Origin of the sequence: Brachybacterium sp. p3-SID957 (assembly GCF_025144775.1) — a bacterium.
Lineage (GTDB): Bacteria > Actinomycetota > Actinomycetes > Actinomycetales > Dermabacteraceae > Brachybacterium > Brachybacterium epidermidis.
Genome location: NZ_JALXKT010000011.1, coordinates 1 through 57219 on the forward strand (window position 1 = coordinate 1; position 57219 = coordinate 57219).

The 57219-nt window shown below is 71.4% G+C and carries 52 protein-coding genes and 1 tRNA gene (1 of these 53 only partly in view); 23 read left to right on the forward strand and 30 right to left on the reverse strand.

All coding sequences use genetic code 11. The annotated features are described in order from the left end of the window. Positions 1–326: 326 nt before the first annotated feature. Positions 327–2732, reverse strand: a complete 2406-nt coding sequence (locus M3B01_RS03875) for an exo-alpha-sialidase (protein ID WP_259789554.1) — start codon at positions 2730–2732, stop codon at positions 327–329. Positions 2733–2763: 31 nt separating this feature from the next. On the opposite strand from M3B01_RS03875, the gene M3B01_RS03880 reads away from it, so the two are divergent. Beyond that, positions 2764–3177: a hypothetical protein gene (locus tag M3B01_RS03880; protein WP_311203194.1), complete on the forward strand. Its 414-nt coding sequence runs from the start codon at positions 2764–2766 to the stop codon at positions 3175–3177. Here M3B01_RS03880 and M3B01_RS03885 read toward each other — a convergent pair. Next, positions 3169–3242: transfer RNA gene (locus M3B01_RS03885), tRNA-Pro, on the reverse strand. The two genes, M3B01_RS03880 and M3B01_RS03885, sit on opposite strands and share 9 nt — an antisense overlap. Positions 3243–3345: 103 nt before the next feature. Here M3B01_RS03885 and M3B01_RS03890 point away from each other — a divergent pair. The 7 genes from M3B01_RS03890 (at position 3346) to M3B01_RS03920 (ending at position 8198) form a co-directional block, all read left to right on the forward strand. Then, positions 3346–4047, forward strand: a complete 702-nt coding sequence (locus M3B01_RS03890; RefSeq protein WP_259789556.1) for a hypothetical protein — start codon at positions 3346–3348, stop codon at positions 4045–4047. A 79-nt stretch (positions 4048–4126) separates the two neighbouring features. Further along, entirely contained in the window at positions 4127–5131 is a 1005-nt protein-coding gene (locus tag M3B01_RS03895; protein ID WP_259789558.1) for a DUF881 domain-containing protein, read from the forward strand. Then, positions 5128–5460 carry a small basic family protein gene (locus M3B01_RS03900; RefSeq protein ID WP_259789559.1) on the forward strand — a complete coding sequence of 111 codons (333 nt, stop codon included), beginning with the start codon at positions 5128–5130 and terminating at the stop codon, positions 5458–5460. The genes M3B01_RS03895 and M3B01_RS03900 overlap by 4 nt, the downstream gene beginning before the upstream one ends. Further along, positions 5457–6209 carry a DUF881 domain-containing protein gene (locus M3B01_RS03905; RefSeq protein WP_259789560.1) on the forward strand — a complete coding sequence of 251 codons (753 nt, stop codon included), beginning with the start codon at positions 5457–5459 and terminating at the stop codon, positions 6207–6209. Before M3B01_RS03900 ends, M3B01_RS03905 begins: the two co-directional genes overlap by 4 nt. Positions 6210–6336: 127 nt before the next feature. Then, positions 6337–6780, forward strand: coding sequence for an FHA domain-containing protein (locus M3B01_RS03910; protein ID WP_259789561.1), 444 nt, complete (start codon positions 6337–6339; stop codon positions 6778–6780). 4 nt (positions 6781–6784) lie between these two features. Next, complete coding sequence (locus M3B01_RS03915; protein WP_259789562.1) at positions 6785–7486, forward strand: MerR family transcriptional regulator; 702 nt, start codon at positions 6785–6787, stop codon at positions 7484–7486. Positions 7487–7613: 127 nt separating this feature from the next. Beyond that, positions 7614–8198: a MerR family transcriptional regulator gene (locus M3B01_RS03920; protein WP_193866641.1), complete on the forward strand. Its 585-nt coding sequence runs from the start codon at positions 7614–7616 to the stop codon at positions 8196–8198. A gap of 93 nt (positions 8199–8291) precedes the next feature. Here the strand turns inward: M3B01_RS03920 and M3B01_RS03925 are convergent, their stop codons facing one another. Continuing rightward, entirely contained in the window at positions 8292–9083 is a 792-nt protein-coding gene (locus tag M3B01_RS03925) for a ParA family protein (protein WP_259789563.1), read from the reverse strand. 119 nt (positions 9084–9202) lie between these two features. Between M3B01_RS03925 and M3B01_RS03930 the strand changes: the two genes are divergently transcribed. Then, positions 9203–10234: a methyltransferase gene (locus M3B01_RS03930; protein ID WP_259789564.1), complete on the forward strand. Its 1032-nt coding sequence runs from the start codon at positions 9203–9205 to the stop codon at positions 10232–10234. Positions 10235–10261: 27 nt separating this feature from the next. Here M3B01_RS03930 and M3B01_RS03935 read toward each other — a convergent pair whose 3' ends face one another. The 5 genes from M3B01_RS03935 to M3B01_RS03955 form a co-directional block, all read right to left on the reverse strand. After that, positions 10262–10906 (reverse strand): TIGR03085 family metal-binding protein, encoded by a 645-nt coding sequence (locus M3B01_RS03935; RefSeq protein WP_259789565.1) that lies wholly within the window; start codon positions 10904–10906, stop codon positions 10262–10264. A gap of 79 nt (positions 10907–10985) precedes the next feature. Then, positions 10986–11984: a sugar phosphate isomerase/epimerase gene (locus M3B01_RS03940; protein ID WP_259789567.1), complete on the reverse strand. Its 999-nt coding sequence runs from the start codon at positions 11982–11984 to the stop codon at positions 10986–10988. A gap of 29 nt (positions 11985–12013) precedes the next feature. Then, on the reverse strand, positions 12014–13123 hold the full coding sequence (locus M3B01_RS03945) for a Gfo/Idh/MocA family protein (RefSeq protein ID WP_259789634.1): 1110 nt from the start codon (positions 13121–13123) through the stop codon (positions 12014–12016). A 72-nt stretch (positions 13124–13195) separates the two neighbouring features. After that, the gene (locus M3B01_RS03950) at positions 13196–14305 is read right to left on the reverse strand and encodes a Gfo/Idh/MocA family protein (protein ID WP_259789569.1); all 1110 of its coding nucleotides are present in this window, start codon (positions 14303–14305) and stop codon (positions 13196–13198) included. Continuing rightward, the gene (locus M3B01_RS03955; RefSeq protein ID WP_259789571.1) at positions 14302–15051 is read right to left on the reverse strand and encodes a sugar phosphate isomerase/epimerase; all 750 of its coding nucleotides are present in this window, start codon (positions 15049–15051) and stop codon (positions 14302–14304) included. Before M3B01_RS03955 ends, M3B01_RS03950 begins: the two co-directional genes overlap by 4 nt. Positions 15052–15312: 261 nt before the next feature. Between M3B01_RS03955 and M3B01_RS03960 the strand changes: the two genes are divergently transcribed. After that, positions 15313–16098, forward strand: a complete 786-nt coding sequence (locus M3B01_RS03960; protein WP_259789573.1) for a transglutaminase family protein — start codon at positions 15313–15315, stop codon at positions 16096–16098. Positions 16099–16122: 24 nt separating this feature from the next. Here M3B01_RS03960 and M3B01_RS03965 read toward each other — a convergent pair whose 3' ends face one another. Then, positions 16123–17115 (reverse strand): PAC2 family protein, encoded by a 993-nt coding sequence (locus tag M3B01_RS03965; protein WP_259789575.1) that lies wholly within the window; start codon positions 17113–17115, stop codon positions 16123–16125. Positions 17116–17227: 112 nt separating this feature from the next. After that, complete coding sequence (locus M3B01_RS03970) at positions 17228–18031, reverse strand: TSUP family transporter (protein ID WP_259789576.1); 804 nt, start codon at positions 18029–18031, stop codon at positions 17228–17230. Between the two features lie 46 nt (positions 18032–18077). Between M3B01_RS03970 and M3B01_RS03975 the strand changes: the two genes are divergently transcribed. Both M3B01_RS03975 and M3B01_RS03980 read left to right on the forward strand, forming a co-directional pair. Continuing rightward, positions 18078–18686: an HAD-IA family hydrolase gene (locus tag M3B01_RS03975; RefSeq protein ID WP_259789577.1), complete on the forward strand. Its 609-nt coding sequence runs from the start codon at positions 18078–18080 to the stop codon at positions 18684–18686. Positions 18687–18789: 103 nt separating this feature from the next. Next, positions 18790–19554 carry a hypothetical protein gene (locus M3B01_RS03980; RefSeq protein ID WP_259789579.1) on the forward strand — a complete coding sequence of 255 codons (765 nt, stop codon included), beginning with the start codon at positions 18790–18792 and terminating at the stop codon, positions 19552–19554. Positions 19555–19593: 39 nt separating this feature from the next. Here the strand turns inward: M3B01_RS03980 and M3B01_RS03985 are convergent, their stop codons facing one another. The 6 genes from M3B01_RS03985 to M3B01_RS04010 all read right to left on the reverse strand — a co-directional run bounded on the left by M3B01_RS03985 (position 19594) and on the right by M3B01_RS04010 (position 25079). After that, on the reverse strand, positions 19594–20019 hold the full coding sequence (locus tag M3B01_RS03985) for a VOC family protein (protein WP_259789582.1): 426 nt from the start codon (positions 20017–20019) through the stop codon (positions 19594–19596). A gap of 9 nt (positions 20020–20028) precedes the next feature. Next, positions 20029–21411, reverse strand: a complete 1383-nt coding sequence (locus M3B01_RS03990; RefSeq protein ID WP_259789584.1) for a multidrug effflux MFS transporter — start codon at positions 21409–21411, stop codon at positions 20029–20031. A gap of 104 nt (positions 21412–21515) precedes the next feature. Continuing rightward, a complete protein-coding gene (locus M3B01_RS03995; RefSeq protein WP_259789585.1) occupies positions 21516–22454 on the reverse strand; it encodes a CPBP family intramembrane glutamic endopeptidase in 939 nt (312 codons plus the stop codon). A 191-nt stretch (positions 22455–22645) separates the two neighbouring features. Continuing rightward, positions 22646–23428 (reverse strand): queuosine precursor transporter, encoded by a 783-nt coding sequence (locus M3B01_RS04000; protein WP_259789586.1) that lies wholly within the window; start codon positions 23426–23428, stop codon positions 22646–22648. A 39-nt stretch (positions 23429–23467) separates the two neighbouring features. After that, on the reverse strand, positions 23468–24319 hold the full coding sequence (locus M3B01_RS04005; RefSeq protein WP_259789587.1) for a GH25 family lysozyme: 852 nt from the start codon (positions 24317–24319) through the stop codon (positions 23468–23470). Between the two features lie 106 nt (positions 24320–24425). Next, positions 24426–25079 carry a TetR/AcrR family transcriptional regulator gene (locus tag M3B01_RS04010; RefSeq protein ID WP_259789588.1) on the reverse strand — a complete coding sequence of 218 codons (654 nt, stop codon included), beginning with the start codon at positions 25077–25079 and terminating at the stop codon, positions 24426–24428. A 219-nt stretch (positions 25080–25298) separates the two neighbouring features. On the opposite strand from M3B01_RS04010, the gene M3B01_RS04015 reads away from it, so the two are divergent. Next, positions 25299–28061 carry an MMPL family transporter gene (locus tag M3B01_RS04015; RefSeq protein ID WP_259789589.1) on the forward strand — a complete coding sequence of 921 codons (2763 nt, stop codon included), beginning with the start codon at positions 25299–25301 and terminating at the stop codon, positions 28059–28061. Beyond that, entirely contained in the window at positions 28058–30970 is a 2913-nt protein-coding gene (locus M3B01_RS14615) for a YhgE/Pip domain-containing protein (protein WP_311203195.1), read from the forward strand. Before M3B01_RS04015 ends, M3B01_RS14615 begins: the two co-directional genes overlap by 4 nt. A 36-nt stretch (positions 30971–31006) precedes the next feature. Here M3B01_RS14615 and M3B01_RS04030 read toward each other — a convergent pair whose 3' ends face one another. The 6 genes from M3B01_RS04030 to M3B01_RS04055 form a co-directional block, all read right to left on the reverse strand. Further along, on the reverse strand, positions 31007–34447 hold the full coding sequence (locus tag M3B01_RS04030; RefSeq protein WP_259789590.1) for an error-prone DNA polymerase: 3441 nt from the start codon (positions 34445–34447) through the stop codon (positions 31007–31009). A 51-nt stretch (positions 34448–34498) separates the two neighbouring features. Beyond that, positions 34499–36202: a DNA polymerase Y family protein gene (locus tag M3B01_RS04035; RefSeq protein ID WP_259789591.1), complete on the reverse strand. Its 1704-nt coding sequence runs from the start codon at positions 36200–36202 to the stop codon at positions 34499–34501. Further along, a complete protein-coding gene (locus tag M3B01_RS04040) occupies positions 36202–37038 on the reverse strand; it encodes a hypothetical protein (RefSeq protein WP_259789592.1) in 837 nt (278 codons plus the stop codon). Before M3B01_RS04040 ends, M3B01_RS04035 begins: the two co-directional genes overlap by 1 nt. Before the next feature lie 191 nt (positions 37039–37229). Continuing rightward, a complete protein-coding gene (locus M3B01_RS04045; RefSeq protein WP_259789594.1) occupies positions 37230–38678 on the reverse strand; it encodes an HNH endonuclease signature motif containing protein in 1449 nt (482 codons plus the stop codon). A gap of 640 nt (positions 38679–39318) precedes the next feature. Next, entirely contained in the window at positions 39319–40191 is an 873-nt protein-coding gene (locus tag M3B01_RS04050; RefSeq protein WP_396123333.1) for a TrmH family RNA methyltransferase, read from the reverse strand. After that, on the reverse strand, positions 40151–40945 hold the full coding sequence (locus M3B01_RS04055) for an ABC transporter ATP-binding protein (RefSeq protein WP_259789596.1): 795 nt from the start codon (positions 40943–40945) through the stop codon (positions 40151–40153). The genes M3B01_RS04050 and M3B01_RS04055 overlap by 41 nt, the downstream gene beginning before the upstream one ends. 65 nt (positions 40946–41010) lie before the next feature. Between M3B01_RS04055 and M3B01_RS04060 the strand changes: the two genes are divergently transcribed. Together M3B01_RS04060 and M3B01_RS04065 are read left to right on the forward strand one after the other, a co-directional pair. Then, positions 41011–42594 (forward strand): RNB domain-containing ribonuclease, encoded by a 1584-nt coding sequence (locus M3B01_RS04060; RefSeq protein WP_259789597.1) that lies wholly within the window; start codon positions 41011–41013, stop codon positions 42592–42594. A 14-nt stretch (positions 42595–42608) separates the two neighbouring features. Further along, positions 42609–43379, forward strand: coding sequence for a hypothetical protein (locus M3B01_RS04065; RefSeq protein ID WP_259789598.1), 771 nt, complete (start codon positions 42609–42611; stop codon positions 43377–43379). Between the two features lie 24 nt (positions 43380–43403). Here M3B01_RS04065 and glgA read toward each other — a convergent pair whose 3' ends face one another. After that, entirely contained in the window at positions 43404–44600 is a 1197-nt protein-coding gene (gene glgA / locus M3B01_RS04070; protein WP_259789599.1) for a glycogen synthase, read from the reverse strand. Between the two features lie 79 nt (positions 44601–44679). Here glgA and glgC point away from each other — a divergent pair, with 79 nt between their 5' ends. After that, entirely contained in the window at positions 44680–45918 is a 1239-nt protein-coding gene (gene glgC / locus M3B01_RS04075) for a glucose-1-phosphate adenylyltransferase (protein WP_259789601.1), read from the forward strand. Then, positions 45915–46580, forward strand: coding sequence for a phosphoserine phosphatase SerB (serB, locus tag M3B01_RS04080; RefSeq protein ID WP_259789602.1), 666 nt, complete (start codon positions 45915–45917; stop codon positions 46578–46580). Before glgC ends, serB begins: the two co-directional genes overlap by 4 nt. Positions 46581–46586: 6 nt before the next feature. On the opposite strand, the gene M3B01_RS04085 is transcribed toward serB, so the two are convergent. Then, entirely contained in the window at positions 46587–47114 is a 528-nt protein-coding gene (locus tag M3B01_RS04085) for a histidine phosphatase family protein (protein WP_259789603.1), read from the reverse strand. Positions 47115–47174: 60 nt separating this feature from the next. Further along, positions 47175–47900 (reverse strand): beta-ketoacyl-ACP reductase, encoded by a 726-nt coding sequence (locus M3B01_RS04090; protein ID WP_259789604.1) that lies wholly within the window; start codon positions 47898–47900, stop codon positions 47175–47177. A gap of 123 nt (positions 47901–48023) precedes the next feature. Here M3B01_RS04090 and M3B01_RS04095 point away from each other — a divergent pair, with 123 nt between their 5' ends. The 5 genes from M3B01_RS04095 to M3B01_RS04115 all read left to right on the forward strand — a co-directional run bounded on the left by M3B01_RS04095 (position 48024) and on the right by M3B01_RS04115 (position 52254). Beyond that, on the forward strand, positions 48024–49541 hold the full coding sequence (locus M3B01_RS04095; RefSeq protein WP_259789606.1) for a hypothetical protein: 1518 nt from the start codon (positions 48024–48026) through the stop codon (positions 49539–49541). Next, a complete protein-coding gene (locus M3B01_RS04100; protein ID WP_259789607.1) occupies positions 49538–50023 on the forward strand; it encodes a hypothetical protein in 486 nt (161 codons plus the stop codon). The genes M3B01_RS04095 and M3B01_RS04100 overlap by 4 nt, the downstream gene beginning before the upstream one ends. Continuing rightward, positions 50020–50916, forward strand: a complete 897-nt coding sequence (locus tag M3B01_RS04105) for an SURF1 family protein (RefSeq protein WP_259789609.1) — start codon at positions 50020–50022, stop codon at positions 50914–50916. Before M3B01_RS04100 ends, M3B01_RS04105 begins: the two co-directional genes overlap by 4 nt. Next, a complete protein-coding gene (locus M3B01_RS04110) occupies positions 50888–51769 on the forward strand; it encodes a glycerophosphodiester phosphodiesterase family protein (RefSeq protein WP_259789610.1) in 882 nt (293 codons plus the stop codon). Before M3B01_RS04105 ends, M3B01_RS04110 begins: the two co-directional genes overlap by 29 nt. A 134-nt stretch (positions 51770–51903) precedes the next feature. Continuing rightward, on the forward strand, positions 51904–52254 hold the full coding sequence (locus M3B01_RS04115) for an RNA polymerase-binding protein RbpA (protein ID WP_193866368.1): 351 nt from the start codon (positions 51904–51906) through the stop codon (positions 52252–52254). Between the two features lie 9 nt (positions 52255–52263). Here M3B01_RS04115 and M3B01_RS04120 read toward each other — a convergent pair whose 3' ends face one another. The 5 genes from M3B01_RS04120 to M3B01_RS04140 form a co-directional block, all read right to left on the reverse strand. Continuing rightward, a complete protein-coding gene (locus tag M3B01_RS04120) occupies positions 52264–52866 on the reverse strand; it encodes an FxsA family protein (protein WP_259789614.1) in 603 nt (200 codons plus the stop codon). Then, on the reverse strand, positions 52863–53654 hold the full coding sequence (locus tag M3B01_RS04125) for a polyprenol monophosphomannose synthase (protein ID WP_259789615.1): 792 nt from the start codon (positions 53652–53654) through the stop codon (positions 52863–52865). The genes M3B01_RS04120 and M3B01_RS04125 overlap by 4 nt, the downstream gene beginning before the upstream one ends. Then, positions 53654–55330 carry an apolipoprotein N-acyltransferase gene (gene lnt, locus M3B01_RS04130; RefSeq protein ID WP_259789616.1) on the reverse strand — a complete coding sequence of 559 codons (1677 nt, stop codon included), beginning with the start codon at positions 55328–55330 and terminating at the stop codon, positions 53654–53656. The genes M3B01_RS04125 and lnt overlap by 1 nt, the downstream gene beginning before the upstream one ends. After that, positions 55327–56133 (reverse strand): hypothetical protein, encoded by an 807-nt coding sequence (locus M3B01_RS04135; RefSeq protein WP_259789617.1) that lies wholly within the window; start codon positions 56131–56133, stop codon positions 55327–55329. The genes lnt and M3B01_RS04135 overlap by 4 nt, the downstream gene beginning before the upstream one ends. A 65-nt stretch (positions 56134–56198) precedes the next feature. Further along, a protein-coding gene (locus M3B01_RS04140; RefSeq protein ID WP_259789619.1) for an RNA helicase crosses the window boundary here: on the reverse strand, positions 56199–57219 show its 3' end. 1979 nt of this gene lie beyond the right edge of the window; the window shows 1021 of its 3000 coding nt (coding positions 1980–3000); the start codon falls outside the window, past its right edge — the gene reads right to left on this strand; the stop codon is at positions 56199–56201.

Genomic DNA, 57219 nt, shown 5'->3' on the forward strand with positions numbered 1-57219 from the left:
TTCGGCCACTCGAGTCAGCTCAGATCCAGGGGAGAGAGCGGAGTCGAGCCGACGGCCTCGCCCGCCGTACTGGTCGCGCGGGCTGTGTGCACCGGTGCCCAGCTGCCCGTTGCGGTGTCGGTGGGAGTGAGTGTGCGGCCCAACTCGTCACGATTCCGCGCAACGACCGACTGGCCGGGCTCTATGCGGGAAATCGTGCTCCCCGGCTCTCCAGTCGAACTCGTTACCCGCACCTGGGTGAGCGGTACGTTGCCGGTGTTGTGAACGCGGACCCAAGGGACTGCGAGATCACCGACGAGACCCTCTGGGCTGGCCGGATAGACGGCTCAGCGCAGCTTCACGAGCGACCAGCCCAGCACCGAGCCGTCGGCAGCATGCACCGCGAACGTGTCGGCCCCGCCCCGGGTGTCCGGGAGGGCGACGGTGATCGCGCCGCTGGCATCGGCCTGCTGCCAGTCGCCTAGCTGGGTGCCGGCAAAAGTGGTGCCATACCAGGCGCCGGGCTCCAGACCAGCGATCCGGACCGTGGAGCCGCGCTCGACCTTCCCGCCCGGCAGCTCGAGGTCGCCCTGGTCCGTTCCCCGGATCGACGGGTGCACCGTGCCGGTCAGGGACAGCTCCGGCTTCGGCTCTGCGGGCGCTGCGACCTCCAGCGACACCGGCTGCGCATCGACGGAGGCGGTCGCCTCGAGCCCGCCGTTGACGGCGGTCACGGTGAGCGACGGGAGGGTGGCCGTGCCCGCGGCCACGTCGGCCTCGGTGAGGGTGTAGGTGCCGGTCGCGGCAACCGTCTCCTCCCTGGCCAGCTGCTCGGCCTGGACCGCGCCGGTGAGTCCGGTCAGGCGCACGTTTCCCTTGTTCGTGGCGGTCACGGCGTACTCGATGGTGTCGCCCACCGAGTCGGTCCCGTCTCCGTCCACGTCCACGGTGCGGATCACGGAGCGCTCCAGGGCCAGCTCGGGGGTGCGGACCCGCAGGTCCACCTCCTCACCGACCACGCGCACGGTCTCGGCCTCGAGACCACCGCCGGTCAGCTCCCAGGTGGTGTCGGGGACGAAGAACCCGTCGGCCGCCTCCTCAGCGGTGACCAGGTGGCGAGGGGTGAGGCAGTCGTAGCCGTCACCGGCCGGCAGGTTCCGCCAGCGGCAGTTGCCGGGCTCCGGCGGCACGAACGGGGCGAGGTTCCCGGACACCGGCGTGACCGTCTGCGAGACGTTCGAGGTGGACTGCACACGGAAGCGGTACGGCACCTGATCGCCCTCGCCGTACGGATCGGCGGCGAGATCGCGCCCGGCATCATTGCGCTCACCGGTGATCTGGGCGCCCAGCATGGCCGGGGCCCCCTGCTCCACGGTGATCTCCGCATCGCCGCGCAGTGCGTAGCTGCCCGCGCTCACCTGGATCTCACCACGGGTGACCCCCACCTGGGCGAAGGCCGGGGCGGTCACTGGGATGCGCAGCTGGGTGGACTCGCCAGGATCCAGGGCAGGCAGCTCGACGGTCCCCGCGGTCCATCCAGCCGGGAAGGACGCGGTGGCGGTGCCGGCGGGCAGCGCCACCTGATCATCGTTGCGCACGGTGAATTCCAGCTCGGTGCTCTGACCGGCATCGAGGCCGGCCGCGGCGGGGGAGAATGCCGCGCAGAACGGGTTCAGCCACGCCTTGTCGAAGGCGCCGTAGCGGATCTCGCTGTTCGCCGCTTCGTACAGCACCCCGAAGGTGCCGTCCTGCAGCGCGACCAGATCCGAGTATGAGGTCGCACCGGACTGGAACACCTTCGCCACCGGCCAGGTGGCGCCGTCATCGCACGAGTAGCGCACGGTCCCGTTCTGACGCCCGGTGGTGCTGTTCGCGTTGGAGAACAGCAGCTCCTTGGCCTCGGGGCTGCCGGCCGTGGCATCGGGGTTCATGGGGATGATCGCGGCGTTGTTGCGGGGATCGGTGAGCGTGTGGTCCACCTCGGGCTCGGACCAGGTCTCGCCGCCGTCGGAGGAGTAGGCGACGTACCGAGCGCTGCCGCCGGAGTGCATGCGCGAGTTCAGCATCAAGGTGCCGTCGGAGAGCTCCACCACCTTGTTCTCGTCCATGTTGGTGCCGACGGGTGTGCCCATCTGCCAGGTCTGCCCGTGGTCGTCGGAATAGACCGAGTAGGCCTTCACGGTGCCGTCCGAGAACGCGCCGGCGTACTGCAGGACCAGGCGGCCGGCGTGCTCGCCGTGGCGGATCTGGATGCCGTGACCGGAGGTGGCGAAGGTGGCGCGCACCTCCGGGGGCTTGACCACCTCGGTGACCGATTCCTTGGTCCAGGTGTGCCCGCCGTCGGTGGAGATCGAGACGGAGGCGCTCATCACCGAGCGGTCGGCGTCGTCGTTGCCATAGGCGCTGTTCCAGAACCCGGTGTCCTTGGAGAACACGTGGAAGTTGAACAGGGTCCCGGTCTCGCGGTCGTACACGTAGGAGGGATCGGAGTACCCGATCTTCTGGGCCCCGTCCTCTCCTTGGGCGACAACCGTCTGCTCTCCCCAGGTCCTCCCGCCGTCGGTGGAGCGGCGCTGCAGGATGGAGTTCGGGCCGGGGGCGTCGATCCCGGTGGGCCGACCGTCGTAGGAGGCGAGCAGGTCGCCGCCCTCCAGCTGGATGATCGCAGGGATGCGGTAGTTGGGGAACGCACCGTCACCTCCCAGTGCGATGCGCTGCTCCTCGAAGGCTCCGGGTTCCTCGGCGTGGACCATGCCTGATCCTCCCAGACCGGAAGGACCTCTCGTGCACTCGCTCATCGAACCGCTGCGCAGCGGACTGATCGTCTCCTGCCAGGCCTACCCGGGGGAGCCCCTGCGCCACCCGGAGACCATGGCGCAGGTGGCCGCCGCCGTCACCGAGGGCGGGGCCCTCGCCGTGCGCGCTCAGGGCCTCGCGGACGTGCAGCTGGTCTCGACCCGCGTGGACGTGCCGACCATCGGCATCTGGAAGGACGGCAAGAGCGGCGTGTTCATCACCCCGACACTGCGCCACGCCCAGGCGGTGATCGCCACCGGGGCGGCGTTGCTGGTGCTGGTCATGGTGCCCCTTCGCGTGCGAGCACAACCGCCGTGCGACCGAGCGTGCGGGGGAATGCCGACGGGCACCTCCCAGATTCTGGAAAGTGCCCGTGGCCTGCTACTTCTTCGGTCGGGCTGACAGGATTTGAACCTGCGACCCCTTGACCCCCAGTCAAGTGCGCTACCAAGCTGCGCCACAGCCCGAAACCCTCCACGGCGGGAGGGCCGACGTCGATAGTACCCTGCAGGAACGGCGGGGAGCGAATCGAGAGCACCGTGACCTGCGGCACCCTACGGAAGGCGGAGCATGGTCGATAAGGATCGTCTGCAGCGGTGGAGTCGCGTGGTGGCCGAGGAGGCCCAGGCGAAGGACCACTCCGCGCCCGAGATCGCCGGCTTCACCGAGCACGAGGCCCCGTGGCGCTTCGAGGTGCAGGTCGACAACCTCAGCCAGGTCGCCGACAGCGTGCTGGACCTGGGGGAGGATCTCCCCGATGCCAACGCCGGCACCTATGACCTGGTGGTGAGCCGCTTCCGTGGGATCGACGCCGGTGAGATCGCCTCCTTGCTGCAGCCCGACGGCACCTTCCTGACCGAGCAGGCCGGCAGCGACGACCTCGCCGAAGTGCGCGAGGAGCTCTGCGCGCTCAGCGGCCCCTCGGCCCAGCCCGCCGCTCCCACCGTGTCACTGATGGAGATGGAGAACGCACTGGTGCGCTCCGGTCTCACCATCGAGCGGGCCGACGCGCACCGCGGGCACTACACCTTCGAGGAGCCCGAGGCGCTGCTGCGCTACGCGGCCCGCATGCCGTGGCTGCCCACACCACACCCGGACGCTCCCGGTCTCGAGGATGCCCTGGCGCGGCTCGCCGCGCGCTTCGAGGACGGCCCGCTGGAGGCGACCGCGAGTCGCTTCGTGCTGCTGGCCCGCGCGCCCGGCACTCCCGACGCCGGCAGGCTCGACCTGAGCTCTCTTCCCGATGACGATCTGAAGGTGCCGCGCGTCTGATCGACTCCCGGGACCTGCGATGCCCGCCCCGCCTGCGTGGGACCGCTGTTGCGTCCACCCCGGGGGCTAGTGTGCAGGTATGCATGCCGAGCAGTCCGACACGCCCGTTGGGGGAGTGCCGCCGGAGCCGCCCGAGCAGCCGGAGGTCGCCGCGGCCTCCACCGGTGATCGGCGCGAACGGCCCATGACCCCGCACGGTGAGACCCCGTACTCACCGATGTCGTTGCTGCGCGCCCTCACCTCCAACCCGCTCGACGTCGACGCCCTGCGCGGCACCGAGGACAGCCACGAGGACGAGGAGCTCATCGACACCCCCACCACGCGCACGCTGACAGCGATCGCAGCGGTGGTGCTCGGCTTCGTGGTCGCGGTCTCGGTGACGAATCTGCGCGAGGCCGCCTCCGGGGAGGACAGCCCCCGCGCCCAGCTCCAGCAGCGCGTGATCGAATCGCGCAGCGAGGCCGATGACCTCGAGACCCATCGCGACGAGACCATCGAGAGGATCGCCGAGCTCCAGCAGCAGGTGCTCGAGAGCGGAGATGCAGGCGCCGGTGATCGCCTGGCCGCCTATGAGCGCGCCACCGGCGCAGTCCCCATGACCGGGCCGGGCGTGGTGCTCACCGTCGATGACTCCGCACCGCTGCCCGCCGAGCCGGGCACCACCGGAGGCGTGGTCAACCGCGTCACCGACGGCGACCTGCAGATCGCGGTCAACGGCCTGTGGGCCGCCGGCGCCGAGGCCGTCTCCATCAACGGCCAGCGCATCACCTCCACCAGCGCCATCCGCCGCGCGGGCGATGCCGTCCTGGTGGACTTCCGGCCCCTCTCACCGCCCTACCAGGTCACCGCGCTCGGCGACAGCGCCGAGCTGCGCTCCGGGTTCGAGCAGAGCCAGGACGGCACCTACCTCAGTGGCCTGTCCACGCGGTTCGGCATCCGCCTGTCCTGGGAGGCGGGGGAGGAGCTCACCGTCCCGGCCCGCACCGCGGCAACGCTGCGGGAGGCCTCCGGTGTGGAGCCCGAGCGCGGCGCCGTGCCCGAGGGCAGCGCATCCACCGACGACTCCGAGGGGGAGAACCCATGATCGCCATCATCGGCCTGCTGCTGGGCGTGATCATCGGGGTGGTGCTCCAGCCCGACGTGCCCGTGTTCCTGCAGCCCTACTTGCCGATCGCCGTGGTGGCGGCCCTGGACACTCTCGCCGGTGGTCTGCGCGCAGCCCTCGACGGCGCCTTCGACTCCCACGTGTTCATCACCTCGTTCCTGTTCAACGTGGTGATCGCAGCGTTCCTGGTGTTCCTGGGGGATCAGCTGGGCGTGGGGGCACAGCTGTCCACCGCCGTGATCGTGGTGCTGGGCATCCGCATCTTCTCCAACGCGGCAGCGATCCGTCGCCGCCTGCTGCGGTCATGACCGGCACCCGCATCCCCGAGTCCCACGGCCAGCAGCGCCGGGCCTGGCGCAACCTGCGCGGCACCCTCGCTCCGCGGGCCACCCTCTCCCAGCTGATCGTGGGCCTGCTGTGCTTCCTACTGGGGCTGTCGATCGCGGCGCAGGTGGGCCAGCGCGAGGAGGACTCGCTGCAGGGCGCCTCCCAGCAGGAGCTGCTGCGCCTGCTGGACGAGTCCGGTCGCCACGTCGATTCTCTCGAGGACGAGAACGCTGAGCTGGACCGCACCCTGGCCTCCCTGGAAGCGGGACAGGAGGACGATGCCGCCGCGCAGAGCGCCGCCGCCGAGCGCCTTGAGGACCTGGAGATCCTGGCCGGTACTGTGCCCGCGGAGGGCCGCGGCGTGCACGTCACCATCTCCGATCCCGCCGGGAGCGTCTCCACCGGGATCGTGCTCGGCGTCGTGCAGGAGCTGCGCAACGCGGGTGCGGAGGTGCTGCAGATCGGGCCGGTGCGGGTGATCGCCTCCACCTCCATCACCGCCGGGGCCGACGGCGGCATCGTCGTGGACGGCACCGAGATCCCCTCGCCCTACGTCATCCGCGCCATCGGCGACCCGACCGTCATGGAGCCTGCCCTGAAGATCCCTGGCGGGGCTGCGGACTCCGTCTCCTCCGCGGGGGGCACCTTCACCGTTCGCGCGGAGGACGAGCTGCGGATCGACGCGGTGCGCGAGCTGGCAGAACCCACGCATTCCCAGGTGGTCAAGTGATCGTCAAATCCTGGCGGTGAGGGCTGATTCTGCTCGCCCCGCCCCCGGTGTCGTGCGAAGATTGATGGGCGGCGCCCGGTGCAAGTACCGTCCCCGGGCAGACCGCTGATCAGGGAAGGGGTGCGCGGTGTCGGACAATACCGAGTGGAACGACACGAATCTGGATCACACGTCGCAGCTGAGTGCGATCTCGCCCGTCGATCCGGCCGACGACGGCGATGCCGGCATCACGTCCCAGGATCGCGCGGCGATCGACAACCTGCCCCCGGACAGCGCCCTGCTGATCGTCCGCAAGGGCCCGAACATGGGTGCCCGCTTCCTGCTGGACGCCGAGACCACCATCGCCGGCCGCCACCCCAACAGCGAGATCTTCCTGGACGACGTCACCGTCTCCCGCAAGCACGCCGCCTTCGTGCGGGACGGCGCCGGCTTCCTGGTACGGGACCTGGGCTCCCTCAACGGCACGTACGTGGCTCGTGAGCGAGTGGACGAGGCCCACCTCGAGCCCGGTCAGGACGTCCAGATCGGCAAGTACCGCCTGACCTACCACCCCTTCCACGGGAAGGGCTGACCCGGTGCCGGCCTCCGCATCGCGCAGGCCGAGCTCGGGGCCCGCACGGCTGAGCATCGGCCAGGTCCTCGATCTGCTGCGCGACGAGTTCCCGGACCTGGCGCACTCCAAGCTCCACTACCTCGAGGCCGAGGGCCTGATCGAGCCGGAGCGCACCGCGTCCGGCTACCGCAAGTACTCCCGGGCGGACGTCGACCGCCTGCTGTTCGTGCTGCGTGCCCAGCGGGACCGCTTCTGGCCGCTGAAGGTGATCAAGGAGCACCTGCTCGAGCACGGTGTCGACGCTGCGGCCAGCTCCACGGTGACCTCGATCGCCTCCAGGCCCGGCCCCAGTGCACAGATCCAGGCGGTGCGCCTGGACCGCCGGGGGCTCGCGGAGCAGGCCCGGGTCGACGAGGAGTTCCTCACCGAGCTGGAGCAGTACGGTCTGCTGGCCGACGGGCTGCTGTTCTACGGAGCCGCGGAGTTGGAGATCACCACCGCCGCCCGGCGCCTGGCCGATGTGGGCCTGCATCCGCGGCACCTGGTGATGCTGCGCACCTCCGCCGAGAGGGAGGCGCACATGATCAACTCCATCGCGCGCCCCCTGTCGAGGCCCGGCGACCCGGCCGCCCGCGGGGGCGCGGAGGATCTCGCACGGGACCTTGGCGAATCCATGATCGGCCTGCACAGCGCACTGCTGCGGTCGAAGCTGCGGGGCCGCTGAGCACGTCGGACCGTCACCGAGCCGTGACCTGGAACCGGCGAGTTGCTGTCGGTGGGACGCCCGAAGGCGCTACTCTGACGGGGAGCTCCTCTCCTTCCCCGTCAGGAGCCGAATCCCGGAGGTCAATGTGAACGCCAGTCGAGGCGACGATCGCACCGCTCAATCCACCGTGCCTGCCGAGCCTGCGCAGGGCGTCCTGTTCGACGAGGTCGTCGACACGCCCGGTGAGCTCGGCTACCGCGGTCCCGCCGCCTGCAAGGCCGCCGGCATCACCTACCGCCAGCTGGACTACTGGGCCCGCACCGGGCTGGTCGAGCCGTCGGTGCGCGCCGCGTCCGGCTCCGGCAGCCAGCGCCTGTACGGCTTCCGCGACGTACTGGTGCTGAAGGTGGTCAAGCGCCTCCTGGACACCGGTGTCTCCCTCCAGCAGATCCGCGTTGCCGTCGCCGCCCTGCGCGAGCGCGGCATCGACGATCTCGCCCAGATCACCCTGATGAGCGATGGTGCCTCGGTGTACGAGTGCACCTCCGCCGAGGACGTCTTCGACCTGGTCCAGGGCGGCCAGGGCGTGTTCGGCATCGCCGTGGGCCGCGTGTGGCGCGAAGTCGAGACCGAGCTGGCCGTGCTGCCCAGCGTCGACCCGGCCGATGACGCCACCCTGGCCCTGCAGGACGAGCTGGCGGCCCGCCGCCGCGCCCGCCAGGCCGGCTGAGCCCCCCGCACCACGAAGAACGGCGAGCCCCGGGGAAGGGGGCTCGCCGTTCTGTGCGGCTGCGCGGATGGGTGGCGGTCCGTGCCGGCGCGCTCAGGAGAGCTGGCGGGAGTCCATCACCGTGCGCAGCAGGGCATCGAAGTCCTCCGTGAGGCGCTTGCCGGAGGCGCCCTCGTAGCGGTGCAGGGGCACGGCACCGCCCTGCGCCTGCTGCAGGCCCACGCGCTCCTCGATCACCGGCTCCAGCACCTTGTCGCCGAACAGGTCGCGCAGCTCCGCCAGGCGGTACTGGTGCTCCACCGAGCGCGGGCGGTACCGGTTGACCACCAGGCCCAGGGGGATCAGTCGGGGCGCAAGATCCTCCTCGCGCATCTCAACCGAGAGCTTCAGAGCGCGATCGGCGGCGGTGACGGCGAAGAAGCCGGGCTCGGCCACCACCAGGGAGCGGTCCGAGGCGGCCAGAGCCGTCTGGGTGAGACCGTTCAGCGAGGGCGGGCAGTCGATCAGCACCAGGTCGTACTGGTGGGTGCGCCGGTCCAGTGCATCCCGCAGGCGCCGCAGGTCCCGGGGTGCCGGGGCGGGGGAGTCCATCACCGAAGAGCGTGCTGAACCGGGGATCACGTCGAGATGGGAGCGCTCGTCCTTCGACCACGGGGTGGGGCGGATCGCCCGATCCACGGTCTCGGTGCGAGGCGAGGAGAGCACCTCGGCGACGTCCGGGCCGGTGGCCGGCTCACCCAGCAGGCCCAGCGTGGTGTCCCCCTGAGGATCCAGGTCGATCACCAGCGTGTTGACGCCCTGGTGGAGAGCAGCGGACGCCAGGCCCAGGGTGACAGAGGTCTTGCCGACCCCGCCCTTGAGGGAACACACACTCACGATGAACACGCCCCGCAGTCTACCGACCACCCGGCACTGCTCCCGCGCAGACCAAGCGATAGCCTGCTACGACCGCGTCACCCCGAGCGCTGCGTGCCCACCCCCACCCCACTGCCCCAGGAGACCCCATGCCCCAGATCGAGCATCAGCTGGTCCTCGAGGTTCTCGAGGGCTGCGCGGCCAGTGCCCGCGCCGAGGCCGAACAGCTCGGGGCCGTGGGCACGGTTTCACCCACGGAGCTGGTCCTGGCCACCGCAGATCTGGACGCCGTACGGGGGCTGCGGCGCGTGGTCGCCGCGTACACCACAGTGACCGTCCCGGCGCGCCGTCCCCGCGAGCTGCTGGAGACCTCCGTGCTGCAGCAGGTGTCGGCCCTGATCGAGGACCTCGGCCGCCAGCGCCCCCGGCAGCGCTTCACCGGCCTGCGGCTCGCCGCAGCGGGAGCCGACAGCACCGAGATGCAGCGCATCGCCGAGGCCGTGGCGGAACTTGCCCGGGTGCCCGTGGACGAGGAGGGCGATCTGCTGCTGCGGGTGCGCCGTGGCGCAACGGGCGCGGGAGAGTCCTGGCAGCTGCTGCTGCGCACCACACCCCGACCTCTCTCCACCCGGCCGTGGCGCACGGTGAACTACCCCGGCGCCGTCAACGCCACCATCGCGGCCACCGTCCTGGACCAGATGGTGATCGGTGCAGGCGACGAGCTGCTCGACATGACCTGTGGATCCGGGACCTTCCTGGTGGAGCAGCTGCACCAGGTCGCCCCGGCCCGCGCCGTGGGCGTGGACCTGGATCCCACGGCGATCGAGGCCGCCCGTGCGCATCAACGTGCTGCCCGGCGCAAGGGCCGCATCGACTGGATCACCGGTGATGTGCTCACGGCCCCCGTGGAGGCGGGCTTCACCCGGATCCTCACCAACCCGCCATGGGGCACCCTGCACGGTGAGCACGCCACCAACGAGCAGCTGCACGCGGACCTGCTGCGCCGCGCCGCCGTCCTCGCTGCGCCCTCCGCCCGCCTGGGAGTGCTCACCCATGAGATCCGCCGGATGAAGCAGGTGCTCCAGGCGCAGGTGGACGAGCCCGGCGCCTGGAGGCTGGAACGGGAGCACCGCTTCTTCCAGAAGGGTCACCACCCGCGCCTGTTCCTGCTGCGCCGCTGAGACGGCGGGCAGCGGCAGGGCTCGCGCTCAGAACCCTCGCCGGGCGCCCTCCAACGCCTGCAGCGCGGAGTCCTCGCCCTGCAGGCTCACCTGAGCGTGCTCCCGGCCGAACGCCCACAGCAGCAGCTCGGAGGGCCGGCCGTGGACGCTCACCGCGCCACGGGCGTTCCTGGTGGGGATGCGCACCGAGCCGTGGGGGGAGATCAGGGTCACCTCCACGTCGGCCTTCACCAGCAGGCGGGCCATGCGGCGCAGGCCGGACCAGAGCTGGGCCTGGTCGGAGGCGGCGAGCTCGCGCGGCTCCCAGTCGGGGCGAGCGCGGCGCAGGTCCTCGATGTGGATGAAGTACTCCACCGTGTTCATCAGCCCGTCCAGCACCCGCACGGGGGAGAACTTCTGCGGGCCGGAGCGGAACTTCCCCACCCGCTGTGCCCAGGGCAGTGCACGCAGCGCGTCCAGGCCCTCCTGGGCCTTGCGGGCGACAGGCGCGACCGGAAGCTTCGGACCGATCATCAGGTCGGGTCGCTGCTCGCGCAGCAGCAGGTGCTCGAGCAGATCGGAGGCCTCCCATCCGGGAAGGACCGTCGGCGCCGCGGGGCCACCGGCATCGAGGAGATCGGCGAGGGCAACTCGCTCACGCTGGACCAGGGAGGCTGCTGATGTGTCGCTCATGTCACCCATCCTAGAGACAGCCCCTGCACCGTCACCTGATGCGGCGGTGGGGGAGTGACCGCCCTGCCGGCTCCGACTGTCAGCTCTGGTTGCTGAAGGCGTCGTCGAAGGACGTCTCGGAGACGGGGTAGTCCAGGGTGCGCAGATGCTCCAGGGCCTCCTTCGCACCGTGCAGGCGGTCCATCCCGGCGTCCTCCCACTCGATGGAGATGGGGCCGTCGTAGCCGATGGAGCGCAGCGCCCGGAAGCAGGCGTCCCACGGGACGTCACCGCGGCCGAAGGACACGAAGTCCCAGCCGCGGCGCGGGTCGCCCCACGGCAGGTGCGAGCCCAGGCGGGTGTTGCGACCGGTGGTGCGCACCCGGATGTCCTTGCAGTCCACGTGGTAGATGCGGTCCGCGAAGTCGGTGATGAAGGAGACCGGGTCGATCTCCTGCCACATGAAGTGGGAGGGATCCCAGTTCAGCCCGAACGCCTCCCGGTTCCCGATGGCCTCCAGAGTGCGCTTGGTGGTCCAGTAGTCGTAGGCGATCTCGGAGGGGTGCACCTCATGGGCGAACCGCACCCCGCACTCGTCGAACACGTCAAGGATCGGGTTCCAGCGGTCGGCGAAGTCCTGGTAGCCGGCGTCGATGACGTCCTGCCCGACCGGCGGGAACATGGCCACGTACTGCCAGATCTTGGAGCCGGTGAAGCCGATGACGGTCTTCACCCCCATCTTCTGGGCCAACCGGGCGGCATCCTTCATGTCCTCGGCGGCACGCTGGCGCACGCCCTCGGGGTCGCCGTCGCCCCAGATGCGCTGGGGCAGGATCGCCTGGTGGCGGAAATCGATCGGGTCATCGCAGATCGCCTGACCCCCCAGGTGGTGGGAGATCGCCCAGCACTTCAGGCCGTGCTTCTTAAGGATGCCCAGACGCTCGGCGACGTAGTCCTCGTCGTCCCAGCGGGAGGCGTCCAGGTGCTCCCCGGAGATCGCTATCTCCAGGCCGTCGTACCCCCAGCCGGCCGCGAGCTCGGCGACCTCGTCGAGGGTGAGATCGGCCCATTGGCCGGTGAACAGGGTGTGCTGTGCCATAGCTGCTTCTCCTTCGGTAGAGGGCTCTGTCAGAGGGGGATGGTGGCGCCGTCGGCCGCATCGGAGGCGATCACCGCATCGAGCACGCGCTGCAGCGCGAGCCCGTCGGCGAAGTCGGGGGTGTAGGCGGCGGCCTCGCCGTCCCGGATCGCCAGCAGCAGGTCACGGGCCTGGTTCGTGAAGGCGTTCTCCCAGCCCAGCACGTGCCCCTGCGGCCACCAGGCCTCGAGGTAGGGGTGCTCCGGCTCGGTGACCAGGATGCGGGTGAAGCCCTGCTCGGCAATGGGGGCGGTGGAGTCCAGGAACCACAGCTCGTTGGGGTTCTCGAGCTCGAAGCGCAGAGCGCCCTGCGTGCCGAACAGCTCGATGCGCAGCTGGTTCTTCGCGCCGTTGGCGACCCGGGAGACCTCCACCGAGCCGAACGCGCCTCCGTCCAGCTCGAGGGTGGCCCAGGCGGCGTCATCGACGGTCACCTGCTCCATGCCGTCCTCGCCCTGCCGCTGCGGGATCATGGTCGCCAGCCGGCCGCGCACCGCGGTGGTGCGCTGCCCGGTCAGGTGCTGGATCTGGTCGATCGCGTGGGAGCCGATGTCCCCCAGCGCTCCCGAGCCGGCGGTCTCCTTGCGCAGGCGCCAGGTCATCGGGGCGTCCTCGTCGACCAGCCAGTCCTGGAGGTAGGAGGCGCGCACCTGGCGGATGCTGCCCAGGCGCCCGTCGGCCACCAGCTGCCTGGCCAGCGCCAGGGCGGGGACCCGACGGTAGGTGAAGCCCAGGGCCGCGACCTGACCGCGGGCCTTCGCGGCCTCGGCCGCCTCGACCATGGCCTCGGCCTCGGCAGTGTCGTTGGCCAGGGGCTTCTCGCACAGCACGTGCTTGCCGGCCTCGAGCGCCGCGATCGCGATCTCGGCGTGGAGGAAGCCGGGCGTGCAGATGTCCACGATGTCGATGTCGTCGCGGGCGACGACCTCGCGCCAATCGGTGGCGTGCTCCTCCCAGCCCAGCTGCTGGGCGGCCTCGGCCACGGCCTGCTCGTCACGGCCGACGATGACCCTGCGAGCCACCTCGGGCACATCGAAAGCAGCACCGACGGTGCGCCATGCCTGGGAGTGGGCCCGCCCCATGAAGGCGTAGCCGATCATGGCCACCCCCAGTGGGCGGTCGGTGGGGACGGTGGGACTGTTCACGGGGATTACTCCTCGGGGTCGGGTCGATCAGAGCGTCGCGGCGAGGGGGTCGAAGTCCTCCTCCAGCAGCGCCGGGGCGCTGACGGTGGAGGCCAGGTCCACGCCGGAGGTGGTGCCGGTGGCCTCGTCCAGGCTGATCATGATGTCCAGGACGTGGTCGGCCAGCTCCCCCGTGAGGCGGTGGGGGCGGCCTGCGCGAATGGCGCGGGCCATCTCCAGCACACCCAGGCCGCGCCCGGTCACCGCACCGGTGGCCTCGTGCTCGGTCCAGTCCTCGTCGCCGCGCTGGGCGATCAGGGTGGGGCCCTCGAACACGTTCGGATCCGGCAGGGCGATGGTGCCGGTGGAGCCGGTCAGCTCCAGTACCGGCGGCCGCCCGATCGGGTCGTCGAAGGAGAACTCGACCGAGCCGGTGGTGCCGCTCGCAAAGCGCAGCACGCCGTTGACGTGGGTGGGGACCTCCACCTCGAAGGACTCCCCGGCGCGGGGCCCGGAGCCGATGGTGCGGGTCTCACTGGCGCGGGAGCCGACGGCGCTGACGGAGGAGACGGGGCCGTAGGCCATCACCAGGGCGGTGAGGTAGTACGGGCCGATGTCGTAGAGCGGTCCGGCACCGGCCTGGAACAGGAAGTCGGGGTTGGGGTGCCAGGACTCCGGGCCGGGGGAGCGGAAGCGCGCTACCGCGGAGCGGGGCTCGCCGACCACGCCGGAGGCCAAGGTGCGCAGGGCGGTCTGCACGCCGGCACCGAGCACGGTGTCGGGGGCGCACCCCACCCGCAGGCCCGTCTCGGAGGCCTGGCGCAGCAGGGCGGCGGCGTCCTCACGGTTGGTGGTCAGCGGCTTCTCGCTCCACACGTGCTTGCCGGCCTCGAGGATGGAGCTGGAGACGGCGTGGTGGGCGGCCGGGATGGTCAGGTTGATGACGATCTCGACGTCCGGATCGTCCAGCACGGTCTCCACCCCGCCGTGGTGGGGGATGCCGTACTCCTCGGCGCGAGCAGCGGAGGCCTCAGCCCTCAGGTCGCCGATGGCGCGCACCTCGACGTCGGGGAAGGTGGCGAGCTGGGTGAGGTACTGGGCGGCGATCACGCCGGCACCGATGATGCCGACGCCGACGGGTCCGGTAGGGGTGGTCATCGGGCGCCCCCTCGCTGGAACTCGCCGAGCTGGGCATAGGAGCGGGCGATGGCCTCGAGCACGTCACCGCTGTAGTCGTCGAACTCGATCACGCCGGTCTGGATCCAGTCCGCGGCGGCGAGCACGGAGGGAACGTCCATGTCGCCCTGACCCAGGGGCTGCTGATCGGCGGTGGAGCCCTCGAAGGGCCCGTCCTTCAGGTGCAGCAGCTGGACGCGCTGTCCCAGCCGGCCCAACAGCTCGGCCGGGTCGGTGCCACCCACAGCGCACCAGAAGGTGTCCAGCTCAAGGACCACGCGGGGGTCGAGGTGGTCGGCGAGGACCTCCAGGCCGCAACGGCCCTCGAAGATCGGGCGGGCCTCGAAGTCGTGGTTGTGGTAGCCGACGTTCACGCCGTGCTCGGCGGCGATGCCGGCCAGTTCGTTGAGGCGGTCAGCGGTGGCCTTGATGTCGGGGACCTGGTTCCACTTCTCGCGGTCCACGTAGGGGTCGATCACGGTGCGCACGCCGAGGGAGGCGGCGGCCTCGAACACGCGTGCCGGGTCCTCACTGCTCACCAGGGAGGCATGGGTGGAAGGGGCGGTCAGGCCGTGCATCGGCAGCTGCTCGCGCAGCATCTCGACGTGGTCCATGAGAGCGAAGGGCTCCACCTGGGTGAAGCCGATCTCGGCCAGGCGGGCCAGGGCGGCGGTGGGGTCATCGGTCAGGCGCTGGCGGATGCTGTACAGCTGGACGGAGATGTCCACGGGGGTGACTCCTCGAAGCCGGGGGTGTCAACTGGATCACACAACCCTATGGCTCTGAACTGGGGTCCGGCAAAAGCCTTCAGGACTCGTCACATCCGGGCGGCCGCGCCCAGGGGAGCCGACCCCATGGACGGGCCTCGGCGAGGTCGATCACCTCACGGATCTGCGCGCCTGCCCGGATCTGCATACCTGCCAGTACGACCACTCGCCGGGGCGCGCACAGGACTGGGGATGGCGCACACTGAGGGGGTGGAACGAGACGTGAGCGCAGCCCTGACCTTCGACGTGATCGACGGGACGGAGGTGGCGCTGCTGTTCGCCGTCTCCGCTGCCCCCATCGAGCAGGAGACGCTCGAGGTGACCATCGGTGACCGGGACGTCCCGGTGGAGGAGACCCGGGACCGGTTCGGCAACCGCATGCACCTGCTGAAGGACCTGCCGGAGGGCACGGTGCGCCTGCGGTACAGGGCCACCGGAGTGGGCCAGGCGGAGCCGCCCACCGTGGAGCCCACCGATGCGGCCTCGCACCTGCGGCCCTCCCGCTACTGCGAGGTGGACGAGTTCACCAAGGTTGCCGCCGAGGTGGTGGGGGATCGCACCGGGATGGCCGCGGTCCACGCGGTGGTGGCCTGGGTGCACCAGCACCTGGACTACGTGCCCGGCTCCAGCACCGTCACCGACTCCGCGCGCAGCACCTACGTGGCGCGGCAGGGCGTGTGCCGGGACTACGCGCACCTGACCTCGACGCTGCTGCGGGCCGGTGGGATCCCCTCGCGCTGCGTGTCCGCCTACGCCCCGGGCCTGTCCCCGATGGACTTCCACCTGGCCGTGGAGGCGCTGGTGGACGAGCAGTGGGTGGTGGTCGATGCGACCCACCTGGCGCCGCGCGCCTCCATGGTGCGCATCGCCACCGGTCAGGATGCGGCCGACACGGCCTTCATGACCACGCTGGCGGGCAGGCTGAAGCTGACGGGGATCCGCGTCAACGCGGTCGCGAACCCTGGCCTGCCGGAGGAGAACTGGGAGCAGACCGTCCAGCTGCGCTGATCGGCCTGACCGGCACGGCCCCGGTCAGGCCGGGGTCGGGCCCTCGGGGGTGTCTTCGCCCGGCTCGTCATCGGGCCGGTCGTCGGCGTCGGTGGGCCGGCCGGGTTGCTCCGGCTGCTCGCGGTCCCGGTCGTCACCGGACTCGTCGAGCCCGGCCAGGTACTGCTCGAACTCGGCGGCCAGGTCCTCACCGGTGGGGACTTCCTCGCCGGCTCCGGCGGTGATGGCCCGATCGAACTGCTTCTCCAGGCTCGCCACCATCTCCTGCAGCTGCGGGGCGGCCTCCACCTGGGCGGCGATGGACTGCCGCACGGGCTCGGCCTGCGACTCCAGCGCTCCGTAGGGAACGGTGGGGCCGGCCTCCTCGCCCACCGCGCGCAGCAGCGCCATCGCGGCGTCGGGGTAGCCGATCTCGTGCAGGTACTGCGGGACGTGCGCCACCAGGCCCACCACCTCATGACCGGCATCGGCCAGGCGCATGGTGAGCAGGGCGGTGAACGGCGCGCGCAGGCGGAACGCGCCGGGCATGGTTCGGCGCACGCTGATGGAGTCGGGGCTGCCGGCGAAGCGGGTCACCGGCAGCTCGCGGGTGTGGGGGACCGGTGCCGGGAAGCTCTGCAGCAGCAGGGTGCGCTCGATGCCCAGCTGGTCCACGACGATCCGCAGGGCGGTGGCCACGCGCTCCCACTGGAAGGAGGGCTCGGGGCCGGTGAGCAGGAAGAACTGCTCGCCGTCGATGTCGGTGACCTCGTGCAGCAGGATCTCGGGGCGCTCGTAGTCCTCGAAGTGGTCCAGCTCCAGCGTGACCTCGGGGCGGCGGCCGGCGTAGTCGTACACCTGGTCCATGTCGAGCCTGCCCACCACGCGGCTGGGCAGGGAGTTGAGCAGGTGGTCGTCGACCACTGCCTGCGCGGTGCCGGCGTCGCTGAAGGCACCGAGGGTGACCATCAGGGTGCGGCCCTGCAGGCTGCGCGAGTCGATGTGTCGCTCGTAGCTGAACAGGCTCGTGGGATCCATCAGGGCCTCCTGTGATGCGTGCACCGGGCGGGCGCGGGGATGACCTCCGTTCCAACCAGCCGCGGTGGCAGATTATTCCGTGGCGGCGATAACCCCCGCGTCGGCGGGGGCGTCACTGCAGCAGAGCGAGGGAGTCCACCGCCAGGCGCGCGGCGAGCACGGCGATCACGATCAGGAACACCACGCGGACGAACCGTGATCCGAGCCTCAGCGCGAGGCGTGCCCCGAGGTAGCCGCCGGTGATGTTGGCCAGCGCCATCACCGCTCCCAGGATCCACCACACCTGGCCCTGCAGGCCGAACACCAGCAGGGCACCGATGTTGGTGGTGAGGTTGGCGAGCTTGGCGTGCACGCTGGCTTCGAGGAACCCGTAACCGAGCACCACCACCATCGCGATGATGAAGAAGCTGCCGGTGCCGGGCCCCAGGATCCCGTCGTAGAACCCCACGGGGCTGCCGATCGCACTGGCCCGCAGCACGTGGGAGCGCCCCCGATGGCGGGGCTCGTGGACGAGCCCCATGGCGGGTCGCAGCAGCGTGTAGGTGCCCACGCCGATGAGGGCCACCAGCACGATGGGGGACATCCAGGCGCGGGGGATCAGCGAGGCCAGGGCCGCACCTGCAGCGCTGCCGGCCAGCGCGCACAGGACCAGAGGGATCGCGGTCGCGGCCACGGGCATCACGCGCCGCACGTAGGTAGCCGCGGAGACCGCGGTACCGGCGGCGCTGGCCAGCTTGTTGGTGCCCAGCACTGTGGCGGTGGAGGTGTCCCCGGGCAGGCCGGTCAGCAGGGCGGGCAACTGGATGAGACCGCCGCCGCCGACGACGGCATCCACCCAGCCGGCGAGGAACGCGGCACCGATCAGCAGCACCAGGGTGAGGGCGGTGAGCTGGGTGAGCTGGTCGAGCAGGGGCACCCGTCAAGTGAACACCGCGGGCGACGGTGCCTGCCACACTGGTGCCATGACCTCGGTGATCTGGGACATGGGTGGAACGCTGGTGGACACCTATCCGGACGTGGACCGCGCCCTCGCGGCCGCAGTCCACGCTGAGGTGGACGACGACGCCCTGATGGAAGTGGCCCGGCTGACCAGGGTCTCCAGCTCCCGCGCGATCAGCACGCTGGCCGGTCGCTACGACGTGCCGGAAGAGACGCTGCGCTCCGCCTACAACGCACTGAAGGACCGGTGGGAGCGGCAGGCACCGCCGCTCATGGACGGCGTGCTGGAGGTCATGGATGCCGTGCGCGCGGCCGGCGGCGTGAACCTGGTGGCTACCCACCGCGACCGCGACAGCGCGACGGTGCTGGTGGAGTCCCTGGGCCTGGAGATCGACGACATGGTGTGCGCCCCGGACGGTTTCCCCCGCAAGCCCGATCCGGCGATGCACCGAGCCCTGCTGGAGCGCAACGACCTGACCGCACAGGACTGCCTCGCAGTGGGGGACCGGCCCGCCGATGTGGAAGCCGCCGAGGCAGCCGGCATCCGCGCCTATCTGCTCACCACCCCCGGCATCCCCCTGGGGGCGCCGGGGATGCGGAGGATCGAGTCGCTCAGCGAGCTGCCCGTGTGAGGGCTGGAGCCCATCGACACCGGCAGGAGCCCCTTCCGGACCACGGCGATCAGTGGCACCGTTCTGCTATGACGACAATCACAGGGCAGTCGCTGCTAGGGGAGTGATCACGCGCGACCTGCGCATGGCCCGCCGCATCAGCGAGCTCGCCGAGGAAGCGGGTGTGGAGGCGGATCCGTCGGCCCCGACGATGCGCGAGCCGGGCCTGGACACCGCGAACCGGGATGTGATCGCACCCTTCTGGGCGGCTCTGCTGACCGGCGTTGCGTGCAACGTCCACGGGGACGACGTCGTCGATCCCAGCAAGCGGGTTCCGGCGGAGCCTGAGGGCACACGACCCGCGGCACTCGGGACATCCTGTGGCCCGACGCGCCAGAAGATCGTCGACGCGCTGGCGGGCGCTGTGGGAGAGGAGCAGTCCTGGCCGCCCCCCGACGTACTTTACATAACGTACATTATCGGCGTAGTGTCCGAGGTGGCCTCAGGCGCAGCAGCCCGTGGAGCGGACGAACTCGGAAACCCGCCTTCTCATACATCGAGCGGGTGCCGTCCGCTGCATGGGCGGCACCCGCCGAAGATCCCGTTGTGGCGTTCGACCATGGCTGCGAACGCCTCCTGGGTCTCCTTGCTCAGTGGCCGGATCACCGGTTCGCACGTCGCCATTTCAGCGCCCATGACTGATCACCAGTTCGTTGTCCTTCGGGCCGGCACCCGCAGCCCGTTTCCCCGCAGGTCGATCGAAGCGGAGCCGGATAGGGCCATGAACCGCCCGGCCAGTTCGGCCGACGCCGTCAGTGACCACGTGTCGAACCAGGCTGTCAGGAAGCCATCGAGCACGCACCACCGCGGTGTGAGCTGGGGCATATGAGCATGGTAGCGCCGAGGGTTCCAGCAGAAGGGCGGGCTGCTACTCCCCCACGAAGATGCACAGCGGGTGTCCCTCGGGGTCCGCGAACACGTACAGCGGCTCCTCCGGGTCGTCCGTCCGGTCCAGGATGATGCGGGCCCCGAGCTGTAGGGCGCGCTCCTTCTGGCGTTCAAGCTCCTCGACATCCGGCACGGTGGTGTCCAGGTGCAGCTGCTGCGGGACCGTGTCTTCGGGCCAGGTGGAGCGCTCGAGGTGCTCCACCTTCTGGAAGGCGAGGGTCGCTCCCCCGCCGCTCAGCACCAGCCAGCCGTCGTCATCCGGGCTGCCGTCCGCGGGCGGTTCATCCCCCGGCCGGTACTGCATCCCGTACAGGAGGCGGTAGAACTCCGCCAGGCCCCGGGAATCGACGGCGTCGAGCACGGTCTGGCGGATGCGCGGGAACGGGCCCTGCGGTGTGGTCACCATCACGCCAGACTAGGCGGACCCGGTGCGTCCGGCAACCACGAAGCACGCGATGGAGATCAGCGAGCCCGCCACCATCGCGATCGCCATCGGCAGCGAGGAGTCCGTGCCGGCCAGTCCCACCAGGGGCGCGGCGAGGGAGGCGGAGAACGAGAAGCCCAGCCCCAGCATCGCCGAGCCGGTGCCGGCGAACTCCCGGGCCTGCTCCGAGGCCATTGCCGCGCCGTTGCCGAAGATCATCCCCTGCGGCGCCACCGTGAAGAAGAACGCCGGCAGCACGATCCACGCCGGGGTGTCGAAGAACAGGCTCCCGATCAGCAGCGCGAAGCTCGCCAGGCTCACCACCGCCAGCGCCACTCGCATCAGCCTGCGCGGGTGGATGGTGCGGGTGAGCCGGGCCGAGAGGAACGCGGCGGCCATCATGCCGGTGGAGTTGATCGCGAAACTCACCGAGTACTGGGTGGAGGAGTAGCCCAGCATCTCCTGGACCACGAAGCTGGAGGCGGAGACATACGCCATCAGCGCGAAGGCCGAGAACGCGTTGACCAGCATGTAGGCGACGAACAGGGGCCTTCTCAGCAGGGTGCGCGCGTTGCGCAGGAAGGTCCGGAACCCGCCCGCGTGGCGGCGCGACGGCGGCAGCGACTCCGGGATCAGGAAGAGGGTGCCGATCAGCGAGATCAGCGACATCGCGGCGATCACCACGAAGATCTCCCGCCACTGCCCGACGATGAGGATCAGCCCGCCCAGCAGCGGGGCGACGATCGGGGCGATGCCACCGATGCCCTGCATGATGTTCATGATGCGGAACAGTTCGGGTCCGTCGGTCATGTCGATCAGTACGGCACGCCCCAGCACCATCCCGAAGCCGCCGCCGATGCCCTGCAGCACCCGCACGATCAGCAGCACTTCCACACTCGGAGCGAGGGCGCAGCCGATCGACGCGAGCAGGCACAGCACGATCCCGATCAGCAGCGGGGCGCGCCGGCCGATGCGGTCCGAGAGCGGCCCGGCCACCACCTGGCCGCTCGCGGTGCCCACGAAGAACGCCGTCAGTGTGAACTGCAGGCTGGCGGCGCTGGTGGCCAGGTCCGAGGCCACCTGCGGGAAGGCCGGGATGTACATGTCAGTGGCCAGCGGCCCGATGGCGCTGAGGGTGGTGAGCACGACGATCACCATCACCGTGACCTTCGCGCGGGTGCGCGTCAGCTCCTGCTCGTCGGGCAGATGGGCGATGTCGCGATCGGCCTGGTCCTCCAGCACCGGGATGGCACCGGTGATGGTGGGCAACGACCCGGTGGTGCTGGGCACGGGGCCGGTGGTGGGTGCCGGTTCGTCGACCGCGGGGGCCTGCGCGGGCTGGTCGTGATGGTGATCGCGGGCGGGGGAAGCCACGGGCGTCCTTTCGAGGGGGAAACGGGCGAGCCGAGCAGGATCGCAAGGATCCCGCCCGGCTCGACCGCACCATCCTAGGGACAGGCGGGAACCACCAGAAGCGCTCAGGCAGTGGGCTGCGCTACTCCTTCGTGCACCTCGGCTGCGCGACGGCGACGTTCGAACAGCCACACCAGGGCCACAGCCACCAGGTCCATCCCGATGTACACGAGCATGAAGGGGCCGCCCATGCCCACGGAGCGGTCGATCGCGATGTGCCCGTCGTCGGACCCGAGGGCCGACAGCACCATCATCACGACGTTGTTGACAACGTGGAAGGCGATCGGCGCCTCCAGCCCGCGGCTGATGATCGCCATCAGGCCCGTGCACACCCCGAACAGAACGTAGTAGGAGAGCAGCCACGGGTCGATCGAGGCGTGCATGATGCCGAAGACGAGGCTCGAGCCGATCAGAGCCACCACCACGGCGGCCTTCGCCGGCCGGATCCAGGAGCCGATCGCGGGCATGATCGCGCCGCGGAACATGACCTCCTCGGCGGCGGCCTGCAGCGGGGTGGTCAGCAGGGTGATCGCGATCAGCAGGATCACCCCGGCGCTCAGGCCGATGCTCTGCACCATGCTGGGGTCCACGGCGACCATGATCCCGTTGACCACCAGCAACAGCACCAGGAACACACCGGTGTACAGACCCAGTCGGCCCCAGGAGGCGCGCCGGCCGATGCGGAACTGCTCGCGCACGGGCACCTTGCCGATCCAGCGCATCAGCAGCATCGCGACCGGCGCCATCACGGCGATGCTCAGGTTCGCGGCCAGCATCATCCACGGCGACAGAGGCGCGCTGCCATCCACCGGGGGCTGCACACCGGTCACCACCATCTCGATGAGCATCACGATGGTGCCGACGATGATCTGCAGCACGAGCATCAGCACCAGCAGCACGGGGATGATCACCAGGGGCTTCCACCAGCTCATCCGCACATGCGCACCGAAGGGGCGAGCGTGGTCCACCGCAGGCGGTCGCGGGGAGGACGCCTGCGGCGGCATCGATGATCCGTAGGTCCCGTGCCACGTGGCAGGACCCTGCGGGGCGGGGAGGCCGTGCGGGGCCGATGGTCCTGGTGCCGGGGGGCGAGGAGTCTGCGTCATGGATCCATGATCGGGGATCGGTGCGACCGTTCGGTGCCGCCGTGCGTCCATGGTCGACCCCACCTGGGGCGCTCGCCCTCCGGTGGTGATCAGACCTTGGTCGGGTCCGCGGTGGCGCGATCCGCGAGGCGGGACAGTCGCGCCTGGTAGGTGGGGTCGGTGCGCTTGAGCCAGCGGATCACGGCGGCGGTGACGGGGATGGCGGCGTACTGCACGAGCACCTTGTACAGGAATCCCAGCAGGGTGTACTGGGCCCATTGCTCCACGGTGGTGATGCCGATGGCGGCCGCGGCGATGGTGCAGAAGATGACGGTGTCCACCAGCTCGCCCAGGCCGCTGGCGGTGAACAGGCGGCCGATCAGCCCGCGCTCCCCCGAGCGCTGCTTCATCCGGCCCACCAGGAAGGAGTTCAGGGACTGACCGGCGGCGAACCCGGCCAGTCCCGCCACCACCACGATCCACACCGGGCCCAGGGCCAGTTCGAGGGCGTCCTGCTTGGCCAGGCCGTAGTCGTCGGGGAACGGGGGCAGGGCGATGATCACCTGGTAGCTGAGGGTGGCGATGACGCTCACGGTGAAGGAGGTGATGATCGCGCGGCGGGCGGCGCGGGGGCCGTACAGCTCGGTGATCACGTCGCCGAGGATGTATGCGAGGGGGAAGAGGAAGAAGCCGCCGTCGGTGATGATCTCGAAGCCCGTACCGGGAACGGTGCCGAAGGTGACGCCCTTGGCGGCGCCGATGCCGGAGAGGATCACCACGGTGACCATGGCGGCAAGGAGGATGTCGAAGTGAGAGGAACCCCGGTCGGCGTAGACGGCGCCGACCGGGCTTCCAGGGTACTGACTGGTGGGGGTGCTGTTCGGTGAGGTCACCGGAGCAGGGTACACAGCCCTGCCCCGGCGGAGTTGACCTCAGATGCCGTGGGCGTCGTAGTCGACGTCGCAGACGAAGCTCTCGAACTGGGCCTGGGTGCCGTGCCAGAGGTTGGAGTCACCGGCGAAGGGACCGGAGTCGGAGTACTGCCACAGCTCCCAGCCCCACCAGCGGCCGGGCAGCAGCACGGGCGGCTCGGCGCGGTAGGCGGCCAGGAACAGGGGCGTGTTGGTGGGTGTCCAGTCCCCCACCACGTCCATCCACCAGTAGTAGTTGGTGTAGACCACGGGCCGGCGGCCCACCGAGTCCCGGTAGCGCACCAGGAAGGCGGAGATCCACTCGCGCATCTCCTGCTGGCCCAGTCCGTAGTCGCGCGGCAGGCCGCGGTAGCCCTCCAGGTCGACCATGCCGGGCAGGGTGCGTCCGTCCTCGCTCCACCCGCCCCCGTTGTTCAGGAAGAAGTCCACCTGCTCCTCGGGGCCGCCGGAGTCCGGCCGGGCGAAGTGATAGCCGCCGCGCATCAGACCGGCGTCGCCGGCCCCGGTGTACTGGTGGTCGAAGTCGGGGCTGCGGTAGCTGCGGCCCTCCGTGGCCTTGACGTACGCGAAGCGGGAGCCCAGTTCGCGCTGGGCAGCCCAGTCCACGCGGCCCTGCCAGGCGGAGACGTCCTGCCCGTGGATGCCGGTGGCCGCTGCAGGAGCGGCAGGTTCGGCCGCGGCGGGGGCGGCGTGAGCGGCCGCCCCGAGCGCGCCGGAGGCGCCGACACCGAGGGTGGCCATGCCGAGGGCCCCTCCGCGCAGCAGGCTGCGACGGGAGGATCCGGCGGGCGGGAGCGGGGGCTGGGACGGGGTGCGGGCAGGCGCGAGATGGCGCGGTCGATAGGCCGCCATGGGGTTCTCCTGGGGAAGCGGAGGACGGGGGAAGGGGGATGCGAGGTTCGCCACATCCGTGCCTCACCGTAGGAGCTGGGATCGCGCGATCGTGGGAGATCCGCCGTCAGGGCGTGTCGGTCTGCTCCTGGCGCACCACGAATGCCCGCAGGGTGCCCAGGATGGTGGTGGCCGCCAGCTCGGTGACGTCCCGGCCGTCCATCTGCTCACGGAGCATCAGGTCCACGAAGATCCCCACCAGCAGCTGGGCCAGATCCTCCGGCGCCAGCAGCGGCCGCTCGCCCGTCATGGTCATGCCCCGCATCAGCAGGTCGCCGATCTCGTCCCGCAGGCGCTCGCGCTGGACGGCGAGGCGGCCCCGCAGCTCCTCGTCGCGCAGGGAGCGGGAGATCGCATCGGAGTACAGCAGGTACCACTGGCGGCCGAAGGGGCGGATCGCCTCGAACACGGCCACCATCACCCGGTCGTCGCCCGCCTCGGCGTGCAGGCTCATGGCTTCCTCGACCGCGGTGCGCATGATGCCCAGCAGTTCTTCGGTGACCGAGGCGAACAGCTCGCTGAACACCTCCTCCTTGGTGGAGAAGTTCGAGTAGAACGCGCCCCGGGTGAATCCGGCGGCGGTGACCAGGTCGTCCACGGTGGCGCCGTCGATCCCCTTCTCCACGAAGACGTCCAGGGACGCCCGCACGAGTCGCGTACGGGTGTTCTCCTTGCGTCGCGTGGCAGCGGATTCGGGGAGAGGTTCGAACAGATCGGTCATGGGTCCTCATCGGCGCGCAGGGGCCTGGGTGCTGATGGTCTCTCTTCTGGAGGCGGCCCTTGGCAAGCACTCAGCTTCACGAAAGCACCCCACTGATACATTAGTGTATCGAGTGCACCGCTGTTTCCAGTTCGAGATCGTCTCGAGTGCGGGACCAGGCCCGATCCCGTCGCGGTGCACGTCTCCCCCGTCGTCCGCCTCGTCCCGCCTGGAGGCCGTGTGTCCTCATCCCTGTACCGCCTCGGCCGCGCCATGGCAGCGGCCGGGTGGAAGATCGTCGCCCTGTGGACGGCTCTGCTGATCGCGGTCGCCGCCCTCGCCTTCGGGCTGAACGGCTCCTTCTCCACCGAGTTCGAGATCCCCGGCACGGAGGGGCAGGCCGGCATCGACAACCTCGCCACCCGCTTCCCCGAGATGGGTGGCACCTCCGGCCAGGTGGTCTTCCGCACCACCGACGGCACCACGGTGGACGAACTGCAGGGGCCGATCGAGGAGACGATGACGGCGATCGGCGAGGTGGAGGGCGTGGAGGTGGCCCCCTCCCCCTTCGACGAGCTCTCCCCCGGCACCCGCAACCAGGACGACACCGCCCTGATCGCCCAGTTCCAGATGGACGGGCAGATCGGTGAGTTCCCCGCATCCGCGCCGAGTGAGGTGCTGGAGATCGTGGAGTCGGCGAACACCGCACAGCTCGAGGCCCACCTGGGCGGTCAGGTGCTCTCCAGCGCCGAGATCCCCTTCAGCATCGGTGAGGTCCTGGGCATCGTCGCCGCCCTCATCATCCTGGCGATCATCTTCCGCTCGTTCCTGCCCGCGATCATCCCGATCGTCACCGCCGTGGTCGGGGTGGGCATCTCCATGCTTGCCCTGGTCGCGCTCTCGGCCGGTGTTGACATCCCCTCGGTCACCACCGCCCTGGGGGCGATGCTGGGCCTCGCAGTGGGCATCGACTACGCGCTGTTCATCCTGCACCGACACCGCGGCAACCTCGAGCGCGGCGACGACGTCTCCGAGTCCATCGGCACGTCCCTGGCCACCTCCGGCAGCGCCGTCATTTTCGCCGGCATCGCCGTGATCATCGCGCTGGTGGGCCTGTTCGTCACCCGCATCCCCTTCGTCACCATCATGGGCATCGCCGCCGCCGCCACCGTCGCGCTGTCGGTGCTGGTCGCGGTGACGATGCTGCCGGCGATCATGGGCATCCTCGGGGAGCGACTGCGGCCGCGGAAGGTGCGACGCCTGATGGCCGACAACGGCGGCACGCTCCCGCAGGAGGATCCCTCCACCGGCACCCGCAGGAAGCCGTTCGGCACCACCTGGGTGCGCCTGGTCACCAAGGTCCCCGCGCTGACGATCCTGCTGGTGGTGATCGGTGTGGGAGCGCTGGCCGTCCCGCTGAAGGATCTCGAGCTGGCCCTGCCCGACCAGGGCACCGAACAGCCAGGCACCCCCGCCCGCGAGACCTACGACCTGATCGCCGAGGAGTTCGGCCCCGGTTACAACGGACCCCTGCTGGTCACCGCCGACATCATCAACACCACCGATCCTCTGGGCGTGGTCGAGGCCCTCGAGACGAAGATCGCCTCGCACCCCGACGTGCGCGAGATCCAGATCGCCACTCCCAACCGGGGAGCGGACCTCGCGGTGATCGCCGTGGTCCCCGAGGGCGGCCCCACCGAGCAGTCCACCAAGGACCTGGTCCAGGACTTGCGCGAGGCCGGACCCTCCTGGGAGGAGGAGTTCAGCATCTCCGAGGTCACGGTGACCGGTGCGACCGCCGTCGGCATCGACGTGACCGACATGCTCTCGAAGGCGCTGCTGCCGTTCGCGATCTTCGTCGTCGGCCTCTCGCTGATCCTGCTGATGGTGGTGTTCCGATCGGTCTGGGTCCCCATCAAGGCGTCGCTGGGATACCTGCTCTCCGTGGGCGCCGCCTTCGGCGTGACCGCGATGGTCTTCGAGTACGGCTGGTTCAACGGCCCGCTGTTCGTCAGCGTCAACGGCCCCGTGGTGGCGTTCATGCCGATCTTCGTGATGGGTGTGCTGTTCGGCCTGGCCATGGACTACGAGGTGTTCCTGGTCTCCCGCATGCGCGAGGAGTTCGTGCGCACCGGCGATGCGAGGGGTGCCATCGAGAGGGGCTTCACCGGCAGCGCCCCCGTGGTCACAGCCGCTGCCCTGATCATGGTGGTGGTCTTCACCGGCTTCATCACCTCCGGCTGGTTCATGCTGCAGCCCATCGCGGTGGGCCTGGCCGTGGGAGTGCTGGTGGATGCCTTCGTGGTGCGCATGACCCTGGTGCCCGCCGTGCTCGCCCTGCTGGGTCCTCGTGCTTGGTCACTGCCGGGATGGCTGGATCGCCTGCTGCCCACCGTCGACGTCGAGGGCGAGGGCCTCGAGCACGTCCTCGAGCATCGCGACTGGACCGAGCACAACGGGAGGGCCTCCCTGCGCCTGGACGGCGCGGTGGTGCCCACACCGGACGGCGGTGAGCCGCTGGGCCCGCTGAGCGGATCCATCGCCCCGGGCACCCTGCTGGTGGTGCGCAGCACCGACGACGCGGCCCGCGCCGCGCTGCTGTCGCTGATCGGCGGGCGCATCAAGCCCACCGAGGGTGTGGTCGCCCTGAATGACCGGCTTCTCCCCCAGGACACCGGCGTGATCCAGGCCCGCACCCACTGGATCCCCACCGGGGCCGACGTCTCCTCCCGCCTGGAGGACGTCACCGGCCGCGACCTTGCCCGCCGCATGGTCGTCATCGAGCAGATCGAGGACCTCGACCACGCCGCCACCGTCAGCGGTGACCGCACCGTCGCGCAGCTCGATGCGCTGCTGGAACGGGGCGTGACCGTAGTGGTGGGATCCCGCAGCGAGCGGGCCCTGGACGCCGAGCGCCATCTGCGCGCCTCCCTGCAGGACCCCACCCGTCTAACCGCACTTGCCCTGCACCGCTCCCCCGCCCCTGAAGGAGCCCTGGTATGAACCGCCTTCGCCATCCCCGCACTCTGATCGTCGTGCTTCTGCTGCCCCTGCTGGTGGCGGCCGTCGGCATGTGGGCGCTCAGCGGTCGCGTGGACCGCATCGACGAGGTGCCCGCCGCCGTGGTGAACCTCGATGAGGGCACCACCATGGAGGTCGACGGCGAGGAGCAGCTGGTGCCGTTCGGCCGCCTGCTGGCCGGAGCCCTCACCCAGCCCGACACCGTCACCGGGCAGGACGCTCCGGAGATGACCGGCTTCGACTGGCGCCTCACCGATGCCTCCGATGCCCGCCAGGGCCTGCGCGACGGCACCTACGCCGCGGTGGTGACGATCCCCGAGGACTTCTCGGCCAAGGTGGGCACCCTGGGCACGCCCGAGGCTGTCCAGGCCCAGCTCCACGTCACCACCAACGACGCCAGCGGCCAGCTCAATGCTCTGGTGGGCACCGCCGTCGCGCAGGCCTCCGCCTCGACCATGGGCGGGGAGATGGCCCGCCAGTACCTCGACGGTATCTACCTGGGCTTCAACGACCTGCACGCCGGGTTCGACGAAGCCGCCGACGGTGCGGAGGAGCTCGCGGACGGCACCGCCGATCTCGACGACGGCCTGCAGCAGACCGCCGATGGCACCAGGGAGCTGGCCGGCGGCGCCGGTGAGGCGGCCGACGGCAGCCGGGACCTGGCCGACGGTGCCTGGGGGCTCGCCGACGGCACCCGCGGCACCGCCGATGGCACGCGCAGCCTGGCCGACGGCTTGGGCGAGCTGGCGGACGGCACCGACGGCCTCGCCGGCGGCAGTCGCGACCTCGCCGACGGACTGGACCAGGTGGCCGATGGCACCTCGGATGCCGCGACCGGCGCCGACGACCTCGCCGGGGGCCTGGACCAGCTCGCCACCGGAGCGGACGACGCCGCCGGTGGCAGCAGCGACCTGGCCTCGGGCCTGGACGAGCTGGCCACCGGCACCGAGCAGCTGGCCGATGGGGCCGAAGCCCTGGAGGGCGGCCTCACCGGTAACGCGGACCAGCCGGGCCTGCTGGACGGCATCGATGCCCTGCGCAGCGGTGTGGAAGGGGACGGCACCGCGGAGAACCCGGGCCTGGTGGCCGGCGCCGATCAGCTGGCCACCGGGCTGGAGCAGTACGCCGAGGGCGTGCAGAGCGCCTACGACGGCCTGAGCGTCGGCCTGAACGGTGATGGCAGCGAGGAGAACCCCGGCCTGGTGGCCGGCAGCCGCGGCGTCGCCGACGGCGCCGCCCTGGTGGCCGACGGCGCCGAGGAGCTGCGCGACGGCATCGCCGGTGACGGCACGGCCCTGAACCCGGGCATGCTGGGCCTGGCCACGTCCCTGCGCGACCAGGCCTGCGCCGCCGCGCAGGAGGACCGGGCCGATGTGCAGGCGCAGACGCTGTGCGAGCAGGCCGAGGGCAATCTCGCCTACGTCCAGGGGATCGACGACGGTCTCAACGGAGACGGCTCCGAGCAGAACCCCGGCCTGGTGGCCGGCGCCCGTGGCGTCGCGGACGGCGCGGGCGGCGTCGCCGATGGCATCGAGCAGCTGGCCGGTGGCGTCGATGCCGCCTTCAGCGGCGATGGGACCGCCGAGAACCCCGGCCTGATCACTCCGGCCCGGCAGCTCGCCGAGGGTGCTCGGGCCAGTGCTGACGCCGCTCCCCTGCTGGTGGACGGCGTGGGCGAGTTCGCCGATGGGCTGCACACCTACGCCGATGGTGTCAGCGACTTCTCCGACGGCGCCCGCGACCTCGCCTACGGTGCCCGTGCCAGCGCCGACGGTGCAGGCGAGCTCTCTGCCGGCCTGCGTCAGCTCTCCGACGGCACCCGCGCCAGCGCCGGCGGTGCAGGCGAGCTCTCCACCGGCCTGCATCAGCTCTCCGACGGCACCCGCGCCAGCGCCGACGGCGCAGGCGAGCTCGCCGACGGGGCCGGTCAGCTCGCCGACGGCACCCGCGCCAGTGCCGATGGCGCCGGGGCGCTCGCCGATGGCAGTGAGCAGCTGGCCGACGGCACCCGCGAGTTCGCCCAGGGCAGCGATGAGCTCGCCAACGGCGTGGGGCAGCTTGCCTACGGCACCGACGAGCTGGCCGATGGCACCGGGCAGCTGGCCGATGGCTCGGGCCAGTTGGCCGACGGCACCGATGAGCTCGCCACTGGACTGCGGGAGGGCGCCGACGAGGTGCCCACCTACACCGAGTCCGAGCGGCAGCGGATGGCCGAGATGGGCGCTGAGCCGATCACTTCGGTCAGCGAGCGGCACAACGAGGCCGCCGGTGCCTCCACGGCCACCTTCCCGTTCGTGGTGGCGCTGGCCCTGTGGCTGGGTGCGTTCGCCTCCTTCCTGCTGCTGCCGGCGCTGTCCGGCCGGCTGCTGGACCGTGCCCTGCCGATGTGGCAGGTGGCGCTGCGCTCCCTGGCCCCGGCCGCCGTGATCGCCGTGGTGCAGGCCGTGGCGGTGCTGGCCGTGATCACGGCGACCGGCGTGAATCCGGTGTCGCCCCTGGGCGTGGGTGTGGTGGCACTGGCCGGGGCGGTCATGTTCGCGGCGCTGCATCAGGCGCTGCTGACGGTGCTGGGCAACCGCATCGGCCGGATCGTCTCAGTGCTGCTGCTGGTGCTGCAGGCCGTGGCGCTGGTGGGGATCGTCCCGGTGCAGACCGCTCCCCCGCTGCTGCAGTCGGTCAGCTCGCTGATGCCGCTGACGATCGTCTCCCAGGGCCTGGTGCATGCGGCGCTGGGCGGCGCGGTGACCTCGCTGTGGAGTGTGCTGGGATCGATCCTGGTGTGGGCGCTGGTGGCACTGGTGGTGACCCTGGTGGCCGCCCGCGGTGCCCGCAGCTCGCGGCGCTTCGACCGGGCACCTGCCGCGACCGGCATGGTCCCCGCCGCGGCCTGAGCCGGCCTTCTCTCCGAGCGGTCCTGCCGCCGGCCCTCACCGGAAGTCCCGGGAGGTGCCGGCGGCGGTCAGCTCGAGATGCTCGACGTCGTCGGCCACCAGGTTGACGGCACCGGTGCGGTTCTCCACGATCCCGCGCAGCACGACCGCCCGGGAGGTGCGCAGCAGCACCCGGTGGCGGGACCAGAAGCCCGCCGAGCACACCACGTTCAGGATCCCGGTCTCGTCCTCGAGGCTGAGGAAGGTGATGCCGCTGGCGGTCTGGGGTCGCTGACGGTGGGTGATCACGCCTCCCACCCGCACCCGGCTGCCGTCCTCCACGTCCCGGCACTCACCGATCGCCCGCACCCCCTCGGCACCCAGATGCTCGCGGACCAGCACCATCGGGTGGTCATCGAGGGTGATGCCGGTGGCCCAGGCGTCGGCCGAAGCGAGCTCGGCATCGCTCATGCCCGGCAGCATCGGGGCACGGGCGCCCACAGCGAGGCCCGGCAAGGTGTGCGGGGACTCCTGGGCGGCGGCACCGGCGGCCCACAGCGCCTGCCGGCGTGAGCCGGCCAGGGTGTCCAGCGCCCCCGCGGTGGCCAGCGCCTCCAGCTGTCTCGCACTCAGCCCCACTCGTCGGGCCAGCTCCGGGACGGAGGCGAAGGGGCCGCCGCGCTCGCGTTCGACGACGATCCGCTCCGCGGTGTCGGTGGTGATCGAGCGCACCTGGTCCAGCCCCAGGCGGATCGCCGGTCCGCGTCGTGCCGCCTGGTCCTGCACCTGCGGGCCGGGGTCATCGGTGGGCACCGTGTAGCCGTGGTGCTCGTCGTCGGTCTCCAGGTCGGTGCGGGCCCTGCTGCGCAGCACGTCGGGCCCCCGCGTGAGCACGCCGTGCCGGCGGGCATCCGCGACCAGCGACTGCGGGGAGTAGAAGCCCATCGGCTGGGCGCGCAGCAGGGCGGCGGTGAACGCCGCCGGGTAGTGGCACTTCAGGTAGGAGCTCGCGTACACCAGGTACGCGAAGGAATAGGCGTGCGACTCGGGGAAGCCGTAGTTGGCGAAGGCCAGCAGCTTGCGGTGCACCGCCTCGGCGTCCTCGCCGGTGATGCCGTGGCGGGCCATCCCGGTGAACAGGGCGTCGGACAGCTCCAGCATCTTCTGCGTGGAGCGCTTGGAGCCCATGGCACGGCGCAGCTGGTCGGCCTGGGCGGGGGTGAAGTCAGCGACGTCCACCACCATCTGCATCAGCTGCTCCTGGAACAGAGGCACACCCAGGGTGCGGCCCAGGGACTTCTCCAGCAGCGGGTGGATGAAGGTGACCGGTTCCTCCCCGTTGCGGCGGCGGATGTAGGGGTGCACGGAGCCGCCCTGAATGGGGCCGGGCCGGATCAGCGCCACCTCGACCACCAGGTCGTAGAACTCGCGGGGCCTCAGCCGCGGCAGGGTGGAGATCTGGGCGCGCGACTCCACCTGGAACACGCCCACGCTGTCCCCGGCGCACAGCATGTCGTACACCGCTGGGTCCTCCTGCGGCAGGGTGCGCAGCTCGAAGGACTGCCCGTGGTGCTCGGCGATCAGCACCAGCGCGTGGTCCAGCGCGGTGAGCATCCCCAGCCCCAGCAGGTCGAACTTCACCAGGCCCGCATCCGCGCAGTCGTCCTTGTCCCACTGCAGCACGCTGCGGTCGGCCATCGCCGCCCACTGCACGGGGCACACCTCGATCACGGGCCGGTCGCACAGCACCATCCCCCCGGAGTGGATGCCCAGGTGGCGGGGGGCGTCCCGCAGCTGCTGGGCGAGCTGCACCACGTCCTCGGGGATCCCCGCCTGGGCGAGGGAGGAGAAGGAGCGCTCGATGCGCTTGGAGAAGGCGTCCTGCGCACCGGGGTCGTAGCCGAGCGCCCGGGCGGCGTCGCGCACCGCGAGCTTGGCGCGGTAGGTGATGACGTTGGCGACCTGAGCGGCGTTCTCCCGGCCGTAGCGCTGGTAGACGTACTGGATGACCTCCTCGCGGCGGTCGGCGGCGATGTCGATGTCGATGTCCGGCGGGCCGTCCCGCTCCGGGGCCAGGAACCGTTCGAACAGCAGCTGGTGGCCGACGGGCTCGACGGCGGTGATCCCCAGCGCGTAGCAGACCGCGGAGTTCGCGGCCGAGCCGCGCCCCTGGCACAGGATCCCCTCGCGACGGCAGAACGCCACGATGTCGTGGACGATCAGGAAGTAGCCGGGGAAGTGCAGCTCGGTGATGACCCTCAGCTCGTGGTCGATCTGCGCCCATGCCCCGGGGACCCGCTCGGGGCGTCCGGCACCCGGCCGTGGCCCGTACCGCTCCCGCCCCTCGATCTCCACCAGCTCCACCAGCCAGCTGGCCTCGTCGTGACCGGCGGGCACCGGGGAGGGAGGCAGGTCCGGGGCCAGCAGGCGCAGGTCCAGGGCGCAGTCCCGACCCAGGCGGGCTGCGGTCTGCACGGCCTGCGGGTAGCGCGGCAGCAGCTGCGCGAGCTCCTGGCCGCTGCGCAGGTGGGCGAGACGGTCCGAGAGGTACGGATCGGCCTGGGCCAGCGGCACCCCGGCGCGCAGGGCGGCATGGGTGTCGGCCAGGCGCTTGGCGGAGGGCTCGGCGTAGTGGGCGTTGGTGGAGGCGACCAGGGGCAGGGTGACCTGGTCCAGGCCGTGGCTCTCGCGCACCAGGCGGGCGCCCTGTGCGAGGGCGTCGTGCAGCTCGTCGGCCGCTCCTCCCCCGCCGGCCACCAGCTCCACGGCGACGTTGCCGGGACCGAACAGGTCGATGAGGCGGGCGATGGCGTCGGCCGCGGCGTGGGCGGCCCCGTCGAGATCGCCGCGCGCCAGGTGCGCGGTGGCGGCCCGGGTCACCGATCCCTTGCGGCAGCCGGTGAGGATCTGCCAGTGGCCCTGGTGGGAGATGCGGGACAGCTCGGCCAGGCGGTAGCGGGGAACGCCCTTCTGGCCGCTGTCGAGGTGGGCGCCGGCGATCGCGGCGGACAGCTCCCGGTAGCCGGTCTCGTCGCGCACCAGCACCAGCAGGTGCTCGCCGTCCGGATCGGGCACCCCGGTGCGCGGCGGGGAGATCACGGGAGTGGTGCCGGCCTGCGCATGGCCGGGTTCCAGTCCCAGGGTCAGCTCGGCACCGAACACGGTGGAAAGGCCCTTCTCACGGGCTGCACGCGCGAAGCGCACCGCCCCGGGCAGCCCGTCGTGGTCCACCAGCGCCAGGGCGCTCAGTCCCAGGGAGGCGGCCTGCTCGACCATCTCCTCGGGGCTGGAGGCACCGTCGAGGAAGCTGAAGTGGGAGTGGGCGTGCAGCTCGGCGTAGTCCACGCGGTGCGTGGAGCGGGCCTGCGGGGGCGGCTCGGGCCTGCGCCTGCCGGTGTGCTCCACGGTGATCGGCGGGGAGACCAGGTGGGCGGGGCGGTCCGAGAGGATCGCCTCGAGGTCCTTCCACGCGGGTGGGCCCAGGAACCAGCGGGCCATCAGATGCCTCGTGCCACGGTGCTCGGACGGACCCACTTGCTGTGGATCGCCTCAGTCATAGACGCCCTCCAGGAACCATTCACCGGTGCGGGACAGGGCCAGCACCGCGGCCTCCTCCCCCGCGGCGGCGAGCACCAGCTGCAGGCGCGCCGCACGGTTGCCGCCCGTGGTCCACCAGCGCTCGTCGATCACCGTGGGGGAACCGTGCGTGAGCACGGGGTGGGTGCTGCCCGCCCGCAGCCCGATCCGCTGCAGGGCGGGAGTGCCGGGAGCGGTGACCAGCAGGCGGGCCGGGGGCGCACTGAGCAGCCCACGGGCGGTGACCACCACGGGATCGCCGTGCGCATCCTGCAGCTGTACCGGGGGCGGGGTGCGGAACACCGTGGCCGGCACGGGCCGCGGCAGGGACCCCGGCCAGGGGCCCACCCGGCGGGGAGGCTTCTCGGTGCGCCACGGCACCAGCTGCACCTCCTCGGCCAGCAGGCGCCCCCCCACCAGCACCGGCACCTGCACGGCGTCCTCCCCGGCCAGGCCCTGGGCACGGGCGAAGGCACGGGAGGCCCGCTGCGCGGCCTCACCGGCACTGCCCCACAGGGCGGGAGCGTTCCGGGAGGCCGGCTCCAGCTGCAGGGGGTGCAGGCCGATCCGTACGATCGCCCCGGTGGCGGGACCGCCCAGGCGGGAGCGGGTGATCCAGCCGTCGCACTGCCAGCGGATGCGGTCCACGACGTCGGCCACGGTGAGCGCACCGTCGTGCCGCCAGGTGCGCTCCATCTCCTCGCCGCTCTCGGTGCGCGCCACGATCCGCAGCCGGGTGCACACCAGGCCCCGCTCCACCAGCATCGAGTGCAGCTGCTCGGCCAGCGGACGAGCCACGAAGGCGGCCTGATCGGTGCGCACCAGGGGCGGGTCAAGAGCGGTCTCGGCCAGGATCGGCTGGGCGGGGTGGTGCGCGGCGGGCGGCGCGGGCTCCCGGCCTGCGGACAGCAGGTGCAGGGTGGCCACGTCGGGGCCGAAGCGATCGGCCACCGAGGCTGCGGGCAGGGCGGCCAGGTCCCCCAGGGTGGCGATGCCCAGGCGCTGCAGCAGGTCGACGGTCTCGGGCAGGTCCAGTCGGCGCTCGGTCCGGTCGGCCCGGGTGGCGGTGGGCTGGCCGCGGTGCCCCCAGCCGGGGCCGACGGGGGCGTCGCGGAGGGCTCCGATCGGGTGCGGGGCGAGGTAGTCCCCGGAGCGGCCGGGGTGGACGATCCTGCCGGTGCGGGCGGCGAGCAGGGCCGCGAAGGGACCGTCGGCGATGCCCACGGAGCAGTCCCAGCCGGTGAGGTCGGCGACGGCGTCGATGATGCGCTCGGCGAGCACCGGCTCGCCGCCGTGGTGGCGAGCGGGGCCGCGGGCGGCCATCAGCAGGGTGCCGGGGCGCAGCACGTCCACTCCGGCGGCGACGGTGTCCACCGCGGCGGCCACCAGTTCGAACAGTGCAGATTCGCTCTCGCGGTCGCCCTCCAGCACCAGGGCGTCCGGACAGGCGGCGCGGGCGGCACGACGCCGCATGCCGGGCAGCGCTCCCGCCCGCTGGGCGGCGGTGCCGGCGTGGGTGACGCGGTGCTGGTCCACCAGGATCACCGGGTCGAGGGCGAGGTCCACGGGTGGGGAGTCGGTGCGGCGCTGGTGGCGGTCCAGGGCCGCTACCAGCGGCCAGTCCGGCACGATCACGGCAGCGATGCGGGTGGCGGTGCGGGTATCGGTGCTGCTCATCAGCCGGCCCTCCGCACGGGGTGCAGGGCGGGGCGTGGGGCGGCGTGCACGACGACGGGGTGCGTCGCAGCGGCGCCGTGCTCGATCCGGCCGACCACCTGCGGCAGCAGCACCTGGACCTCCCGTTGCCCGGCGATGCCCCGGCCGCTGGAGGTGACGTGGAGGCGGCGCTTGCGCAGGCGCCCCGATCCCTTCCCCAGTCCGGTCCAGCCGAGGGTGGTGGTGTGCAGGGTGATGTCGGCGGTGCCTGGCGGACGGGCGGCCAGCACCAGGGTGTCGGTGGCGCGGGCCCTGCCCAGCAGGTTGCGCCACAGGGCCGGGGCGAGCTCCAGCTCGGGGCCGAGCACCAGCACGCCCACCCCGTCGGCGAGGGCGGAGAGCACCTGCGGGCGCTGTTCCCCTTCTGCGGGGGCGAGGGCGAGGCGGCAGGGGTCCAGCCCAGCATCCAGCGCGGAGCGCAGCCCGAGATCCGGCATCCCAGCGACGGCGCACCAGGAGTCCTCCCCTGCGGCAGCGACTGCGAGGGCCAGCAGCAGCGAGGTGGGAGCTGTGCCCTGGACCGCGATGGAGCTGCCAGCACGCACACCGGCTCCGGGGAACAGATCGGCCAGCGGCTCCGGGACGGGCAGGTGGGCGCCTGTGCCGTCATCCCCCTCGGGCATCCCTGTCTCGGGAGTTGATCCGGGAGCGGACCCCGGGGCAGGAACGGGGCGCAGGGCGGTGCGGTCGATCCTCCCGCCCCAGCGGGCGGCGCTGCGCTCGGCCGCGGTGAGCACGGCACGCGCCTGTGCCAGACGCTCCTGCTGGACGGGACTCTCGCGGGTCACCGCAGTCATGGATCCACCTCCGTTCCGCCTCCCGTGGGATCGTCGTACCGCCATCCGATCGACACGCATATATCGAATATGCGTTCGAACTCTACGCCGGTGGGCGATGGTCCTCAAGGGAAGCAGGTCATAGCTTCGAACAGTTGTACGAAGCGTGACGGAGGGGTATGACAGACGAGGATCCGCAAAGCACGAACCTGTCAGAACGGTGGGTCCTCCGGCGGGGGTGGACGTTGCTGGTCGGGGGTGGTGGGCTGGTTGTGGTGGGCGCGCAGTGCGCGTTGTTCGCGGTCGCGTTCGAAGGTCTGCCACGCGGTGGTGAGCTCGGCGACGGTGGTGGGGGTGGCCAGGTCGGTGTCGTCCTGGACGGCGATCTTCGCGCGGGCGTGGATCTCCCATGCGGTCACCCCGGGCCTGCGGGGGGTGGTGGTGTGGCGGGCAGGGTCGATGAGGCCTGTGGTCTTGAGGCGGTGGTGCATCCAGCACAGCAGGTGCAGGTTGTCGATCTCGGTGAGCCCACCGCGGGTGGGGTCGGTGTGGTCGTACTCCTGGATGTGGTCGCACTCGGTGGCCCAGGAGGAGGGCCTCGTGCAGCCGGGGACCGCGCAGGTGGCGTGCCGCAGCCGCAGGTGCTCGAGCATCCGTGTGGTGGGGCGGTAGGTCTTGGCGGGCAGGGGCAGGAACGCGCCGGTGGCGGGGTCGGTGAGAACACGGTGCCAGGTCTCGCACTGCCCGGCGAGCTCTCTGGCCATGACGGCGGGGATGGGGATGGTGCCATCCAGGGTGCCGGGTTCCTCGGATGCGCCGAGCAGGGTCAGGGCCGGGACGGTGACGGCGAGACGGAACCGCTGCCGCGGGATCTTCACGCCGTCGGTGTCCAGGCTCGCGCCGGTGAGCAGTTCGTAGCGCAACCGGGCCAGGGACAGGGGCTTGCCGTGGGTGGTGACCGTGCCGTCGGGATCCAGGGGCGGGGGCTCCCCGGCCTCCAGGGCGTGGCGCTGGGTGTGCTGGATGGCGCGGGCGGAGGCGTCCAGGCGCTGGGCCAGGGTGAGGATCTCGGGGATCGGGCCGATCACCTGGAGGCAGCCGATCCCGCCCTCCCCCACCGGCAGCAGGTCCACGCGGCGTCGTCCTTCGGGGGTGTGCTGGGCCGGGGTCTGTCGCTGTGCGGTGATGCGGGTGAGGGCGTGGGAGAGTCGGCGTCGATACTGCTCCACCGTCAACTGCCCCAGCGGCCAGGTGGCGATGCTCTGGTCGAGGGCGGTCAGGTCCGTGGCTGTCAGGTGACGGGTGCGGCGCAGCAGGCGCTGGAACCACTCGCAGGGGAACTCCCCGGATGCGAGCCGGGCGAAATAGCCCGGGAAAGCGGTGAGGGCACGGTGGGCATCGTTGATGCGGTGGTAGGCAGTGGCGCGAGTGCAGCGCAGGGCCAGAGCGACGGCGAGGGTCTCGGCCTCGTACTCATCGGCCCCGGAAGGGTCACCGCCCTGCGGGAGCTCCAGCTGGCGCCAGAACCCGGCCAGACGCCGGTACTCGACCGCCAGGCGCTGGGACTCGGCGACGCCAGCGGTGAGCAGTTCCTGCAGGCCCGTATCGACCAGCAGATCCCCCAGGATCGGGTCATCCAGATCTCCACCCGGTGGTGCCACCGGGGGGCGCGGTGAGCCTCCCGCCGACGACGGTGACGGGGGAGCCGCCGGTGGCGGGGCTGCCGACGGCTCGACAGTCGCGGGCGTGGCAGGCGCGGCAGGGCCCGCACTCATGCGTGCCGCCCCCTGATCGCCGCGTTCCTTCTGGGAGCGCACGATCTCGCGGCTTCCAGGCAGCGGGCGGGGACGCTCCGGCCGATGGCGCGCGCCATCATCCAGCTCCCCCATCACACACCCCCTTTGGCCGGCAGCCTGTTACGACCCGTTCGTTGATTCGATCCTAGGGGCCGCCACCGACACATCAATGGCACACAACAAATGGGGACACAAATGTGGAGAACACATGAATGGGGAGGAACCTCGAACACCCAGAGCATCCCGACGCCGCCCATGCGGGCCAGCCGCCAGGACGCGCCCCCGCCCTACAGAACCTAATGGTCAGACCGCAGCAATGCTCCACCGGTGATAGGCGGCACCCGGAACCGTACCGTCCTTCGAATTGTGGACAACCACCCGGTGGGGAGGAACCCGAAACCACCCCGAACACCGGCTGTGAAAAACCTGGTCCCGAACACCCTGCGCACATCGCGTGAACAGCGGAATGGGGATATCCCGGTGGACAATCCCCCAGCTGCACGGCTCAGCCGGCCCCCAGCATCGCCCGTCGCTGCCAGAAGACGACCGCACTCGCGGCGGCCACGTTCAGCGAGTCCACTCCCCCGGCCATCGGGATCACCACATGGTCGGGGACGGCGCGCAGGGTCGCAGGGGTGAGGCCGTGCCCCTCGGTGCCCAGCACGAACGCGACCTTGCGGTCCGGCCCCAGGTCCACCACGTCGAGCGCCCGCGCCTCATCGGTGAGCGCCAGGGCCAGCACGTCGAAGCCCGCCTCGCGCAGCCGATCGGCATCGGCCGGCCATTCGCGCAGGCGCGTCCACGGCACCTGGAACACGGTGCCCATCGACACGCGGATCGAGCGCCGGTACAGCGGGTCCGCACAGCGCGGCGTCACCAGCACGGCATCCACCCCCAGAGCCGCGGCCGAGCGGAACATGGCCCCCACGTTCGTGTGATCGACGATGTCCTCCAGCACCGCGACGGTGCGGGCCCCCTCCAGCACCGCGGCCACCGGCGGGAGCTCAGGCCGGTGCATGGCAGCCAGCGCACCGCGGTGCAGGTGGAAGCCGGTGATCCGCTCCAGCAGTGCCTCCTCGCCCACCAGCACCGGCGCCTCGGGGAACCGGGAGGTGAGCGGCGCGAACTTCTCCAGCCACTTCTCGCTCATCAGGAAGGAACGCGGCTGCATGCCGGCATCCATCGCCCGGGAGATCACCTCGAAGCTCTCGGCCATGAACAGACCGCGCTCCACCTCGATGCGCGACCGCAGCCGCACGTCGGTCATCCGCAGGTAGTCGTCCAGCGCCGGGTCGGCGGCGTCGTCGACCCCGATCCGGCGGATCTGAGGCTCCACCTCAGGACAGGGTGACCGAGCGCGCGCTGAACCGCTCGCCATGGCGGTCCACCACCAGGGGCAGCCCAAAGGTCCGGGTGAGGTTCTGCGAGGTGATCGTCTCGCCAATGGGGCCCGCCGCGACCACGCCGCCGTGACGCAGCAGAAGGGCGTGCGTGTAGCCCGGCGGGATCTCCTCGACGTGATGGGTGACCAGCACCGTCACGGGGGTGGCCGGGTCCTTCGCGAGCTGGCTCAGGGTGCGCACCAGCTCCTCGCGGCCGCCCAGGTCCAGCCCGGCGGCCGGCTCGTCCAGCAGCAGCAGCTCCGGGTCGGTCATCAGGGCGCGGGCCGACAGCACGCGCTTGCGCTCACCGGTGGACAGAGTGCCGAACATGCGGTCGGCCTTGTCGGCCACGCCGAAGGCGTCCAGCAGCACCCGGGCGCGGTCGAGGTCCATCTCGTCGTACTGCTCACGCCAGCGCCCCACGATGCCGTACCCGGCGGTGACCACGACGTCCAGCACCTTCTCCTCGACCGGGACGGTCTCGGCGAGCTCCTGGCTGGCCAGGCCGATCAGGGGGCGCAGCTCAAAGATGTCGGTGCGGCCCAGCCGCTCGCCGAACAGGTCCACGGTGCCGCTGGTGGGATGCAGGCGCGCCGCCAGCAGGTGCATCAGGGTGGACTTGCCGGCACCGTTGGGGCCCAGCACCGCCCAGCGGTCGCCTTCGGAGATGGTCAGGTCGACGGAATCGAGGATGGCGCGCCCGCTGCGGCGGACCACGACGTCGTTCAGGGAAGCTGCTGCAAGGGCCATGGGCCGAGCCTATCGCCCCTAGACTGACCGAGCCGTCCCCGCCCAAGAGCCAGCAGGAGCCCACCGTGCTGCACCGTCCCGTCTCGCTCCACGCCCCGCGCGGCTCCGTCGCCGCCGATGTGATCTCCCAGGGCATCGACGCCCTGCTGGAGGAGTACCGGGAGCAGGTGCCCCTCGAGTTCCCCGCCGAGGTGCTGGCCGAGGCGGAGCGCGCAGCGAGCAGGGCGGGCACGTCCGCGGGGGCCGGTGCCGGCAGCGGCCAGACCGACATCGATCGCTCCGATCGCACCGACATCCCCTTCGTGACCCTGGACCCAGAATCCTCCACGGACCTGGACCAGGCGATGCACCTCGAGCGCACCGATACCGGCTACCGGGTGCTCTACGCCATCGCGGATGTCCCCCTGTTCGTCGAGCTGGGCAGCGCCCTGGACGCGGAGGCCCGCCGTCGCGGTGCCACCGTGTATCTGCCGGATCGCCGGATCCCCCTGCACCCGGAGGTGCTCTCCGAGGGCGTGGCGTCGCTGCTGCCGGAGCAGGACACGCCCGCGTTCGTGTGGACCTTCGAGTTGGACGCGGCCGGAATCGTCACCTCTGTGGATCTCGAGCGCGCGACGGTGCGCTCGGTCGCGAAGCTCGACTACGACACTGTGCAGCAGCAGCTCGATTCCGGGCAGGGCCACCCCACGATGCAGCTGCTGCAGGAGATCGGGGACCTGCGCCTGCGGCAGGAGGCCGAGCGCGGCGGTGCGAGCCTCAATGTGCCTGAGCAGGAGGTCGAGGCCGAGGGCGACCACGTGCGCCTGACCTGGCGCGACCTCAACGCGATCGAGGAGGCCAACGCTCAGATCTCGCTGATGACCGGGATGGCTGCCGCCCAGCTCATGATCGACGGCGGCGCGGGGATCCTGCGCACCATGCCGCCTGCCGAGCCCCAGGCCATCGCCCGCTTCCGGAGGCAGACCCAGGTGCTGGGCACCCCCTGGGAGGAGAACGTGGCCTACGGCGACTTCCTGCGCTCCCTGGACTGGCGCGATGCCGCCCACCTGGCCCTGCTGAACCAAGCCACCTCCCTGTTCCGCGGTGCCTCCTACGCCGCGTTCACCAGACCGGAGGAGCTGCCCGAGGATCCGGCGCAGGCCGCCATCGCCGCTCCCTACGCCCACGCCACCGCTCCGCTGCGGCGCCTGGTGGACCGCTTCGTGCTGCTGGTGTGCCACGCCCATGCCCGCGGGCAGTCCCCGGATCCTGCCCTGCTGGCCGCGCTGGAGAAGATCCCCGAGGCGATGCGGTCCACCGCCACGAAGGCCGGGGAGCTGGAGCGTCGGGCGATCGAACTGGTCGAGACGGCGGCCCTCGAGGCCTGGGTGGGAGAGGAGTTCGACGCCAGTGTGATCGAGCGTCGCGAGGCCTCCGAGGGGAAGAACGGCAACGGTGGTGCCCCCACCCGGGTGGAGGTGCAGCTGATCGACCCGCCGGTCACGGCCTGGGTGCCGATGGACGCCGAAGCCGGACAGGTGGTCCGGGTGTGTCTGGAGTCGGTGGACCCCCGGAAGGGGAAGGCCCACTTCGTGCCGGCGGGCCCCGCCGGAGCGGATGCGGCCGGCACCCCCGGCACGGCCGACGCCACCACTGCCCAGAGCTCCTGACGGACACCGCTCCGATGGCCTCCTCCGAGCTGCTGGCGCTGCCCCGCGCGGCGGTCCTGATGCTGTGGGCGGGTGCCTACCTACGGGGGAACGCGGGACCCGACGACGCCGCCCAGCACGCTCTGGGGACCGGGAAGGACCGCTCGGGGGCCGAGGGGGTCGAGCTGTTCGACTGGCTCACCGGGCTGCGCCGACTGCCCCTGGTGCAGCTGCGTCTGGTGCTGCCGGTGCCTGGCAGGATCGCCGGTCTCGTCGGCCCGCCCCCTGCGGTCCAGGCGGCGCTCGCGGCCGAACAGGCACTGGTGGTCACCGCGGCGGGGATCCCCGATCACACCCTGGTGCCCGAGGACACCCCGGTCTCCTCGCTCCAGGGCCCGATCGCGCTGGTGGACTGGATGCTGTACCCCGCGCCGCTCGGCGCGAACCTGGCCCCTGCCAGCAGCTCCGGCACGGCCCGGGAGCAGCTGCTGCGCGTGATGCAGAGGGTCGCCGATTCCTCGCAGGACCTGGACCTGGTGCCCGACGAGCCGATCCCGGTCCGGGATCTCCCCTCCGGGTGGGCACGCACCATGCCGCCGCCGTACGTCACCGCAGCCGATGCGCACCTGCTCACCCTCGCGGGCAGGATCCTGGCGCTCAGTGCGCAGGAGCTGCGGGCCGGCTCCCCCACTGCCCGCGCGCTGGCCGATGACCAGGCCCGACGGCAACTGCTGGAGGAGCTGCGCGATGCCGCCCGGGAGGCGCTGGTCGAGACGGTGCAGCGGGCAGCGGGCCCCGAGGGCTGATCCCTCGCCCCGCACCCCCGGCACTCAGGCCCCGTGGGACTCCAGCACCGCGCGGTACACCTCGACGGTGCGCTCGCCGATGGACGTCCAGGAGAAGTGCTCGGCCGCGCGACGCCGGGATGCCTCCCCCATCTGCCGGGCGCGATCCGGGTCGGAGAGCATGCGCTCCAAGGCCCGCGCCATGTCGGCGATGAACCCCTCGGGATCGGTGGGGGTGCCGGTGCCGTCGGTGAGCTGGTCGAAGTGCACCAGGTACCCGGTCTCGCCGTCCACCACCACCTCGGGGATCCCGCCGGTGGCGGAGGCCACCACGGGCGTGCCGCAGGCCATCGCCTCGAGGTTCACGATCCCCAGGGGCTCGTACACGCTGGGGCACACGAAGGTGGTGGCGTGGGTGAGGATCTGCGTGAGCTCCGTGCGCGGCAGCATCTCGGTGATCAGGTGCACGTTGCCGCGGTCGCGCTTCAGCTCGGCGACCAGGTCGTCCACCTCTGCGGCGATCTCCGGGGTGTCCGGGGCGCCGGCGCACAGCACCACCTGGTGCTCGGCGGGCAGCTCCCGCACGGCGCGCAGGAAGTACGGCAGGCCCTTCTGCCGGGTGATGCGGCCGACGAACACGATGGTCGGCGCCTCCGGATCGATGCCGCGCGAGGTCAGAGCGGTGGTCTCCGGGTTCGGGGACCACTGATCGATGTCGATCCCGTTGTGGACCACGTGCACGCGGGCCGGGTCCACGGCCGGGTAGGAGCGCAGGATGTCCTCCCGCATCCCGGCGGAGACCGCGATCACCCCTGCGGCGGCCTCGTAGGCGGCGCGCTCGGCGAAGGAGCTCAGGCGGTAGCCTCCGCCCAGCTGCTCCGCCTTCCACGGCCGCAGCGGCTCCAGGGAGTGGGCGCTGAGCACGTGGGGCATGCCGTGCAGCAGGGAGGCCACGTGGCCGGCGAAGTTCGCGTACCAGGTGTGGGAGTGGACCAGGTCCGCGCCCTCGCAGTCCGCCGCGATCAGCAGGTCGGTGCCCAAGGTGCTGAGGGCGGCGTTGCTGCCGGAGAGCTCGGCAGGGGGCCGGTAGGAGGTGGTGTCCTGCTCGTCGCGGTCCGCCCCGAAGGCGCGCACCTGCACCTCGATGTGGTCCCGGAGGACGGACGACAGCTCTGCGACGTGCACACCCGCCCCGCCGTACACCTCCGGCGGGTACTCCTTGGTCAGCAGATCCACGCGCATGACGATCCCTCCTCCGGCACCTTCGTCCGAGGGCCGTTCGACGACGTGATGGACACCACCATTGCATTATCCTCGACGCATGCAGAAAAAGGTCCTCGCCATCGTTCTCGCAGGCGGAGAGGGCAAGCGCCTGATGCCGCTCACCCTCGACCGGGCGAAGCCCGCCGTCCCCTTCGGCGGGATCTACCGCCTGATCGACTTCGCTCTGTCCAACATCGTCAACTCCGGCTACCTGCGCGTGGTGGTGCTCACGCAGTACAAGTCGCACTCCCTGGACAAGCACATCTCCCAGACGTGGCGCATGAGCTCGCTGCTGGGCAACTACGTGGCCCCGGTGCCGGCGCAGCAGCGCATGGGCAAGCACTGGTACCGCGGCTCCTCCGATGCGATCTACCAGTCGCTGAACCTGCTCCACGACGAGAAGCCCGACTACGTGGTGGTGGTCGGGGCGGACCACGTGTACCGCATGGACTTCTCCCAGATGCTGGATGCGCACATCGAGTCGGGTAAGCCGTGCACGGTGGCAGCCATCCGCCAGCCGATCGAGATGTCCGATCAGTTCGGGGTGATCGAGACCGTCCCGGAGGACCCCACCACCATCGCCCGCTTCGTGGAGAAGCCCAAGGAGACCACCGGGCTGGCCGATGACCCCAGTCAGGTCCTGGCCTCGATGGGCAACTACGTCTTCACCGCCGACGCCCTGGTCGAAGCGGTCACCAAGGACGCCGAGGACGACGGGACCGCCCACGACATGGGCGGGGACATCGTGCCGTACTTCGTGGCCCAGCAGGCCGCCGGGGTCTACGACTTCATCCACAACGACGTGCCGGGCTCCACCGATCGCGATCGCGACTACTGGCGGGACGTGGGCACGCTGGATGCGTTCTACGACGCCCACATGGACCTGATCGCCATCCATCCGGTGTTCAACCTCTACAACGAGGACTGGCCCACCTACACCGGTCACCGCACCGTGCCGCCGGCGAAGTTCGTCCACGCCGGGCCGGGCCGCATGGGTTCGGCGGTGGACTCGATCATCTCCCCCGGAGTGGTGATCTCCGGTGCGCAGGTCTCCAACTCGGTGGTCTCGCCCGGCGTGCGGATGAACTCCTGGTCGGCCGTCTCGGACTCGGTGATCATGGACGGCGTCTCCGTCGGCCGTCACAGCCAGATCCACCGGGCGATCATCGACAAGAACGTCGTGGTCCCGCCCCGCACTCAGATCGGCCTGGACGCGGAGCAGGACCGCGCGCGCGGCTTCGTGGTCACCGAGTCGGGGATCACCGTGATCGGCAAGGGCACGGTCCTCGAACCGTGACGGGGCCCGGGTCCGCCGGTGCCGTCACCGGGCTGCTGGTCTCCGACGTCGACTCCACCTTCCTCACCCAGGAGGTGATCGAACTGGTGGCCGATCACGCCGGGGTGCGGAGCGAGGTGGAACGCATCACCGAGCAGGCGATGCGCGGGGAGCTGGACTTCTCCGACTCCCTGCGCCGCCGGGTCGCCCTGCTGGAGGGCCTGCCCGCCGCCGTGCTGGCGAGCGTGCGCGAGGTGCTGGTCCCCACCGACGGTGCCGTCGACCTGATGCGCCGCGCGCAGCGGGCTGGATGGGTGACCGCGCTGGTCTCGGGGGGCTTCCATGAGGTGATCGACGAGCTGGCCGCGGCCACCGGCATCCATCACGTGGTCGCCAACCGGTTCGAGATCCGCGAGGGTCGGCTCACCGGTCGGGTCGACGGGCCGATCATCGACGGGCAGGCGAAGCTGCGCACCCTCGAGGATCTCGCCGAGCGCTACGACGTGCCGCGGTCGCGCGTGGTCGCCGTCGGCGACGGTGCCAACGACCGGGCGATGGTGCGCGCCGCCGGGATCGGCATCGCGTTCAACGCCAAGCCGGCACTGCGGGAAGCGGCCGACGTGATCGTGGACGGGAGCCTGGCCGACGTGTGGCCCCACCTGGAGGCCGCCGCCGGGGCCTGAGAACGCTCAGGGCCTGACGATGGTGTGCAGTGTCAGCGAGCCGTCGGTGAGCTCGGACCAGTGCGCGAGCGGCCCGGAGAGGACGCCCATCGCACCGGTGGGCAGCCCGATCCTGGCCTGGGCCACGGATCCGGCATCCGAGTCGTCGTCGGCGAGCTGGGCGACCATGCTGGACATGGTGGGCTCGTGGCCGATCACCATCACCACCGCGTCCTCATCGGCGCAGGAGCGGATCAGCGCTGCCAGTTCGGCGGTGCCGCCGTTGTAGATGTCCTCATGGAGGCTGACCGTGCCGTCGAAGCCGTGCATGGTCGAGAGCAGGTGCTCCCAGGTCTCCCTGGTGCGCGCGGCGTCGGAGACCAGCACACGGGTGGGTCGCACGTTCTGGGACTCGAGGTACTCCCCCACCAGCTGCGCCTGGGAGTGGCCGCGATCGGTGAGGCGCCGCTCGTGGTCCGGCTGGCCGGCGCCGCTGTCGGCCTTGCCGTGGCGCATGAGGAGCAGGAGCCGACTGTCGGGGTCGGAGGATGACATGAGGGGACGATCACACCTTGTGCATCGGGGACAGGAGGGCCGGGATCGGAGCGGCCAGGATCAGTGTCCCATGCCGAGGCCCCCGTCGACGGGGATCACGGCACCGGAGATGTAGGCGGCGTCGTCGCTGGCGATGAACGCCACCACGCGGGCCACCTCGGAGGGGTCGGCGAAGCGGCCCGCGGGGATGGCCTTGCGATAGGAGTCCTGCAGCTCGTCGGAGAGCTGTGCGGTCATGTCGGTGTCGATGTAGCCGGGCGCGACCACGTTCGCGGTGATGCCGCGCGAGCCCAGCTCGCGGGTCAGCGCGCGGGCGATGCCGACCAGCCCGGCCTTCGAGGCGGCGTAGTTGATCTGGCCGGGCGAGCCGTACAGGCCCACCACGGAGCTGATCAGCACGATGCGGCCCTTCTTCCTGCGCATCATCGAGCGGATCACCCTCTTGATGGTGCGGAAGGACCCGGTGAGGTTGGTGTCCACCACGGACTCGAAGGAGTCGTCGTCCATCCGCAGCAGCAGCTGGTCGTCGGTGATGCCGGCGTTGGCGACGAGCACCTCGATGGGTCCGTTGGCCTCCTCAGCGGTCTTCACCGCCGCGTCGAGGCTGTCCCCGTCGGTGACGTCCGCGGCCACGGTGAGCGCGCCGTCGGGCCCGCCGGAGCCGGACCTGCTGGTGACGGCGACCTTGTCCCCGCGCCGCAGGAACTCCTCGGCGATGGCGCGGCCGATGCCTCGGTTGCCCCCGGTGATGAGGACGCTGCGCGGTTCGGTGGCGGGATCGGACATCGGCTCTCCTGAGGTGGGGTCGGGCACAGGGCCCCGGGCTGGGTGTGCTCTACGATACGTGGCAGGAATGGTCGCAACCTTCGGGGGGAGCCGACCGCAGTCGACATCGGGAAGGTGCCTCAGATGGCATATCGCTTCAATCCTCCGCCGAACTGGCCCATCGAGGACCCGAACTGGACTCCGCCCCCGGGGTGGCAGCCCGATCCGTCGTGGGGCCCGCCGCCGGCCGACTGGAACTTCTGGGTCGATGCGGATGCTCCTGCCGAGCGCGGTGACGCGGCCGGTGGTGAGGTGACCGGCGGCAGCGTGCCTGTCGAGGACAGCGCGGTCGAGGACGCCTCTGATCCCGCCCCCCTGCCTGAGGACGACGCCACCCGCGTGGCCGGCACCGGCGAGCCGGCCTCCACCGATGCCGCTCCCCTTCCCGAGGACGATGCCACCCATCTCGCCGGCACCGGCGAGCAGGCGCCGGCCGAGGATCCCGGCAGCGCCGCGCAGGTCGGCGAGGGTCCGATCGAGCAGCCGGGTGCGCCCGAGACAGCGGAGTACGGCGGCCCGGATCTGGAGGCCGATCTGGCCCAGCAGGCACCCTACGAGACGGGTGACCAGGGCTACTCCGACCAGTCCTACCCGCAGGAGGGCACGAACCGCCCTGTCGACGGATCTGCCACTGCCGGCGGTCTCGCCGCCGGAGGGGCCGCTGCCGGCTACGGCCAGGCATCGCCGAACCAGGGCTACGGGCAGGACTCCGTCGACCAGGGGTACGGCCAGGCATCGCCCTACGGCCAGGCATCGCCCAGCCAGGGCTACGGTCAGGCATCGCCGAACCAGGGCTACGGGCAGGATCCCGTCGACCAGGGGTACGGTCAGGCATCGCCCTACGGCCAGGCGTCCCCGAACCAGGGCTACGGCTCCCCGGACAGCGCATCGCAGTGGACGGCCACCACGAGCCCCGAGAACGCGCCGAAGAAGAGTGCGATCGCTCGCTTCTGGTGGGTCGGCTGCCTCGTGCTGCTGCTCATCGGTCTGCTGATCGCCGGTCTGGTGGGCGGCCTGGTGCTGATGAACCGCGGCGGCGACGATCCCACAGGAGACGGGGGAACCAACACCACCGCCACGGAGGATCCCTCCTCCGAGGATCCCACCTCCGGGGATCCCACCTCCGAGGAGCCCACCTCCGAGGAGGCCGCCAGCGACGACGTCGTCACCCCGTCGGTGCTTCCCACCGTCGACCCGGCGGCCGAACCCGTCGAGGTCGTCTCCACGGACGGACGCGGCACGATGCAGGTCTCGATGGAATGGCTGCCCGCCGAGCAGCTCCCCAGTGTGTATGGCAGCAACGTCGAGCCCGGCGAGAACGGCGACTACCTGGTGGCGACGGCGAAGATCGCCGTCACCGAGGGCGAGATGTACTTCAAGCCGTTCAACTTCGCGGTCGTCACGCCGTACGGCGGCAAGCTCGACCCCGCCACCGAGACCTTCGCGCTGAAGGACGCCGGGGTCGGCATCGATGCGCCCACCGACATCAAGGCCGGTGAGGAGTACACGATCCGAATGCTGTTCGCACCTGTGCGCGCCGGTGGGCTGAAGCTGGAGTTCGACTCCTTCACCGACCAGTACACCTGGGACGTCCCTGAGTGATCGAGCGCTTCAACCCGCCGCCGAACTGGCCGGAACCCCCGCACGACGGGTGGGTGCCTCCCGCGGACTTCCGTCCGCAGCACGGGTGGGGGCCGGTTCCGGCCGGTTGGCGGCTGTGGCTGAGTGAGCGGCTGCCCTCGCGTGGGGAGCCGCCTCTGCAGCTGTCGGAGGACGTCCCGGCCAGCGGCGCCCGCCCGCGGGCGCGGGTGGACACCTATCCGGTGTCGGTGCTGAATCCCGGCATGTGGTCAGAGAACCACCTGCAGGACGAGGACTACGGCTTCCCCCCGGCGAAACCGGTGAAGAACCGTCCGCGGCTGCGGCTGGCGATGACGATCCTGGCGACCGTGCTGGGCTTCCTCCTGGCCGCCGCGACCGCGGTGATGTTCGTGATGCTCACCGACTTCGCCGTCGAGAAGCTGCCCGGCATGATGACCGGCTGGCTCGGTGCCGCCCTCCCGGTCACACCGGGCGACGTATGACGGCGTCCTCCTCCCAGGCCGCCCCGTCCGCCCGGCGCCGAGTCCTCCTCAGCCGCGACACCCTCGTCGGGCTGCTCGTCGTACTGCTGGCGATGGCCGTCTGCGCAGGACTGGGGCGGTGGCAGTACGGCCGGTTCGAGGACCGCCGCGACCAGGCCCGGATCGTCGAGGCCAACTACGACGCGGAGCCGGTAGCCCTCGATCAGGTGCTCGATGATCCGGCAGCCGGTCTCGGCCCGGCGGAGGACTGGACGCCAGTGCAGCTGCGGGGCCAGTACTGCACCGACCGCGCCTGCGAGCTGTACGTGCGCAACCGCACCCAGGGCTCCCAGGTCGGGTTCTGGCAGCTGGTCCCCTTCGAGGCCGATGACGGCACTGTGCTGCTGGTGGTGCGGGGATGGGTGACCGCCCACGACCAGGACTCCGCCCCGGCCGATGCGCCGTCCGTTCCCGAGGGGCAGCGGACCATCACGGTGCGACTGCGACCGGCCGAACCCCCGCTCGAGCGCCGCGGCAACCCGCGCGGGCAGGTCCACTCGGTGGCGCCGGAGCAGATCGCCTCGGTGCTTCCTTTCGAGCAGTTCGGGGATCGCGATGCGGATCTGGTGACGGGGGCCTACGGCAGCCTGGTCTCGGAGGATCCGCCTACGGACAAGCCCACTGCCCTGGAGCCGCCGGACACCTCCCTGGGCCCGCACCTGTCCTACGCGTTCCAGTGGTGGATCTTCGCCCTGTTCTTCCCGGCGGCCCTGGTCTACCGCACCCACCGCCTGATCCAGGAGGAGTCCGACGATGACGGCACCCCCTCCCGTGCCGCCCGGGAGCCCCGTGCACGACGCCGCAGCCGCGATGAGGAGGAAGAGGATGCGCTCCTCGAGCACCCCCAGCAGTGACTCCCCCCGGCCCGGCGGGCCGAGCGGCAGGGCCGATGCGCCCCTGGATCCGCCCTCCCGCTTCCTCCCCGGCCCACGCCCGCGGCGGATCGCGCACCGGGGTCTCGCCCTCGACGCGGCGGAGAACACGATGCGAGCCTTCCAGGACGCCGTCAACGCCGGTGCCGACATGCTGGAGACCGACACCCGCGCCACTGCCGAGGGCCTGGCACTGGCCTTCCATGACGAGGACCTGCTGCGGATCGCCGGTGACGCCCGCCGAATCGACAGCCTCGACGACAGGCAGGCACGCGCGGTGCGGCTGGCCGGGAACGAGCCCCTGGCCCTCCTGGAGGACGTGCTGGGCACGTTCTCCGACCTCCCGGTGAACATCGATGTGAAGGCTCTCTCGGCGATCGAGCCGGCGGTCCGCGCCATCGCCCGCACGCGCAGTGCCGACCGCATCTGCCTGGCCGGATTCGACGACGCCGTCACCGCGCGGGCAGTTGCGAAGGTGCGGGAGGCCACCGGCATCACCCCTGTGCGCAGCCCCTCACGGCGTGCGATCGCGCTGTTCCTGGGCCTGGTGGCCTCCGGGGCACCCACCGCCGCGGTGCGCAGGCTGCTGGCCCCCTACGGTGCACTCCAGGTGCCCGTCTCCCACCGGCAGGTGCCCGTGGTGACACCGCGCACCGTGGCAGCCGCGCACCGCGCCGGGTGCGAGGTCCACGTGTGGACGATCGACGAGATCACCGCCATGAAGGACCTGCTGGTCATGGGGGTGGATGGTATTATCACCAACCGTGTCGACCGGTTGGGCGACCTGCTGGACGCGCCCGGCTCACCGCACCGTGCAGCGACCGGGCCGTCCTGAAGCCCTGGTCGGGCGCGGCACCAGTCGGGAACAGAATCCGAGCGCCCGGCGTTGCACCCCTCAGACCTCAGTCCCCGAAGCACCGGCAGGCATGGCGCCGCACCGCGCCCCCGCCGGCAGGAAGCGAGAACCGCATGAACAGCCGCAGCCTGCGAGGCACCCGTCTGGGCTCCCTCTCCATGGAGACCGACGAGGGCGTTCTGGCCGCACCGCGCCAGGAGGCCGTCTACGACTGCCCCAACGGACACAACATCGTGCTTCCCTTCTCCGTGGAGGCCGACGTGCCCGCCGTCTGGGAGTGCCGCTGCGGCGCCACCGCGGTGCTGCGTGACCACGAGAAGCCCGAGGAGAAGCCCGGCAAGCCGCAGCGCACCCACTGGGACATGCTGCTGGAGCGCCGCGAGGAGAAGGACCTGCAGGTGCTTCTCGACCAGCGCCTGGAGCTGCTGCGGGCAGGGAAGCTGCACTCCAGCCGCACCCTGTGAGGTGCGCGCTCAGTCCTGAGTGATCGTGGGCGGGGTCGAACGGCGGGAGCCGTCGGCCCCGCCCTCGTCATGTGTGCCCGGGCGATCCGCGGGCTCCGCGTTCAGCACGATCTCACCGTCGATGACGCCCCCGCTGGAACGGCGGTAGAGCACGCTTCGAGCACCCGTGGAACCGCTGCCGAGGCCCATGGCCTTCACTGTGCGGCGCTGCACCGGGGTGAGCAGCAGGACCACCCCGATGACGTCGGTGATGAGGCCGGGGAAGAAGAACGCGAACGCTGCGAGAACGGTGAACATCGGGCGCGAGAGATGATCCTGCACGTCCCCCCTGCCCCGCACCGCGCGCACCAGGGAGCGCAGACGGACGAAGGACTGCTGGCCGGCGGCGATCAGCAGGGCCACCCCGATGATCCAGCCCAGCACCACGATCAGCACGGACCACCACAGGCTGGTGTTGACACCGATGATGATGAGGATCGCCAACTCGAGGACGCCCAGCACCACGAAGGCGATCGGCAGCCAGGCGGCCCAGCGGGGGCCCTCACGCCGGGAGCCGCCGGGGCGCTCGCGGCCGGCGTCGGCCGGCGGTGTGCGGTGCGATGCAGTGCTCACGGCGTCTCCCCTCGTGTCGGACCGCGCCCAGGGTAGCCCAGCGCCCCGAGCACCTGCTGGGCGCGATGGCCCAGCCCCCACGCGGTCACCTTGACCAGTGCCTCCCTCACGATCGCGGAGCTCATCTTGCTGGCCCCCTCCGCACGTTCATCGAAATCGATGGGGACCTCCCGGATGTCGGCCCCGAGGTCCCGGGCCCGACGTGTCATGTCCACCTGGAAGCAGTACCCCTGGGATGCGACCTGCTGCTCCACCAGGCGCCGCAGCAGGGAGGCTCGGAAGGCACGGAAACCGGCGGTGGCATCGCGCACCTCCAGGCCCATCAGCATCCCGGCGTAGAGGTTCGCGCCACGGGAGAGCACGAGCCGGCGCAGCGGCCAGTCGTGGACCCGGCCACCGGGAACCCAGCGCGAGCCGATCACCAGGTCGGCCCCTTCGGCGACGGCGTCCAGCAGCCGCGGCAGCTGCTCGGGGCGGTGGGAGGCGTCGGCATCCATCTCGACCAGCACGTCGTAGCCCCGTTCGAGGCCCCAGGCGAAACCGGCCAGGTACGCGGGTCCCAGTCCCTCCTTGCCGGCCCGGTGCAGCACGTGCACGTGGTCATCGCGCTCGGCCGCACCGTCGGCCCACTGCCCGGTGCCGTCCGGGGAGGCGTCGTCGACCACGAGCACGTGCGCCTCGGGCACCGCGGCGCGCAGGCGCGCGAGCGTGCCGGGCAGCGCCTCGCGCTCGTCGTAGGTGGGGATGACGACGAGGGTGGGCGGCAGCGGGGCGCTGGAGGGTTGCATCAGCTCTTCTCGGAACGGCGGGTCTTCTCGGAACGGCTGGTCTTCTCAGCACGGCGGGCGGGACGGGCGAGGGCGCGGCGGTCCGAGGACAGCGCGGCCAGCAGGCCGACGAGCGCGAAGGCGTTGATGCCCACCGCGATCCAGGGCCCGGCCGCGATTGCGGGGGTGATCCCGGTGCGCAGGGGGACGTCGGCCAGCATGGTGCCCTGCTCCCAGTGGCCGACGTAGTCGATCTGGCGGCCCTCGGGGCTGAAGATCGCCGACTGGCCCGCGGTCGAGATGTGCACGACGCTGCGCCCGGACAGCACCGCCATGACCTTCGCCTGGGCGAGCTGCTGGATCGCCTCGTCGGAGTCGCCGAACAGGGCGGTGTTGGACTGGACGACGACCACCTCGGCGCCGTCCTGGATCACGTCGTGGACCAGCTCGTCGTAGGCGATCTCGAAGCAGATGAGGATGCCGACGGTGCCCTGGCCCTGGTCGAGGGCGGCGAGGTCCATGGTGCCGACCTCCTGCCCGGGGATCATGTCCAGGGAGATCAGGTCGACCTTGTCGGTGATCCGGCTGAACACCTCGCGCATCGGGATGTACTCGCCGAACGGGACGGGGTGCCGCTTGGAGTACTGGTACGGGGCGGAGCCGTCGGGCGTGATCAGCACGGCCTGGTTCAGGCGCTGGGTCTCCCCCACGCGCACCTGGGTGCCGACGAGCACGGGCGCGTCGGCCCGCTCCGCGAGGCCCCGCAGCTGGGCGGCCAGCGCAGGGTCCTGCCGGGGATCCCAGCCGGTGGAGTCCTCGGGCCACACCACGAGGTCGAGGTCGTCGCCGTCGGCCTCCGCCTGGTCCAGCACGTCCTCGGTGGCGGCCAGGTGGTTCGCGAAGACGTCCTCGGGCATCGTGTAGCTGCCCTCGTCGATCTCGCCCACCGAGCCCTGCACGGCGGCGATCGTCATGGACTGCCGGTCGGCGGGGGCGCGGTTGACGGGATGGGGCACCACGACCGTGGCGAGCACGGCGCCGACGGCGATCGCGCAGGGCCACACCCCGGAGAAGCCGACGAGGCCGCGGTGGCGGCGGCCCAGCAGCGAGAGCGCGCCGTGCAGCAGCAGCTGTCCCAGCAGACCGACCACGAGGGCGAGGCCGGCCATCCCGATCCAGGGGGCGAGGTTCAGCAGCGGCGAGTCGGCCAGGGCGAAGGCGCTCGCGCCCCAGGGCAGGCCGCCCCACGGGACGGTGCTGCGCAGGGTCTCGACCGCCACCCACAGCGCCGCGACGACGAGGGCGGAGGAGAGGCACAGACCGCGCCGCACCAGGACGGTGCGGGCCAGCAGGCCGTAGAGCACGATGTACACCGCCTCGACGATGCCCAGCGCGATCCAGGGCACGTTTCCGGCGTAGATGTTGGCCCACTCGGTCAGCGGCACGAAGAAGGCGAGCCCCCACAGCAGCGACACGAGCGCCGCGAGCCATGCGGAGCGCACCAGCAGACCCGCGCTCAGCAGGGCGAGGCCCACGGGCAGGAGCATCCACAGGTCATACGGCGGGTTGGCGAAGTACGCGCAGGCACCGCCGACCACGCCGCAGAGCAGCGCGACGGGCCAGGGGGTCGGGTCGAACTCGTCGCTCTGCCGACGGGACCGGGCGCGGGCGGCCGCGGTCCGGACCGTCGTGCTCATGCGTCGTCCTGCCCGAGCGCGCCGTCCTGCCCGAGCGCGCCGTCCTGCCCGAGCGCGCCGTCCTGTCCGAGCAGGTCGTGGACTGTGCGGCCGTCGATCACGGTGCGCAGCGCGCGGGGGCTGCCCTGGTCGAGGTCGGGCAGCAGCGGGGTGCGCGAGCGCGGGTCGGTGGACCAGGAGTCGACCCTCTCCGCGTGGGACTGGACGGTGAGGTCCCACGGCTCCCACACCACGAAGGTCGCCTCGAGGCCGGTGCGCAGGGTGCCGGGGTGGCGGTGTCCGGCCACGCGCTGGCCGCCGCGGCTGGCGGCGAGGAACGCCGCGCGGTCGGAGATGCGCTGCGCGGCGGGGGCGGTGCGGGTCGCGGCGCGCACCCAGTCCCAGGGGTCGGCGGCCTCGGGAGCACCGGCGGAGCCGAAGGCGAGCGGGGTGCCCTCGCCGACGAGGTCGAGGTAGTCGGCGCTCTCGGTGACCGGGGCGATGACGCGCACGCCCTCGCGCGTGCCCGTCGGCCCGGGCAGGCGCAGCACGATGCCGCGCGCGGCAGCATCGGCGTCCTCCTCGGCGGTCGCCGCGGCGTCGACGAAGCCGGGGGTGACCAGGCAGCCGGTCGCGTCGATCCGTCGGGCGTCCGGGAACAGGACGAGCGCGGAGTCCTCGGTGCCGGTCCACGCAATCAACCCGTCGGCCACGAGCATCGCGGAGGCCTCGGGGTCCTCGGCGCTGTACAGCACGATGCCCGTGTAGAGCACGGGCGCCGAGGGCTGGGCGGGATCGGGCAAAGAGGTATCGCGGTCGGTCATGGGCCCCATGCTCGCGCCTCCTCCTGGGAGAACGCTCATCGGCCGCTCGTTCGCCGGCCGATCGCTCAACGGCCGATCTCCTGGGCGACCAGGCCGCGGCGCACTGCGGCGATGGCGGCGCGGGCCGTGGCGCCGAGCTGCTCGTCGGCCGTGAGCTGGTCGAGCAGGTCGATGACCTGGCGGCAGTGGCGCACGAAGTCGCCGGGCGGCAGGTCGTTGCCGGCCAGCGCAGCGGCGAGGTGCTCGCCGCGCGCCCAGCGGTGCACGATCGCCGCGACCGCGGGATCGGGCGGCGTGGTCGGCTCGATGCCGTGGCGGGTCTCGAGGGCCTGGAGGCGCTGGGCGATGCGGGCGGAGGCCTCGAGCGCCGCGTCGACGGCGGGGTCCGGGATGACCTCGGGGGCGCGGTCGTCGCGGCGGGACTCGTGCACGGCCGCGGAGACCACGGCGGCGAGTCCTGCCGGATCCAGACCCGTCCAGGCGCCGTGCTCGAGGCATTCGGCGATCAGCAGGTCGCGGTCGGAGAAGACGCGGCGCAGCCGCAGTCCGGACGCTGTGGGGACGAGCTCCTCACCCTCATCCCCCGCGGCCTGCGGGCCTTCCGCGCGCAGGTAGCCGAGCTCGACGAGCAGCGCGGTGAGGCGGTCGAACTGGCGGGCCAGGGAGCTGGTGCGGCCGCTGATACGGCGCCGGACGCCCTCGAGCTCGCCGCGGGTCTTCCGCCAGCGACCCACCCAGCGCAGGTGCGACTCGAGGTCGGGGCAGGAGTGGCAGGGATGCGCGGCGAGCTCGGCGCGCAGCTGCTGGAGCCGCTCGTCGCTCGCGGCGGTCGACGGGGTGCGGCCGGCGCGGCGGCGCACCTCCCGGTGGGCGTCGTCGTCCTGCCCGGCCAGGCGCTGGCGCAGCGCGGCGGCGGTGTCCTTGCGGACCTTCCCGCTGCCCAGCGACTCCTGGCGCGGCAGGCGCAGGGTGTCGATGACGGCGGGAGGGGAGGGCACGTCGCCGGGGCGGAGGCTGCGACGGCGCCCCTCGGTGTCCAGCAGGTCCACCTGCGGGCCGCCGAGCACACGCCGGTCCACGTCCAGC

Bases quoted from the DNA above. Each gene is read 5' to 3' on its own strand.
- M3B01_RS03875 (WP_259789554.1), bottom strand. From the start codon at position 2,732: ATGGTCCACGCCGAGGAACCCGGAGCCTTCGAGGAGCAGCGCATCGCA.
- M3B01_RS03890 (WP_259789556.1), top strand. From the start codon at position 3,346: ATGGTCGATAAGGATCGTCTGCAGCGGTGGAGTCGCGTGGTGGCCGAG.
- M3B01_RS03895 (WP_259789558.1), top strand. From the start codon at position 4,127: ATGCATGCCGAGCAGTCCGACACGCCCGTTGGGGGAGTGCCGCCGGAG.
- M3B01_RS03900 (WP_259789559.1), top strand. From the start codon at position 5,128: ATGATCGCCATCATCGGCCTGCTGCTGGGCGTGATCATCGGGGTGGTG.
- M3B01_RS03905 (WP_259789560.1), top strand. From the start codon at position 5,457: ATGACCGGCACCCGCATCCCCGAGTCCCACGGCCAGCAGCGCCGGGCC.
- M3B01_RS03930 (WP_259789564.1), top strand. From the start codon at position 9,203: ATGCCCCAGATCGAGCATCAGCTGGTCCTCGAGGTTCTCGAGGGCTGC.
- M3B01_RS03935 (WP_259789565.1), bottom strand. From the start codon at position 10,906: ATGAGCGACACATCAGCAGCCTCCCTGGTCCAGCGTGAGCGAGTTGCC.
- M3B01_RS03940 (WP_259789567.1), bottom strand. From the start codon at position 11,984: ATGGCACAGCACACCCTGTTCACCGGCCAATGGGCCGATCTCACCCTC.
- M3B01_RS03945 (WP_259789634.1), bottom strand. From the start codon at position 13,123: ATGATCGGCTACGCCTTCATGGGGCGGGCCCACTCCCAGGCATGGCGC.
- M3B01_RS03950 (WP_259789569.1), bottom strand. From the start codon at position 14,305: ATGACCACCCCTACCGGACCCGTCGGCGTCGGCATCATCGGTGCCGGC.
- M3B01_RS03965 (WP_259789575.1), bottom strand. From the start codon at position 17,115: ATGGATCCCACGAGCCTGTTCAGCTACGAGCGACACATCGACTCGCGC.
- M3B01_RS03975 (WP_259789577.1), top strand. From the start codon at position 18,078: ATGACCTCGGTGATCTGGGACATGGGTGGAACGCTGGTGGACACCTAT.
- M3B01_RS03985 (WP_259789582.1), bottom strand. From the start codon at position 20,019: ATGGTGACCACACCGCAGGGCCCGTTCCCGCGCATCCGCCAGACCGTG.
- M3B01_RS03995 (WP_259789585.1), bottom strand. From the start codon at position 22,454: ATGCCGCCGCAGGCGTCCTCCCCGCGACCGCCTGCGGTGGACCACGCT.
- M3B01_RS04005 (WP_259789587.1), bottom strand. From the start codon at position 24,319: ATGGCGGCCTATCGACCGCGCCATCTCGCGCCTGCCCGCACCCCGTCC.
- M3B01_RS04010 (WP_259789588.1), bottom strand. From the start codon at position 25,079: ATGACCGATCTGTTCGAACCTCTCCCCGAATCCGCTGCCACGCGACGC.
- M3B01_RS14615 (WP_311203195.1), top strand. From the start codon at position 28,058: ATGAACCGCCTTCGCCATCCCCGCACTCTGATCGTCGTGCTTCTGCTG.
- M3B01_RS04030 (WP_259789590.1), bottom strand. From the start codon at position 34,447: ATGGCCCGCTGGTTCCTGGGCCCACCCGCGTGGAAGGACCTCGAGGCG.
- M3B01_RS04035 (WP_259789591.1), bottom strand. From the start codon at position 36,202: ATGAGCAGCACCGATACCCGCACCGCCACCCGCATCGCTGCCGTGATC.
- M3B01_RS04040 (WP_259789592.1), bottom strand. From the start codon at position 37,038: ATGACTGCGGTGACCCGCGAGAGTCCCGTCCAGCAGGAGCGTCTGGCA.
- M3B01_RS04050 (WP_396123333.1), bottom strand. From the start codon at position 40,191: ATGGCGAGCGGTTCAGCGCGCGCTCGGTCACCCTGTCCTGAGGTGGAG.
- M3B01_RS04055 (WP_259789596.1), bottom strand. From the start codon at position 40,945: ATGGCCCTTGCAGCAGCTTCCCTGAACGACGTCGTGGTCCGCCGCAGC.
- M3B01_RS04065 (WP_259789598.1), top strand. From the start codon at position 42,609: ATGGCCTCCTCCGAGCTGCTGGCGCTGCCCCGCGCGGCGGTCCTGATG.
- glgA (WP_259789599.1), bottom strand. From the start codon at position 44,600: ATGCGCGTGGATCTGCTGACCAAGGAGTACCCGCCGGAGGTGTACGGC.
- glgC (WP_259789601.1), top strand. From the start codon at position 44,680: ATGCAGAAAAAGGTCCTCGCCATCGTTCTCGCAGGCGGAGAGGGCAAG.
- M3B01_RS04085 (WP_259789603.1), bottom strand. From the start codon at position 47,114: ATGTCATCCTCCGACCCCGACAGTCGGCTCCTGCTCCTCATGCGCCAC.
- M3B01_RS04090 (WP_259789604.1), bottom strand. From the start codon at position 47,900: ATGTCCGATCCCGCCACCGAACCGCGCAGCGTCCTCATCACCGGGGGC.
- M3B01_RS04095 (WP_259789606.1), top strand. From the start codon at position 48,024: ATGGCATATCGCTTCAATCCTCCGCCGAACTGGCCCATCGAGGACCCG.
- M3B01_RS04105 (WP_259789609.1), top strand. From the start codon at position 50,020: ATGACGGCGTCCTCCTCCCAGGCCGCCCCGTCCGCCCGGCGCCGAGTC.
- M3B01_RS04110 (WP_259789610.1), top strand. From the start codon at position 50,888: ATGCGCTCCTCGAGCACCCCCAGCAGTGACTCCCCCCGGCCCGGCGGG.
- M3B01_RS04115 (WP_193866368.1), top strand. From the start codon at position 51,904: ATGAACAGCCGCAGCCTGCGAGGCACCCGTCTGGGCTCCCTCTCCATG.
- M3B01_RS04125 (WP_259789615.1), bottom strand. From the start codon at position 53,654: ATGCAACCCTCCAGCGCCCCGCTGCCGCCCACCCTCGTCGTCATCCCC.
- lnt (WP_259789616.1), bottom strand. From the start codon at position 55,330: ATGAGCACGACGGTCCGGACCGCGGCCGCCCGCGCCCGGTCCCGTCGG.
- M3B01_RS04135 (WP_259789617.1), bottom strand. From the start codon at position 56,133: ATGACCGACCGCGATACCTCTTTGCCCGATCCCGCCCAGCCCTCGGCG.